The organism is Paenibacillus sp. Root444D2 (genome assembly GCF_001426375.1).
GTDB lineage: Bacteria > Bacillota > Bacilli > Paenibacillales > NBRC-103111 > Paenibacillus_E.
On record NZ_LMEO01000045.1, the window covers coordinates 178,496 to 236,166 of the forward strand.

Here is a 57,671-nt window from a genome sequence, read left to right on the forward strand (position 1 = left end):
TTACTGCCCATAGGATACCCTCATTCTTTTTACGCTTAATATATCATGTATGATTGTGGGTTATCAAATAATAAATATCGAGCCCTCCCTTGACAACTAGAAGGGCTCGATATATTAGAAACCTATGTCGTAACTCTTACAAAATTTGTTCGCCCGCAGAGGGTCGGATACTTACTTCTGCTCATCATCCTGGTCATCATCTTCATGATCATTCTGATTATCGGATTTCTTACTTGTTTTAAACGTAACTTCAGCCCCATAGCTCGTTCCCGCTGAGTTAGTCGCGTAAGCTCTGGCGTAATACGTCGTATTTGGTTTCAATTTCTTTATTTTCTCACTAAATTCGCCTAATCCAGAGCCAATGGCAACTTTAGTTGATCCGGAACCAGCTATTGTAGGAGTTGGTGCTGTTGAATACACGATTCCTCGCGATGTGACAGCAGTACCTCCATCAGCCGTTACTTTTCCGGCAATTGTTGCGCTTGTGTTCTTGACCTTAGAGACCCCAGTCGTCGTTACGGCAGCAGTTGACGGTACCTGCGCAACCGTAAAGCTTAATTTATCCAGCAGCATATAGCTGCCTGATTTTTTCACGACTTTGATTGTGTGCAAGCTATTGGAAAGACCGGAAATACTGTAAACCGTTTGTTGAACTAATCGCGTTGCATTATACGTGTTAACGGTTTGTTTGAAAACATCATCTACGTAAACGTCGATTTCACCCTGTGAAGCATCTTTTTCCGTTATAACTGCTATTCCGGTTCCTTTAAAGGTGTATTTGAAATAATCGTTGTTTGTTTCTGTAAAATGCACGTCGTTTTTATAATCTCCACTAAAGACGAACGTTAGATTCGTAGTTCCCACCGGCTGCGCTGCAAGGTATTCCTTCTTGATCGTTAACGTATTGCCTACTAATGTGTAATCGGTTCCTGACACTAGAGTCGTACGACCATTGACAATTCGATCAAGTACATACTCGCCCAGTGACAACGTAGTGCTCACATCTGCTTGTGCAGTTATCTTTTTGTCAAAACTACCTGTATCAGGACTCATCAGATCGCCTACAAGTATTGTTAATTTGTCCAGCAGCATATAAGATCCCGATTTCTTCACCACTTTAAGCGTATGAGAACCACTTGGCAATCCTGCAATGCTGTACACCGTTTGCTGTGCTAATCGACTGGCATGATAAGTACTCACGGTTTCCTTGAATACATCATCAACATAAATATCGATATCGCCTTGTGAAGTATCCTTCTCGGTGATCAACGCAATGCCCGTTCCCTTGAAGACATATTCAAAATAATTATTGTTCGCCTCGGTGTAATGAACGTCGTTCTGATAATCCCCGAATACTCGATTATTGCTATAACCCCATGATCCAGAATAATGAATGGCAGCATTATCATCATTGATACTAGCCGTGGCGCCATGGGATACGGTTGCCGTTTGTACAGTCATTTCCGACGCTGCCGAAGGAGTCAGCTGGATTGACGTAATGGATGGTACTACTTGAACCGATTGTGCTGACACCTGTCTATACACACTTCCCGTAACTGTGCTGCCTGCAGCTGATGGAGTCACGTTCAATTTGTCCAACAGCATAAAAGACCCTGATTTCTTCACTGCCTTGATGGTATGAGGACCGTCCGGCAGTCCCGCGATACTGTATACACTTTGTTGGACTAACCGACTATTGTTAAATGTACCCACCGTTTGCTGGAACACGTTATCTACATAAATATCGATATCGCCCTGCGAAACATCCTTCTCTGTCATCAATTCAATGCCCGTTCCTGTGAAGGCATACTCAAAGTAATCGTTGTTGGCCTCGGAGTAATGAACATCATCGTTATAATCTCCGAGTCCCCGATTGTTGCTATACCCCCAAGAGCCTGAGTAAACAATACCCGGATCGTTATCGTTAATAGAAACCGGTGTAATCGTCACCGAGCTGTCGCCTACTTGAATTGGAAGGTTCTGGGCAGCTCCCCCACTGAAGGTGAAGGTCAGATCCGTCCAACCAATGGGTTGAGCCGCAAGGTATTCCTTCTTGATCGTTACAGCATTACCCGATAACGAGTAGTCGGTACCCGCAAGCAATGAGGTTCCTCCGTTAGCGATGCCGCTGAGGGTATAGCTGCCTGGCGTCAGAGTAATCGTTACATCTGCCTGTGCCGTTAACTTTTTGTCAAAGCTTCCCGTAACAGGATTAATCAGATCAGCGATTAGAACGCGCAATTTATCAAGGAGCATGTAAGAACCTGATTTTTTCACAACCTTGATCGTATGAGGACCGTTCGGTAATCCTGCAATCCCATAGACGGGTTGTTGGGCTAAACGACTCGAATGAAACGTGCTAATCGTTTGTTTAAATACACCATCCACGTAAATATCTACATCGCCCTGTGATGAATCCATTTCTGTAATATATTCAATACCCGTTCCAGTAAAGGCATATTCAAAATATTCGTTATTTCTTTCGGTGAATTGTACATCATTCAAATAATCGCCAAGCCCTCGATTCGTACTTCGCTGCCAAGCGGCCGAATACGTAATCCCCGAGTCATCGTTATTGATGGCAATTGATCCGCCTTGAGAGGTGTTGCTTACAACAATAGCTAGCGTCTGCGGATTTCCGGCGCTGAAGGAAATAAGCAGGTTCGTTGTCCCGAGCGGTTGTGTGGCCAGGTACTCCTTCTTGATCGTTAACGTATTGCCAGATACTGTATAGTCAGTGCCTAATACAAGCTGTGTTCCGCCATTCGTTATAGCGCTGAACTGATTACCGTCTAGTAGCATTGTAGTCGTAACATCCGCCTGCAGCGTTACCTTCTTATCAAAATTTCTAGTTGACGGAAGGATCGTGCTGTTCTTAGGCGAGGTGTCGCTCACTGCAATAGTCAGAATAGGTCTAGCTCCCGCGCTGAAAGTGAAAGTAAGCTGTGTAGTTCCGACCGGTTGAGCAGCAAGGTAACCCTTCTTGATCGTTACCGAGTTGCCTGAAACCGTATAGTCGGTGCCAAGCACCAAGTCTACACCGTCATTCGATATACCGCTTAGTGTGTTTCCATTCAACGTCATCGTTGTCGTTACATCAGTCTGAGCGATTACATTTTTATCAAAACTCTCGGTAGAGGGACTGATCGTGCTGTTTTGTGCCAATGAGTCGATCACGGTTATGGCAAGATTCTGAGTGGCACCCAATCCCCTGTTGCTGTTTCGCTGCCAATCGCCTGTGTAGGATATTCCCGTATCATCATCATTGATGGAGGAAACGCCTCCTTGCGATGTAACCTTCAACAACCGAGAAGCATGAGGAGCCAAATCCCCTGAACTGAAGCCCGAGTTAAATACACCTAGATCGCTATGACTCCATAAATCTCGTACAGAGGCAGCTCCGCTTAAACCAATATCGCTCCAATTGACGTTCACCGTCGCGTTCGAGCTTCCCAGATTAAACAGTCCAACGGTATAGGTTCCATCGCCGTTGTTCGCATACCAGACCTGCTGCTCGGTTGCGAGGGATACGGGATGTGCCGGCTTACCAGCCTGATTGACGGCGATTGCTTCATCATTCGTCAAGAGCTTAATGCCAAACTCGTCCAGGTTGGTTAAGTCATTGCCTGTATATAGCTGGGCCGACGAGATGGCCCAAAAAGTCATGGCTGTCTGCCGCTCATCCGGTGTAATGCCATCCATGGCGCCGTTACCGATATTCAAGGAATCGAAATTATTCCATCCGCCCGGACCTGCATGGCGCCACCACTCTCCAGCTCGCGGAAATAGCCTGGCGATGTTAGCCCAATTGGTCAATCCCGCGGTTCCGCAATAACATTCAATATCCCAGTCGACACGCCATCCGTTTGCGTATTTCTTCCAGGTGTCAGCATAGTTAATATCCAGCGCCCATGATAATTCGAACCAGATATGATGCGGTGCAAGTGCCTGGGACCAAGCTTTGACATCACCGCGAGCATCAATGGACGTGTCATTATGTCCGGAGCCCGGGGTTACGCTGTCGAACTTCACGAAATCAACACCCCATGAGGCAATCTCATCGGCAATGGAGTTGATATAGCTCTGAGCACATGGCTTTGAGAAGTCAATTTTATAACCTATATTCCAATAATCCGACGTCGTTAATGGAAGGACCACGATGTCTTGTGCATGGCAGGAGGTACCATAGATTGGCAAGTTGGCGTCATAAGCTGCCGGCGACATCCCCGGTATAAAATAGAGGCCAAACTTTTGCCCATTGTTATGTACATGATTGATGACCTCACTAAGGCCATTCGGATACAAAGTAGTGCTTGGTTGTGGGCGTCCGTATTCATCCATACTCCCATTCCAGGCTGCATCTACGTTGATATAATTGTACCCATGAGGCTGCAGAGTCGCATGCATAGCGTCAGATTGCGCTATAATCTGTTCGGCTGTAATCCAATTTCCGTTGTTATGATACACCTGCATGCTGTAGCTGCTCCAGCCCATGTAGGGTTTTTGCGCTAATCCATTATCAGCTGCCTGTACGGGTTGTCCTTTCGGGATAAAGACAGCAAACAACGTGATAAAGAAACTAAAAACCAGCAGCCATAATCTAGTTTTCTTATTCATATATCCCACATCATACATCCCCTTTAGTGTTTAAATTCGTAAAAAAAAGCCAGGTGCTTTAATTCTAGAACAAACACCTGGCCACTACTTCATCGATCGTTATTTTTTTATTGCTGCAGTATCGTAAGCTTTTTGCAGAATTTCAAGGTATCTGCCCATTTTTAAGTTTTCGAGACCTTTCACATAGGCATCCCAATCCTTCGTCAAGTCCTTATTCCCTGTAATAAATTGAAGCGAACTTTGCTCAATATAGTTCTTGATGTTGGTTTGAAGAATGCTCGCTTCGTCTGTGAGTGCCGGATCAATCCAAATCGCCCACATTGGGAATAGTTCCTTCGGTTCATGACCTTGATACAAGAGCGTCGCATCGTAGAGTCTACGCTCGTAGTTTGCAGAGTCGTAAACATCCGTTCCTTGTACGAAGCTGTCTCTGTACTCTTTCGGCTGGTAGAAGTGACCCATACCGCTCCATCCGGCATTACGAGGAGGCTGCCCGTCTACAGCTGGAATCGTTGCAATTTGAGGTGTAACTCCCTTGCCTAAAGCCACTTCGCCATCTTTCGGTTTTCTCCAATCGATGCCTTCCATACCTGATGCTGCATTCGTTTGTCCTTCTGTCGTGTACATGTAATCAACCATTTTAATCAACGCGATTTGTGATTCTTTGCTTGCTTTGTTCGTAAGAACGAATTTCGCACCCGGAATTAAGCCACCTCCATCATGCGTTGCTAATGAACCATGCGGTCCTGTCAGCGGAGGTACGGGATTATAATCAGCTGAATTTTTATTTCCTTTATCAATGTTAACGAAGATGGCTGGATGCATGCCCGCGCCTGCACCTAGAATTTGTCCGCCAGCGTTCTCGCCAATTTTCTTAAAGGCTTCGGCATTTTGCGTAAACGCACCTGGATCGATCAAGCCCTCGTCGTACAACGATTTAATATAGGTAAGTCCTTCTTTCCATTCCGGCTTATTGGCCGCAGTATCCACTTTACCGTTAACTAAGTTCAGGTAATTCCGGTCATCATCATAGATGAAGCCGTTCATCAGGAATGGAATGACACGCACGCCGAAATCCTCAATCGATCCGCTAAGCGGAACTTCGTCAGCTTTACCATTGCCGTTAGGATCGTTCTTCTTGAAAGCTTGAAGCACTTTCTTGAAATCTTCGGTCGTTTTCGGCATTTCGAGGTTTAATTTTTTCAACCAGCTTGTATTGATCCACATTTTGTTCGGGTAAGAACAGTGGAAGCATTGCGTATAGGAGCCAAGTCCGTATATTTTTCCGTCTGGCGCTGTGACGAAGCTTTTGAGCGTTGGATCCTTCTCCATCGCCTTTTTAATATTAGGCGCATATTGGTCGATCAAATCGTTCAATGGAAGCAGAACGCCTTGCTTGCCGAACTTGAGAAGATCAGCTTGTGAGAATTGGTCGATATAGGCCGTTAACATATACGCCTCTGGATAATCGCCGCTCGCTAAGGAGATTTGACGCTTTTCTTTGGCCCCATCATAAGGGATGATTTCGAACTTAAATTTAGCATTAAATTTGCTTTCCAAATGCTTCGTGAATAGGTTCGTCTTCAAATCCATGTCGTTCGCTTGTTGAGCAAAGACGCTAATTTCTACGGGTTTAGCCGCCGCTGGTGCTGCACTTGGCGAAGCTGTCCCTGTTGAAGGATTCGGCGATGCCGTATTCTCCACTTTACTCGAACATGCGGCAAGTACCATACTGAACATCAAGATGAAAACCAAGCTACTAACCGATCTTCTTTTCAATTGAATCCGCTCCCTTTTTTGAATTGACTAGTTTGCTTATCTATCGTTTAATCTTTAGACGCTATTTTTTTAGTCAATCACCCCTTTCAATTCTTCAATCGGACAGGTTATCCCTCTTTCACTTACCCTTTTACAGAACCTACCAACATCCCCTGAACAAAGTAACGCTGCACAAACGGGTAGATGACGAGTACTGGAAGCGTTGCCACGACAATCAGTGAATATTTCAAAAGCTCTGCCAGCTGCTGTCTTTCTACCTGTTTTAAGGCATCTGTGGCATTGGAGCTATTGTTAAGAATGATAATGCTGCGCAAAATGAGCTGAAGCGGAAAAAGGTTGGCGGTTTTGAGATAAATAAGGGCATCGAAGTAAGCGTTCCATTGACCCACAGCGTACATTAAGAACAGAACAGCTATGATTGGTTTCGATAATGGAACCACAACACTCCACATGAACCTCAGATCGCTGCATCCATCTATTTCACTCGAATCAATTAATTCATCGGGAATTGAGGACTGGAAGAACGTTCTCGCAATGATCACTTGCCATACCCATATCGCGTTAGGAATCAATAAGGCCCATCTGGTATCGATTAACCCCATCTGTTTCACAACCAAGTAAGTAGGAATCAATCCACCGCTAAATAACAACGTGAATGTAATTAGCATCATCAGCATATTTCTTCCGAATAAAGTTTTACGTGATAATGGATAAGCAATCATGATCGTAAGCATTACACTGATGATCGTTCCGGCAGCCGTATAAAAAAGAGAATTGGCGTAGCCTGTAACAATTTTCGGGTTTTCGATGAGAGTTGCATATCCCTTGAGGGAAAATTCTACGGGCCAGAGCCACACACGGCCTGAGGTTACCGCCGACGGACTGCTGAACGAGCTGCTAAAAATATAAATAAGCGGATATAAGACGATAACTAAAAGGAGGCTCAGTATCACGTAGATGCTAATCAAAAATAGTTTATCGCCAACCGATTCTCTGATTGTCGTTTTCATCGTATTCATCGTTTGGTTCCTCCATTGTTTACCAGATACTCGTATTCGATAATCGCTTTGCTACCATATTGACACTGACAAGCAGAATTAAATTGATAACAGAATTAAACAATCCAACCGCAGTAGCAAAACTATAATTCGCGTTCAATAAACCAATTTGATATACGTAAGTGGCAATCACTTCGGAATTTATCTTGTTCAGCGGATTTTGCAGCAGATAGATCTTTTCGAAGCCAAGCGACATGACACTCCCTACATTCAAAATGAAAACAATCGTGATGGTTGGCATGATGCCGGGCAAGTCGATATGACGGATTTTCTGAAACCGTGAAGCGCCATCTACTTTGGCTGCCTCATAGAGTGAAGGATCGACTCCTGCTAACGCAGCCAAGAAGATAACTGCCGAATAGCCTGCCGTCTGCCAAATATCCGACCACACATAGATCGAGCGAAACATGCCGGGTTCCCCAAGAAAATTGATTGATCCCATTCCGAAATGATTCATCGCCACATTAACGAAGCCTAGCCGTGGTGCTAGAAAAAGCATGATAATGGATACCATAACGACGGTGGATATAAAATAAGGAGCAAACGAAACCAATTGAACAAACCGCTTAAATTTGCCGTTGCGTATTTCATTAAGAGCCAAGGCTAACAAAATGGGAATTGGAAACCCGACGATTAACAAGTATCCGCTAATGAGGAGTGTATTTTTAATTAACGTCCAAAAGATCGGATTATCAAAAAACAACTTAAAATGCTTGAATCCTACCCATGGGCTTCCCCATATCCCTTTAGTGACGTTGTAATCCTTAAAAGCAAGGACGGCATTCAACATCGGATAGTATTTAAAAATAAGGAAAAACAAAGCTGGCGGAATGACGATAAGATACAGTTGCCAGTGTTTTCTAAAACTCTTTGCCGCTGCTGTGAGGAGGCCTCCACGCTCTTTTGGTGCCACTCTGCTGCGTTCGATTACAATCCCTTTTTCCAAAATGCTCCCCCCTAAATTCCTCATGCAGTTCTGATAGCGCTTTCTATATGGCTGATTATAGGGGTCTATTGTTGCTCCCGTATAGGTACAATTGCGTCGTTTTACGAACAAATAACCCGAATTCAGCGGACATTTTTCCTATTCGAACGGCCATTTTCCCCGCTACAGCCATATGAGACAGAAAAAATCCTAACCGCCTAAGCGATTAGGATTTTCATTCTTCTGGGGACTGTCTGAACGAGCTTGGCGATACGCCCATAACTCGCTTGAACGCCCTTCGGAAGGAATGTGAACTGTTATAGCCAACATGCGAAGCGATTTCATCCACGTTATATTGATTTCTTTTTAAAAGAGTCGCTGCATGGTCCATTCTAACTTTTTCCAAATGATCGGATAAATTCGTCCCCGTTACCTCTTTAAATAATTGGGAGATGTATTTTTCTGGACGCTCTACAATCTCAGCTATCCGGTACAGATTTAAATCGGGATCTGAATACTTTTCAGCGATATATTCATTAATTTGCTTCACTGTTTTAATATGCGCATCGTTCTTTTTACTCGTGATGAGACCGCACATGGCTGAGATAATCTCATTGATTTCACGCGAAATCAGCTCAATGGCTTCAGAGGCCTGGATGCTAATGATCCGATTTTTGATTTTCTCGAACATAGGAGATTCCATGAGAGCCTTCTGGTCGAGTAATTTAAGCAGCGTTCCTTTCACTTCTCCAATGAACTGATGCTTCATCTCCACAGAAAGCTCTCGATTTTCTGTATTTTGCTCGATCATCGACTTGACGATCCGCTCGGCTTCATCCACATCGCCTGCCCTAATTGTACTGATTAATCGCAGCTCCACATCGATTGGATAATAATACGTGTTACTCTCTACTCGTGTATCACTGTACCAAACGATTCCTTTTCTATTCATATATACGGCGTATTCTAAGGCCTGTCTGGCTTGCTCATAGGAACGGCTAATCTCCATGACGGAAGCAAAGGGATCGCTTAATGCTGCTGTAATGGTAATTCGATAATCGGTAAAGGCCAGATTGGCAAGATTAGCCACGAGTTGTTCGATTTCCTCCTTGCCAATTTCTTCACCTTCATCCTTTTCTCCTGATGTAAATAAGGTTACTATGCGATCTGAACCCAAATCAGTCATATGAACATGCAAGTGGCTGCCTGAATCAATTAATATCTGTTTCAGGATGAGTCTGGCCGCATTCAGCTCGTTGAGAATTTCAACGCTATCCATACCGGAGTAGCCATTGATTTGTACGATACCTGTGTACCCGGTATTCATATTTAGCCCTGTGTCAGCTTGCGCGGCAGCAGAAATCATTTCTTCCCTCGATTGAAATTCTCCCGCAATTAGGCGTTTGTAAAAAGCATCTCGAATTAATGGAAGCTGCCTATTCAACTCAGACTCAAGGCGCTTGTTATTCGTAATGATATTCGAAATATTACCTTGCAAGAAATCATATTCATTGCGCTCTGTCGTTGCTTCCTTGCCAAACTGGTCTTTCATTACACTTAGCAGCCTATTAATCGGCACCGTATTTCGATAAGACAGCATAAAACCAACAAAAAGCCCGATCACTAGTGCAACACCGGTCACCGACCAAGTGATGTACTTGATTTTATTCGCATTCTCCATTAGGACATGTCTTGGAATGCCTGTGCTGTATACCCAACCCGTTAATTTGGATTGAATCCTTATCACGAGATCATCGTCATAGAATTGACTGACTTTCTCTTTATCGAAGCGGCTGTCAGCAGATAAGTGATCCATTTCCTGTTGACTGATCCCCTGCAAGCTAATGGTATGTCCTTCCGCATCACTAATATGCGTCCAACCGCTGTTCGGATCTCTTAAACCGGACAAAACACTGTTGATTGTTTGTTCATCAATAATGGTGACAACCGTGGCCGGTGGAGAATCACTGAAGCTGTCTAATGGGAGCGATTGCATAAAGGTGACGACGGAGGTTTGGACGCCGTTATTGACAAACGGACTCAGCGGCATGATTTCGCTTCTATGTGTTTTCTCTAATACCGTTTTTTTCCATTCGTCCAAGGAAAGATTGGTGTAATGGGAAGTCTGATAATAATGCTCAGGGCGAAAATAAGCATTGCCTGGCGTCATAACGACGTTAAAATTCGTCAAATAAATATAGAAATGCTTCAAAAAATCATTCGTTTGGCTGTAGGCCTTAATATCTCTCGTTATTTTCCAGACCCCATACACATTTGCTTTATCATCGACCAATTTTTCGTTCAAAAGGACACTCAGGTCTTGGTTTAAAGCCAGCTGCCTCGTAAAACTTTCAACTTCGGCCATTCTGCGTTCCAGAATCTCCTGGCTCTTTTGAAGCTGCGTCACATTATTCTCAATGGAAATCGATTGTGTGACCGTGATCGAAGTACGGTATGACATGTAGCCTGCAATGCTGGGAATGATCAAAATAACGATATAAGAGATCAGAAACCTTCGAAATAATCTGGAAAACTTGGGCACTAACCATTCTCCCTTTCATTTTGGAGGTTTCGGAATACGTTCTTTAACAAGTTAGCACGATTCTTCAACAAAAAAAACCCCTTGACGGGTCTTTTCTGATTTTCGCAAATGACCTTTACTTAAGCTCTTAGGAAACGAATATGTTCACCTTTCATTGTGTCCACCGTGATGATGTTCCCTGTCAGCATTTCTTCCCCTCTACTGTGTATGCATCTAACACCCTTTTCCCAAGGGCTATAGATCTGAAGCCGGGAGCCAGCCTCACTATATATTTCTATCCATAGGACATCCTCCCGATTAGCTGCAGCACTTACAAGAAAGCCTCCAACCGCGCGCAGCGTGGAAAACTCCGTATATTTCTCTATGTCCCAGTTAGGGAAAAAGCGAAGGATGCCATTATAGCTTTGCATCAAGCACTCATTGATAACAGCGGGCAATGCAAAATTTTCAAACCATATGCCCATCGATCCCATATAATCAAAAGCCGTTGTGTCGGAATACCGCCCGCCGGATTGCAGTAGTTTGTCTGTGCATGTTCCATTTGGAAGCAGACAGTATTTGATTTGACGTTTAAATCGTTCCAGATCAAGCTGACCTAATCGCGCCCCTGCGAGATGATAGAAAACAAGGTCGTTTCCACCTTCGTTGCGGTGATTCTTATAGGAATTAACGGCGATCTCATATTGCTCGGGCGATGTATGCAAGCCGTGGTCTTCTCCGGGAAAAATGGTTGAAACCCCGTTGGGAACATTATAGACGACTTCGGGATCTTCACCTGGTACAGAAACGAATACTTTACCCCGCTGTGATTCTGCCGTCGGATAATCAGGAAATTTATGTAAAACCTCCTGCACCTCAGCGAGCAGTTCGGCTTCTTCATCGTTTCGGTCTAGCTCGCCGCACGCCTTGGTGAAAGCGTTGAACAGAAACTTCGTTAATGTTAAGTCGACGATACAATCGCTGTTTTTCTTGAACCCAGGGGTTAATTCATACAATTCTGGTACGACGGTTGGGAAAATATGATACCGGTCATCACCCCAAGCCTCTCCATGCGCTTCCGGCCGTTTCATATAATCAACCATAAATAATACGGCTTCTTTCATTGGTGTGAAGGCACGCTCAGTCAAAAACGATTTGTCCATCGTATATAGATAATGCCACCAAAGACTCTGCACGGTCCATGGTGTTTCACATATTTCCCAGCCCCAGTGTGGTACGGGGTAAGGCATAATATTCATGTCCACAGGGTAAGCGGAATGCGGGTAATAGGCACCGCGAAGACCGTAATATTCTTTCGCCCACTTTTGGCTGATAGGGAGAATATGATCAACCATGTTCACATAGGCCAAATGTTTGTCTACATGATTGCTTGAGAATGCTACCCAAAATGGCTGCTGTGTGTTGTAATTCATATGATAATCGCCATGCCAATCTGCACCGATCATGCCATAGCTCCAATTCGCAAATAAACCTGGGCAAGTGGCTTCTGGCTTCACAGCGCAATGGAAGAAATATAAATTTCGATACCAGATTTGCTCTAGAAATTCATCCTGCAAAATGATGCCCGAATGCGACCAATAGTCGTTCCAACTTTGCAACGAACCTGATAACGCATAGGCGAATGACTCATTTGTCGGTGGATCAATCGGCTTTATTTCATGACTTATGACAGAGTCAAGTCCTTCGTCTAACTTGATGCATACGAAGAATCCTGCTTCTTTACCTAGTAACACTTCCAGTTCATGACTGCTTTCTTGTACCGAAATTGATGGCGCGATCCTTGCTGATAAGCGGAACGCACGGTCGTTAGGATGTCCATCTCGCATCTCTTCTTCTAGGCAGGAGAAGGGAAGCGTTTGGTGGAACGCTAAAAGCTTATTGGAAGTATCGATTGCAGCCCGGAATGAGGGAATCTCCTTGGGTGTTGAAGGATCCGGGATGAGCTTCAATCGATTGAAGAAAGTAGCAGCCTTCCCAGCTTGATCAGAATCCTTCATCGCCACCCATAGTCGATCAGCTTGTTGGTCGACAAAAACCTGCAGCGTGGCTGAAGCCCCTTCATTCAGAAAATGGATTTCGCACATCCCGCAATCAATATACATCGAATATCCTAGCACTTCTGTGGTTCGCGGGTCGAAACCCAGAAGTAGGGAGCCGCACGGCATCGGTCTAGGATATGTGAAGTTGTAGTTCTCGCTAGTCATCGTGACATATTCGCGGTACCACTCTTCCTCGCTTAATGAAGCATACGTGTCTGGGATGTCCTTTAGTTTAGAGAACAAGCTCTCAAAGGTTCCTATATGTTCTTGATTATTTTCGGCGATCCGAATATCCCACACGTTGTTATGTCCGAAATGAATAAGGACCGCATCGGGTCGGGTCGTAACAACTGCCCCCAACCCTCCGTTCCCTAATAATGCTCCTTCGAAAAAGGTCGCTGCCGGGCGATCGTAAATAATGGTATGTTTACGCGCTTGTTCTTGTGAATTCAATACCTCTACCCCCTGAATACCGTCCATGCAAAACTGAACTTCATCTATATGATAGCGCTTACTACATGACTGATTATATAGTTTTAGGGCATAATCGCATAGGTACAATTGGGTCGTAGAGCATACCATTTTCCTTATTTCTTCTGAGTCACTTTCAACAGCTTGTCGATTTTATAGACAGTATTCGTTGTTAGATCGAGCGGAACACTTTGTTCACGGAAGCGCAGAAATGTCCGACCATCTGAGAATGCTTGAATAGTGGCCTCCATCAACTTACCGTTCTCCCAAACAATATCAACTTCTATATTTCCTTTGGCCCGCAGTCCTGAAACTTTACCTGTATGCCATTTCCTTGGCAGGGCAGGCAGCAAATTGATTTCTCCGGCATGACTTTGCAGCAGCATTTCTGCAATAGCTGCCGTCCCTCCGAAATTTCCATCTACGACAAATATGTGTTTCTCCGCTCCAGCAATCCCCGGTTTGGAAAACGTTAATAAGTTGTCGAAGCTCAATTGACCGATTAAATGGGTTAAATGCTTATAAGCATGTTCGCCGTCCTCTAATCGGGCGAAGCTCGCTGCAAAAGAGGCAACCGTGAACTCAACATCTTCCAACGCCTCGCGAGACATGCGATTTTCTAGTGTAGTTCTTGCAGCGGCGCTCAGTTCTGGTGTTCCTCTTAGGGTGATTTGGTTACCGGGATGTAAGCTGACTAGATGAGATAGGTGACGATGATCCGGCTGTGCTTCTTTGAAATCTTCCAACCATTCCTGTAATTGTCCCCGGCTCCCAATACGAAGGGGCGGCAGCTTAGCAATGGCTTGCTTCAACTTTGTTTGCATATCAAAATCTACTTGCAGCATATCGGCAGCCTCTAAGCAAAAGACGAATAAGTCACGAACCAATACTTGATCGAGTGTCGATCCCATCGACAATTGATGAACGTTGTCTTCGATATAAAAACTATTTTCCGGTGAGTTAGAAGGTCCAGTTACAAGCCACCCATATTGTGGATGCATCGTCATGTAGTCGAGGAAAAAGGCTGCGGCTTCTTTCAACACAGGATAAGCTTGCTGCGCTAAGAACTCCTGATCTAAGCTAAATTCATAATGTTCTCGCAGTTGGCTTGCAATCCATAAGCCCCCTGTCACATTCAGTCCCCACGAGGTTTCCCAACCCGGAGCCGTAAACCCCCATGCATTTGAGAAGACGTGAGCGACCCAACCTTCGCATCCATAAAAGTCATGCGCTGTCGTTCTGCCAGCTTGCGATAACATCTCCAAATAATTCATTAACGGGATATGACATTCTGCCAAGTTGCTAGCTTCTGTTGGAAAGTAATTCATTTGTGTGTTGATGTCCAGATGGTAATCACAGCTCCATTCCATACGGTTGGCTTCACCATCATTCCATATGCCTTGTAAATTTAGAGGTAAAGGAGAGTCCGCACGTGAACCGGAAATCATCAAATAGCGGCCATATTGATAAAATAAGGCAAATAATTGCGGATCATCATCTTGTCCGTTCTGGAAAAGACGAATTCTTTCGTCCGTTGGCAGGTGGGACGCGGCTGAATGACCTAAGTCAAGATTCACTCGGCCATACAACCGATGATAATCGGATATGTGATTCTCTTTAAGCTTTGCGTAGCCAAGTGCGATGGCTTGTGCCAGTTGGCGCTTAGATGCTTGCAGCCAACCTTCATCCTTTTTCCCATAATCGGTATTTGCGGCAAAGTAGATGCATGCTTCATCTGCGTTTCTTACGACAATCTGATTATCCTCTATAATAATGGTACCGCCCTGTGCAGTCACTTTGACCATTCCTTGACAGAAAACTCCACACTTACCGTCACTGTGCATGTTTTCCGTCGCTTGTCCTTTAAAAGTGATCACAGCGTCCTCGGCTGCCCGTTTCGTAAAGTTGTCAGTCAGACCTTCCATGCCTAACGTGAATGAAATGCCCCCTTTTTGCTCACTCCAAAAGCGCGAAGCTACAATATCATCCGCGTGCGAAGCAAATATTTCCCGGGTAAAGTTTTTGCCGTTTACGCTGTAAGAAGTATGAAATAGAGCGTTTTCAAGGCTTAGTACACGCTGGAGATCTTCACCATGATGTTCCACATTCAGGATCAGATTACACATCTGCAAATTCGTACCGAAATTTTGCTTTTTAGGCTGCAGTGCCTGCTGAGCTAGTTCTTCCCCACGCTTGTAATCGCCTGTAAAGAAATGCTGCCGCATCCGATCAAGATCATCTTTGCCCTTGGAATGACTTTTGGTCTTCTCCGTTTTTCCAGACCAATACGTGACCTCGGTCATACTCCAGGTTTCCTTCTCGATCCCACCATAGATGACGGAACCTAGTCTTCCGTTTCCTATTGGCAGCCCTTGCGACCAGTTCAGTACAGCATTTGTATACCATAGTTTCAGATCATTCATGCAGTTGCAGCCTCCTCAATTTCATCACACATTATATATCGTGTATGATTTACAATCTTACCATTTGCGATTTATCGTGTAAAGACACGTTAGGCTTCTCTTAAAAAAGCAGTCCAGCGTTTCGAAAAAGTGGACTGCTCCATCATCAGTTCTCAAACGCCATATGGATAATAGTACCTCCCGGCTTAGCCCCTGGTACACACCACCCGCAAACACTTCCAGATAATCGCCATCTCCCGTATCAAGCAGAACAGCTCTCCTGTCGCCTTCTCCCCAGCTTAAACGTTCCGTAAAGCCAAATCCTTCAGTGTAAAATTTAACCGTTGCTTCGAAGTTGCTTGCTCGTATCGCAACATGATGAAAACCGCATCCGCCGAGTTTGTTAATTTTCCCCATATGATACTACTACCTTTTCATAATTTCTTTTTTTACGATACGGATAACGAATGATTTAGTCAAATTGTGGCAATATTAACGTTGCCCAAAAAAACATAGATCGGAGATGCATGCTATGTCAAACCAACAATCCGAACAACAAAATGCAGAAATTGAAGCCCATAATGCGGTAGCTGATGCCCTAAGCGAACTGAATCAAGCACAATCGATTAGTACTCATCGAAGAAGGGCTATTCAGCAAGCAAACGAACAGCTTGACCAAGCACATGCACAATTAGCAGAGGCACGGACTGAACAATCTGGCAGTGCTGATGAAGATAGCCTTACGTAAATAAGGCGTATTCTCATCTACATATTAAATGAAAGGGGCTGTCTCAAAGGTCAATGACCTTTTGGGAAAAGCCCCTTTTGTTACCGAATTAAACAGCGGAAAAAGGAGCCTCTAGAAGCTTCTATTTCGATAAAAAGTAACTAATTGTGGGAAATAAGAGTTTCCAGAGGCTTCTATTTCGATAAAAAGTGGCTAATGGTGAGCAGAGGGAGTCTCCAGAGACCCTTATTTCTTTCCGAACACAGCGTGTGGGGATTGATTAATGTGCGGAAGCAAGACACCCCTTAAATGTCTTTTGACCTTATGGGACATTCGAAACTCTATTCAGCACGAAATTCATATTTCCATTGGAGACCTTCCAATGGAATCGCTTCACAGGCCTCAAAATTCGTGCTTTTATTGAAAAAAATCCAATGGAATTAACTTAAAGGCTGCCAAATCCCGATTTCCACTGGATTAACTCCAATGGAAATCGTATTCAAGCTTCGAAATTCGCAAAGTAGGAGATGAATTTTCCAAATATGAGTTTTGGGACAGGCCCCTTCACTCCTTGCCTTTTCTGCAAAGTTCCTTCCCTTACTTTTTACGATCATAGTTCTGCAGCTTTCTGAGAAAGTTATCCGCGGATAGATAGGGCATGCCAACATTTAACCGATTTATTTCTCTGCTGTCCCCCGAATTAATCCCTTCTTTTGTCGTGATAAAATAACGGAAACCCATTTCTTTCGCGTCATCCATAACGGTCTGATTATATTCCCCAAAAGGGAAACATAGCATGGAAAGCTTATTGTCTAGCTGCGTTTTTAACAGGGCTTCGGCCATCCAAAGATCCTCACGGACTCTTTTTCTCCTTTCCTCTTCCGTCTCCAACCGCTTTTCCTGCTCTAGGAAAATGCGATTCGTCAAAGTAGGTACGGTACCTCCTCCATCCCCCTTCTTTTTTTGGTGAAGGTCAAACGTATGAGAATAGAAACTGAATCCATCGTGTTTCATCTCCTGTGTTTGCTTCCAGGTCAAAAAGGGTAGAGACGGATATTCAGAATCCAGATAACTGACAACAACAAAGTTAGTTGCCGGGAACCCTTGCTTTTTCAGTAAAGGGTATGCCTTCTCATAAAAGGATCGATAGCCATCATCGAAAGTAATCACGACAGCATTCGGGGGAATTGACTTTCGATGCTCTAGAAAACAGCTATAATCTTCGATCGGGATCACATTATAATGATTTTCTTTTAATACCTGGAGGTGCTGATTAAATTTAGCCGGGGTAATCGTCACAAATGACTCGTTTTCATCCAGATGGTGGTAGGTAAGAAAAATAGCTTGATTGGTATAATGGATAACCTTCGTATCCACAGCCGGTCTAATGATTGCGCTTTCATTAATGCTGGAACAAACCTGATTGAGGTGATCATCCTGGTTCCCCACATTTCCCCAAGGCGCTAAAGCTAGCATTAAGTAGAAGATCCATGCATTCATTCGCTGTGACTCCTCCCCCAGTTTAATTTTAAACAAAGATAACCAGCCCGCGCTTCGTCATTAGATAAATAATACATATCATTTGTAGTGCAAACTTATGCTTCCAAAAAGCAAAAATAGCCACCTCAACAGGTGGCTCATCTTCTATTACAATTATAAAATTCGTGCCGTAAACATGGATCTAGCTACTCTAGTGCCGTTCGTTCTGATTTCCATATCAATCTTGCAAAATCTGCGGCTCATCTCTACGATCGAGGGGACGATTTCGATGACATCATCGATTTGCAGCGGGATCAGAAAATAGCTGGAAGAACTATCCAGAATGAGATCACCTTTCTTTTGCTCCTGAACCGTGCGATAGGCCGCTCGAATCATAATCGTTGTCAGAACACCCTCAGAGACCAAACCTTCAAAATTCGTCATTTGCGGCGTAACCGTTCCTTGGAAATACAGCTTGCCTTCCTCATCTCGAAGCTCGTCGATCCCCGAATAGATCTGTACCTCGAATGTTTCAGCGTTCTGAGGCTGCCTCTGCATATGCTGCATGGCTTTCATAACATCTTTACGGCTAATGACTCCGATCATCTTGCGATCAGCATCTATGACGGGCAGCAGCTCAATACCTTCCCACACCATGGTATGTCCAGCAGATGCTACCGACGTTTTCAAGTTAATCATGAGCGGATTAGGAGTCATCAAGGTGCCAACGAGCTGATTCGGCTTCGCGCCCATGATGTCCTTGGTCGTGATCATGCCGATCGGCACCTGATTATCATCGATGACAGGATACCGGGTATGCGTCGTTTCCTCAACCAGTTTTTGCATGTCCTTGACCGTATTAGCCGCGAGCAGCGAATAAATAGGGCTGTCTTTGCGCACGATGTCGTCGACGATCATAATCTTTTTCTTAATAAGGCGATCTTCCATGGCGCGGTTAATCATTGTGGCAACCGTGAATGTATCGAATGAACTGCCGATGATAGGCAGCTGCAGTTCATCTGCAAGCTCCTTAACTTCAGGCGTGGTGTCAAATCCACCGGTAATCAATACGCCAGCGCCCTGACTTAGTGCACACATGTGTGCTTGTACACGATTGCCGACAATGAGCAAATTACCTGCTTCAATATACTTCAGCATGGCCTCCAACTGCATCGCGCCAATCACGAATTTATTCAGTGACTTATGTATACCCGAAGAACCTCCCAGCACAACGCCTTCCACCACATTGACGATTTCCGAGAACGTTAATTTATCAATGACGGGTTCTTCTTTCTTCTCCATGCGAATCGTACCGATCCGCCGTTTGGTGCTTACCAGACCGATATTTTCCGCTTCCTTGATAGCCCGATAAGCCGTTCCCTCACTCACATCCAGATCTTGAGCGATTTGCCGAACAGACAGCTTGGTGCCTACAGCCAAAGATTCAATATATTTCGTAATTTGTTCATGCTTCGTATGAAGCTCCGAATGGCCCGTGCTCATGGTTCACACCTCGCTGAACTGTTCTATAACATTGAAATAATTATAGTATATTCAAATAAAAAAAGACAGAAGCCTCATGAAGGCCCTGTCTCAAATTACTACAATTACAAATATCGATACCCTTGTTCGGTTAAAAAAGCTTCAAATTCAGGTGAAACCGTCATCTGGGTAAAAAGAACATTCGCTTGGTCAAACTTCCTTTGCTGGAATGTCTCTTCTCCAAGCTTTTCTTTCATCTTTGCCAACTCTTCAAGCTGAATCTGTTGAAATAGTTCTGCCGTTACTTTACGCCCGTCTTCCAAAATTCCTAGTGGATGGTGGATCCACTGCCAAAGCTGCGCACGAGATATTTCCGCAGTGGCCACGTCTTCCATCAAGTTGTTGATCGGTACAGCACCGAAACCGCGCAGCCAAGCTTCCAAATACTGAATGCCGACGCTGACGTTCGTCCGAATCCCCTTCTCTGTTATCGGCCCTTGCGGCACTTCAAGCAATTGTTCACCGGTAATTTTGGTTCCAGAAAGCTGCTTGTCAATTTGATTGGCTGAAGGCATATGCTCATCGAATATCGCTTTGGCGACAGGGACTAATCCGGGATGAGCCACCCATGTGCCATCGTGACCATTTTTCACCTCGCGCAGCTTATCTGCTCTTACTTTCGCCATTGCTTCTTCGTTTGCCTTCGGATCATTCTTCACCGGAATTTGTGCGGCCATGCCTCCGATGCAAGGCGCATTCCGCTTATGACAAGTCTGGATGGCGAGCAGCGAATAAGCTTTCATGAACGGCGATTCCATCGTAACGAGCGCTCGATCGGGCACGATGACGTGCGGCTGCTTCTGCAGCTTTTTAATATAACTAAAGATATAATCCCACCGTCCGCAGTTCAGGCCTGCACTGTGCTCGCGAAGTTCATACAAAATTTCGTCCATTTCAAAGGCAGCGACGATCGTCTCAATGAGCACCGTAGCCTTGATCGTACCTTGCGGAATGCCCAGCTCCTGCTGAGCAAATAGGAACATTTCATTCCAAAGACGTGCCTCGATATGGCTCTCAAGCTTAGGCAAGTAAAAATAGGGTCCGCTTCCTTGCTCAATCAGTGCCTTTGCATTATGGAAAAAGAATAGGCCAAAATCAAATAACGAACCGGATACAGGACGCCCATCAACCTGCATATGTTTCTCTTCCAAGTGCCAACCGCGTGGGCGAACTTTGAGCACTGCCGTCTGAGCTTGAAGGTTGTAGCTTTTCCCTTCCGGGCTGGTGAAAGCGATCATTCGACGAACAGCATCGTACAAATTCACTTGACCGTCGATCGTATTGTTCCACGTTGGCGAGTTAGCGTCCTCGAAGTCTGCCATATAGACGAAAGCACCAGAATTAAACGCGTTAATAACCATCTTACGGTCGCCAGCTGGGCCTGTTATCTCGACGCGTCTGTCCTGCAAATCCGCAGGGATCGGCGCTATAGTCCAATCGCTGCTGCGTATCCTTGCAGTTACAGGTAAAAAGCCCGGCAGCTCACCTGCATCAATACGACTCTGCCTCAGGTTGCGCTCCTGCAACAGCTCTAGGCGTTTTGCTCCAAATGTACGCTCAAGATGTGCTACGAATGCTAATGCTTCAGGCGTGAGAATCTTCTGCCCCTCCGCAGAAGTCGGTTCGATTTCAATTCCCCTTAGCATGGTTTGATCGATCAATATCCTCATCTCCTTAAACCTTCTGGCATGGCTATTAATGGGCAAATTGCTCTTCTTCTGTGGAGCCGGAAAGTGCAGTTGTGGAAGAAGTACCGCTGGTAATGACTTGGGAAACTTCGTCAAAATAACCCGTTCCTACTTCGCGCTGATGGCGTGTCGCTTCATAACCGCGTGATTCACTAGCGAATTCGGTTTGCTGGAACTGTGAGTAAGCAGCCATGCCACGATCTCTATAATCGTGAGCGAGTTCAAACATGCTGTGATTCAGCGCATGGAAGCCTGCCAAGGTTACGAATTGGAACTTATAACCCAGCTTACCTAACTCTTGTTGAAATTTCGCTATCGTAGGTTCATCTAATTTTTTCTTCCAGTTAAATGAGGGAGAGCAGTTATATGCGAGCAGTTTGCCTGGGAATTTCTCATGAATCGCTTCGGCAAAACGTCTTGCTTCCTCTAGATTTGGCTCCGAGGTTTCACACCAGACCATATCCGCATAAGGCGCATAAGCCAGTCCGCGTGAGATCGCTTGATCCAAGCCTGCATGTACATAAAAGAATCCTTCGGGTGAACGTTCGCCAGTTAGAAACGGCCGATCATTCTCGTCAATGTCGCTTGTCAGGAGACTTGCTGCATTCGCATCTGTTCTCGCGATTAGCACCGTCTCCACGCCCATCACATCGGCTGCCAGCCTTGCTGCGACTAGATTTTTTACGGCTTGCTGCGTTGGCAGCAGTACTTTGCCGCCCAAATGGCCGCATTTCTTTTCGGAGGAGAGCTGATCCTCGAAATGGACAGCAGCGGCTCCAGCCTCAATCATGCCCTTCATCAGTTCGAACACGTTAAGTGGTCCTCCGAAGCCAGCTTCCGCGTCTGCCACAATGGGGAGATAGAAGTCGATGCTTCCCTTGCCTTCCGCATGCTGGATCTGATCGGCTCGCTGCAGCGCCTGATTAATTCTTTTCACAACGCTAGGTACGCTGTTAGCTGGGTAAAGACTTTGATCGGGATACATATGACCGGATAAGTTCGCATCGGCGGCAACTTGCCAACCGCTTAAATAAATGGCTTTAAGTCCTGCCTTTGCTTGCTGCACAGCTTGATTTCCCGTTAGAGCGCCAAGTGCAGGTACAAAGTCTTCTTCGTTAACCCGCTCCCAGAATTTACGAGCTCCTTGTTCAGCCAGTGTCTGCTTAATCATTACAGAGCCACGAAGGCGAAGCACATCCTCAACCGAATAGGGTCGAGACACCCCTTCGAATCGCTTGGAATTCCAGCTTGCTTGCAGTTGTTCACGTTGAATTTGTTTGCTCATGATCCTAATGCACTCCTTTATTGGGTTTTGTTTTTTAAAAGGATACGTCTAGAAATCCGCTGCCGCCGCAAATCGGACAAGTGTTGGGCCAAAGGATACGATCCTGACCAAAATGGATCGACGACCCCTCTTTGTGAAAGTGCTCATCTGTGCTTCTCATTTCCTCTAAATCACCATTACCTTGGCATGTTGGACAATCCATTGTTGTTTCCTCCTTTAATGTATTAATACAGAATTCATTTTGTTATATAATATATAACACAGAACAAGACAATGTTCAATACTGTTTTATAAAATTAATTACTTTTATAAATGTACTATAACAATAAAAAACCTACCGAAAAATCGGTAGGCTTTTTCATTTTATTATATACGCTGCGCAGTCGGCCAATTATCCCACTTCCACATCATTATCAAAGGCATAGTACAGTGTCAAAGACAATGGAGACAATGGATATAGAGCCGTTTCACCGCATTCATCGTGTTCCGTACAAACTTCTCGTTTTGCAACAGACCGCTGAAAATCATAGGCGCGAAGGTTTGTGAATTTCCTTCTTTCAAACTCCATCGACGATGCTAAACTACTCATACCCATCTCTCCCTTCAACATATGAACCATTGTACCAATACAGACTGTGTTTATATGTTATATTGTATAACTAAGCAAAACATTTATGCAATAATAATTTTAAAATATTTTAATTGTTATATAACATTGTTTGTAGCACACTCAAAAACAGCAATTAAGGTTAAACATAATAAATGATGCGGCAAGATTAGTGCTGTGTGACCCGAAAGATGGACACAATGGACATTAAAAAAGATGACCCCGAGGAGCCATCTTTTAACCGCTTAATTTAGAGTCATTCTTTTAAATGTCCACGAATAGCGTCACAATTCATAGAACTTGCCCCTTCATTCTTTGTTACTTCTTATAAACAACCGGAAAATCGTCTCCGGTCAAAAGTTCGCCTGGTTGAACATGAACATGCTTATTCATGGGATGATTGCCTACAGGTTCATAACGAATATGTCCCGGCATATAATGGACCGCAATGGCACGCCGTTTCATCTGCGATTGATTCGGCAGTGAGCCGTGCCATGTCATGCAGTGATGGTAGCCAACCTGCCCCTTCTTGATCTCGAACGGAATCGGCTTTATCTCTACACCTTCAGGCAGCAGTTCAGGACGCTTATGCTTCGGCATATGGTCAGCCCCGTGAAGCAAATGCCGCTGGTGATCTCCCCATTGATGACTGCCGGGTACCATCCACATGCAGCCGTTCTCAACAACAGCATCGTCCAACGCCACCCATGCGCTTATTAGCTCTGCTGGCTTGATGATCGGCCACAGCGGATGGTCCTGATGCCACTTCGTAGGCCCGCCTGTGATAGGCGGTTTGTATTGAATTTGATCGTGCCATATGCGCAGTGTGTCCGTACCGGCGAGTTGTGCAACATCCTCGCATAACGCGAGGTTAGCTGCATGCTGCAAGTAGACATCGCTGGCCATCCAGATGTTAACAACCTGAACAATTGTTTCACTGGCTTCCATGCTCATGCCATATTCACTGCTCTCTGAAGCCAAGTTGCGATTCAGTACCGGTTTCTTAACGGTCTTCCCTTCCAATACAAGATCTAACTCACGACGCAGAATCTCAACTTCCTCGTCGTTCAGCACAACATCGCCCTTAACAAAACCATCACGTTCAAACAACAGTACCTGCTCCGCCGTCAGCATGCCCTATAAGCCTATGTTTCGGCTTACAAGATCAAGTGTATCAGCATATGGTTCGCTAGTCGTTGCCATAAAGATTAGAACTAGTTGCACTTTTCAAAGGTTTTTGGCCAATAGCAGCGAAGTAGCTTAGAATAACAAATCGACGAAGGAGCACGCCAAATGGAACCTTCTCACCCGCTTGGACCGATAGCCTTATTACTCCCTGCAGTGAACTATGCCAATGTGGAGAAAGATGTTTCGTCAGGCTTCGTTTTCGGCCCTCGTACGATCCCTGATTGCCAACTTGTTTACGTTTTATCCGGTAGAATTGATTTATGGATAGGCGCCCATATCTACTCGCTGCTTCCCGGCGAATGTGCTTATTATGGACCGGGGACGCCGCATATGTTATCCGTGCATCCGAGTAGAGCAGCAACTTTCATCAGCCTGCACTTCGATTGGCACCGAGTGTCTCCAGAGCCTGTTCACCCTGGCGCTAAGCTGGAACGCTTTGCAGGCGGACCGCCATTTGACTCGCCGCTGCGGTACACGGTTGAAGTCGACGGTTATGGCAGCGTCGCCATTCCTGATCATTTCAGGCTAGTCACGGGAGAACGGTTGCTGCATCAGATTGTTCAGGAATACAAAGAGCAGGAGCCCGGCTATTCGCTCGTTTTAAGAAGTCTTCTGATGCAAGTATTAGCTGAAATTGTTCGCCAAGAATTAGAAATTTTAGCACTTCATAGCTCCAAGCGAAGCCTGATTGGACCAGCGCTGCAGATGATCAGGGAGCATCCAGAACATCCGTGGAGCTTATCAGAGCTAGCCCAACAGTGCGGTTATCACCATGCCTATTTTGCCCAGTTATTTAAGGAAGTGATAGGCATCTCGCCGAAGCCCTACATGATTCGTAAACGGATACAATTGGCTAAAAAGCTGCTCTTGGAGGAAGAAAAAGTAGAGGTTGTTGCCAGCAAGCTCGGCTACGCTTCCGTCCATTACTTCAGTCGGCACTTCAAATCCATTACCGGCATGTCTCCGTCTTCATTTCGACTTTACGGTGGCGAGGGAGGCCCAATGGTTCAGTAACCTCTCTTTGACTTTTGATCCAAATACAACGATTGTGGCACTAAGTCAGTTCACGTTTACTTTTTCACTAATTCGAAACTATCGAGTGCCGCCCAATTACCGCCGTTGGCATCATTCCATATCCCAATTTCAACTTGGCCGTTTGTCACTGGGATGTTGTCTATCGTATATTTCGTATAATTCGGTATTGGACTGGTTCCAATAACAGCATCGATTTCTGCGGCGCCGAAGTTTTTCGCGAATAGCTGTAACGTATTTTGCCCCCCACTGGAGCGTACCCATACGCTAGCCGAGTAGAGTCCGTTTGGCACTGTCTTCAATTGAGACGTTATTTGTTGGTAATTCGTTGATGCCCAATGGGTCAGCTTATAGCTTCCACTCCATGGTAAATCCGTATCCACTTTTTGCGCTAGCGCTCCACTGTGCCATTCCGTCCATCCTGTCAGATCTCCTGTTTCAAACCCGGGGTTTGTCAATAGATTAACGGGCCCTCCTATGCTTCTCTTGGCCTTTTGGTCCAAATACAAGGATTGTGGCACCAGATCCAATCCAGTACCAATACCCTGTACCAGATCCTGCGGCGCAGAACCATCAGAACCAGGTACTGTATAGGTCACACCGTTCGCAGCTCCCCGAGTTCCTATCACATAGCCCTGACCAAATTGCTTTGATTTCACAATAGACGACTGTCCAGCGGCATAGGCAGTACCATTCGTATTCCAGATCACCGATTGGGTCGTTGTCCATCCATGCTCTATCGTTCCATATGGTCTATACACGGCTTCAATAAAGTCTCCGTTCAGCGTCATGTTATCAAATAAGTTGGCCATGCTTAAATGCATATGGAAATCCGTAGCCAGACGAGGCGTATTCGATGTGCTGTTGTAAATGACGTTTCCGCTCGTCCACATACTTCTGAAATTGAAGTTATGTCTTCCGTTCGTGGCCGTCGCATTTTGCACCAAGTTATCCGATCCCTGTATGGCGTACAAGTATCCATTACCGCCTTCGCCTTTATACTGCGGCTTCTGAAAATGGGTATTCTGTATGGTGACTGTACGAGATTGATTGATCGTAATACCATAGGATAACAAATGATAATCTCCGCTATTTGAACTAGGTTTGTAGCTGTTGACGTCATCCACCCAGCTATTTTTGGCATTTACGATCGTTATCGCCTTAGAGTCATGCACATCGTAAGCACCTGTGCCTGCCACGTTGTAGTCCAAATCTCCCCAGCCTGTTCCCGTATGCTGCTTCATACCGATAGACAAATCTTCGATTCCTGTCTCTGCAATGGCTTCGCCTATCTTATATACACGTGCATTATCCCTTGTTTTCACATCATAACGTATAGGAATATCAAGGGTAAGCGTGTTGGTAGAAGCATCAATACCTGTAATCTTCCGGTAGAACGTTGGTCCCTTCACAGATGCGTCCCACTTACCGGTCATACCGTGCTCGGCAATGAAAGCATCCGTTGCATCGGAGTGCACAATAATAAATTCGTTCACCGAATATCCACTAACACTATTAACAGGAATTGACATCGCCAACGGATGCACATCACTTCGGATGGAAGTAGGTGTATTCGTTGGCGTAAACCAATCCGCTGACGTTACAGGAGAAATACGGATGACTGCTTTGCTCCGCATACTCGTAGAATCATTGTAAATGAACGTTGATGTTTTACCTGACCCCCGGAGCACGACATTGTCTTTATTAATCCAGAGGGCACTTGTAGCTGTTCCTTGCGGCTTAACACGATAAGTACCCGCAGGTAAATAGACAATACCTCCACCAGCGGCTCCGGCAGCATCAATGGCATTCTGAATGGCATTCGTGGAATCATTGGCCCCGCTTGAATCTGCCCCATACTGTGTTACGACGTTATAGGTGGCGCCTGTCGGAGTGGCTGGGATACTTTTCTCACCTCTCCAATAGCCCGCATATGAAAAGTCCTGAAGAAATCGGCCTTGCGCATCTTTAAAACCAGGGGTCCAATCAGATGGATATACGGAGCTGCTCCAAGGCGTGCCTGCATATGCCGATTTACTAGGCACAACAAATGATAGAACTAACATAAACATCCATACTGTTGCTAACAACTTCCAACCGAGCTTCTTTTTCATCAAATGAACCTCCATCATTTTATTAGATTTTTTAAGCTCTTATGTCCGTTTCTGGGTGTCCGAACTGTTTGATCACCTCCTTTATAAGATCAATTGTAATGTAAGCGTTTACCGTTTATCGCAAGAAGGGGTCCCCTCTTTTACGGGGACTTGTTTTTGGCATGTGGAATGATGTGTTGGATATTCAAGGAGGGGCAGATCTGCCCCTTCAATATCATTACTTCGCATTTTTCGCGTACTGCGCACTGAATTCTTCGATAACTTTATCGCCGCCGGCTTTTCGCCACTGCTCGATTGCCTGCTTCCAGCCCGCTTCATCCAGCTTGCCCAGTACAAATTTCGTACGGGAATCGTCAATGATCTGTTTTAATTCGCTGCCTTTCGTCGTTTGCGTACTAGAATCAAGCGGGTTAGATGGGTTATTCACGGCAATCGCCTCGTTGTCTCTTATCATTTTTCCGTATTTCTCCATCAGTTGTGTTTCTTTACCTGTTGTTTTCGCCGTATATTTCGCTACTTGCAATTGGAGATAATTGGATCCAACCTCTGTGTCCTGCAGCTTTTGGTCGATGAATACCGGTTTACCTTCTTCTACTTTAAAATGTCTTCCCTCAATGCCCCATCCGAGCAAATCGAGCATTTTCTGGTCAGACAGCTTATCATAAAATCCGAGGATCTGCTTCAGCTCAGCCTCCGTCTTCACACTCGATTTCGGAAACATAAACACACTGTTATAGCCTTGACCACCGTACGTCCTTTCCCCTTTTGGTCCTTTAATGCGGCTCACCACATCGATATCTGCTCCAGGGAACGTTTTGGTAAGCGTTGCTTGGTAGCCCGCTGCATCAATCATATTGGAAATCACAGCGCCTGCTTTTCCTTGATTGATATCATCTTTTTTCTGTTGGTTGTTCAGCACAGGGAAATCCTGTTTAATGAGCTTCTCGTCATACAGTTTTTTATAAAATTTCATCGCTTCATAATATTCCGGTGATAGGAAATCCGGGCTCAGCTTGCCGTCCTTCACTTCCCAGCCGTTCGGAGCACCCATGTAAGAAGCCACCGTATTAAAACCATCCATTACTTTTTCTTCCGTCAAGCCAACGGTATCCTGCTTTCCATTCTTATCTGGATCGTTAAATGTAAAGGCATTCAGAATGTTATAAAGCTCATCCATTGTTTTCGGTTCACTTAAACCGACGGTTTTCAACCAGTCATTTCGAAAAATAATCCCAGAGGTCGATAAGTCACGGGCGCGGTATAGTCCGTAAATTTTACCGTCCACCTTAATATTGTCGAATACCGATTTATTCATTTTAGATAAATTAGGGTACGCGCTTAAATACGGGCCAACTTCCCAGAACATGCCCGAACGAATGGCACTCAAAATATTGGAGTCTTTATTATTTTGCACGAGCATGGCCTTCGGCAGTTCACCTGAACCGATCGTGACATTGACCTTGTCCTTATAAGAAGAGTTTGGCACCCAAGAGATATCGAGCTTGGTGTTCGTATATTCTTCGATCTTCTTTTGGACATCACTGTCTGCCTTGGGAGGTTCCGCGTACATTAACGTCATAATGCTTAGTTTTAAAGGCTCCTTACTAGCCATTGCGGCACTCGTTCCAGTTCCTCCTGCAGCTGGGCTCGAATCGCTCCCGCAGCCCGTGAGTAATGCAGCTGCTCCTACGATGATGCTTATGACTGTAATTCCTGTTCTTCTCATTTTCAATTGGCGTTTCATATTGAAATATTGCCTCCCCGAATTTTTTTCATGTGATTCATATTTTTGAAAACCCTTTCAACCTTTAACAGAGCCGAGCATGACCCCTTTGGCAAAATGCTTCTGCAGAAAAGGGTATACGATCAATATCGGAACGGTTGAGATGACGATAACGGCCATCTTGATGATTTGCGATGGTGGAGCTATATAGTTCTGATCGAACTGCGTGGAATCGCCGATCCCTCCCTGAGATAAGATCACGATTTGCCTCAACCAAACTTGTATCGGCCACATTTTAGCATCGTTGATATACAAGATTGCACTGAAAAATGTATTCCAATGTCCCACGGCGTAAAATAAAGCAAACGTTGCCAATACCGGTGCCGATAAAGGGAGTACAATGCGGAAAAGCAATCCCAGATCGCTGCAGCCGTCGATCTTCGCGGCCTCTTCGAGCCCTTCCGGTAATTGCCGAAAAAAGCTCACCACCACGATCAGATTAAAAGCACTAATGGCGTTCGGTATGAGCAGCGCCCAATAGCTGTTAAGCAGTCCGAGCGATTTGACGACGAGAAAGGTAGGTAAAATGCCGCCATTAAACAGCATCGTAAATACAATAAGCATCATAAATAACTTTCTACCGTCAAAGTCCTGCCTCGATAATGGATACGCCAATAGCGATGTAAACAACAAATTGATAAATGTCCCCACCACTGTAATTCCTACTGTAACGAGCAAACTCCTTATCACGATGCTGGTGGAAAATATGTATCTGTATCCCTCAAGCGAGAATGAAGTAGGAAATAAAATAAAGCCGCGCCGGAGCACCTCTTCCGGTTCCGCAAACGAGACGGACACGATATAGATAAAAGGGATAATGGTTACCAAAGCAACTAGAATGAGAAATGTATAATTGATACCGTCAAAAATACAGCTGCCTATGCTTTTGCTGATCATTATGTACCGTTCCTTTCTTAATATAGACCGCTTTCGCCGAATTTTTTGGCCATCCGGTTCGCACCCATAACAAGCATCAGTCCGATCAATGATTTGAACAATCCAACGGCTGTACTATAACTGAATTGGCCCTGCTGAATACCCACATTATAAACATAAGTGTCGAATACCTCGCCTACTTCACGGTTCATGGCGTTTAGCATTAGGAAGATTTGTTCAAATCCGGTATCTAGGAAAGAGCCGAGTCTTAGAATGAACAGGATGACGATAACACTTCGTATAGCCGGAAGCGTGATATGCCATACCTGCCGGAATCGACCCGCACCATCGATGGTAGCAGCTTCATACAACTGCTGATCGACCCCAGCCAATGCAGCTAGAAAGATAATCGTCCCCCAACCGGTTTCTTTCCAAACGACTTGCGAAACGATCATCGTACGAAACCATTCGCTTGAAATGAGAAATTCAACTTTGGGGAATCCCAACGCTGCAAGCATATCGTTGACAATTCCACCTTCAGTCGTAAAGAAAATGTAAGAAATCCCCACGACAACGACCCACGATACAAAATGCGGAATATACACAATGGTTTGAATGGTGCGTTTGAACACTTCTTTCCTGACTTCATTTAATAATAGAGCCATGACAATTGGCAGTGGGAAAAAGAATACAAGATTGTAAAAAACCAAGATGAGTGTGTTCTTGAATAGCATGACAAAAGAGCTATCAAAGAAAAAGCGTTCGAAATGCTCAAACCCGACCCACTTGCTATGCAGCATTCCCAGTGTAGGCTGGTAGTTCTGAAAGGCGATAAGAAGTCCCCACATGGGCAAGTATTTAAAAACAATAAAGTAGAGCATGCCTGGAATTGCCATCAGATACAGCCACCTGTTTTTAATCAGTCTCGCTAATACTCTGTGGCGGGTATAGCTCCTGGCTGCCGTTTTGACCGACGCAGAAATCAGTTCCACTATCCATTGTCCTCCTTAATTCGGTTGATATCGTCAGATTACCTAAGCCTACAGTTGCATTCAATAATCAGCAGCGCTCCAATTCTTATTTACGTGAAAAACACATCTGTAAATCGTGCCTTATAATCACTAGCGTTCCTTATGGTAATCATTGGAATCAGCCCTCCAGTTCACACTGGCTCCTTTAGCTTCTGCTCTCTGTATTGACCCGGCGTCATTCCTTCAAGCTTGCGGAAATGACGGATAAAATTTTGCGCGTTCGTATATTGCAACCGTTCGGCGACTTCGGTGATCTTCATCTCGGTTCCACTCAGCCAACTCTTGGCCATATCATGACGGATCCCTGCCAAATATTCGCTAAAATTCAAGCCGGTTTCTTTACGAAACATCCGGCGAATGTAATGTGTGCTGTAATTCAACTTCATCGCGCACTGCTCTAATGTTAAATCGCTGTCATAATGATCATGAATCAGATCCATCACGGAACGAGAGATGCTTTTACGGGAAAACTCATGTACTTGGCGAGTTAGCTCCATCATGGGGGCAATTATTTGCGACTTGAACCAGTCTTCAATTTCTTCTGGTGTTTTCAAGCTGAATAATTGCTCATATTTATTGCGGTGATCCTGGGAAATCATGATTCCAGCAGCACCCATGTCGTAAGTTACACGCACCAGATCTGTCAAAAGCATAGCAAAGGACATACGATAGAGCGTGGGTTCACTTGCCACTCTTAGTACTTCTTGAATAAACTGACGAAGCTGATCTCCGGCCTCGTCCCTATCGAGAAAGGTGATGGCCTGTGTGAGCTTCGACACCAGATGATGCGGATAGTATGGCTGAGATGTCATCGGCGGCTTCAGATCACCGATATGTAAAATGGCTTCTTCCCCAAGCCGAATCCGATATTGCAGGGCTTCTTTGGCTTCAAGAAACGCTTGCGGTGTAGCGTACATAGTCTCATACGGTCGGCTAATTCCGACACTGACTTTGAGTCCTAAGAATTCATCAACAGCTCGCTGTACGGACTCAGCTAGACAAGTCAATTCACTTAGCAGATTCCCGTGACTCTCCGCATCGCTCCCGACTAGTGTGACCTGATTATTACCTATAGGCATCGCATGAATGCGCTGCGGTGCCGGTATCAATTCGGAGGCCATATTGTTCATCGCAAACAACAGCAAATCCTGCTCATTGGCATCGTAACGTGTTTGTGCTAAGGTATCGATTTGCATGACCAGAACCGCATATCGACGCCAAGCAGGAAGTTGAAACTGACTTGCTTTGCCCGCCAATTCACTTCGGTTCAGCTCCCCTTGGAAAAGCTTTAACATAAAATAATCGATAAGTTGGCCTGACTGTATCTTCATTTTCCCTTCCAGCTGTTCTTTCGATTGATACAGTGAAGCGAACTGTGTACCAATCCACAGTAATTCGTCTTTAAATACTGTTTCTTCTCCGGATGGTCTGCTTTTCTTCATGGTGAACTCCATCAGGCTGCGCACAGGGAAATAGATTCGCTTCGAGCCCAAGTAAGACAGCAGCGCAGTAAAAAGCAAAAGTAGCAGACAAGCAGTCAAAGTTGCCCATCCGATACTGGCGGACTCCTTCTTCGCTTCCTCTATCGGAATGACGGATACATAGGTCCAGTTATTGTACTTGGATTGGTTGTATACGACACTGTACGGCTTGCCAAGTGATGTGCTGTTAAAATACCCCTGCGTATTGCCCGTGTTTTGCAGCTCCTGCGACCAGGGCTCGGATAGAACGCTTTGACCGATTCTCTTCTCTTTGGTATGAACAATGATATTCATCTTGTCGTCAACAATCATCGTTTCCCGGGTTGAAAAGCCGCCTGTCAGCAGCTTGGCCAACTCGCTATTGGACACACTAACGGACAAATATCCCATTGGATCAGCGGTCGTGGAGGGGATAGTTTTCACCAGCTTGATGCCTGTAAAGGCCTGATCAGACACAGGTGACCAACGGGAGTTAAATGCGGAGTCCAAAGAGAAGGACTTCATAGCCGTGTCCTTTCCAAAATAAAAGCCCCCACCTTTGATATACCAATCATTCCGAAGACTGTGCAGTTCCACATCCTTAACACCCAGCTCATAGGTTTGCACACCAAGAAGCCCTTTTACAAGCAAATCAATGTCCTGAAAATCTTCAATTTTCATCCGTTTGGAGATGGAAAGGGAGACAAAAGGTGTTTCCGCGTAGCGCCTAGATACTTGATCGATGACTTTTAATATCTGTTCGACCCGGCTTTGCGACTGCTGCAAAATAAAAACGTTTGCTTCATTGACTTTCGTTTGGACCGTAGAAGTGGATTGAAAGAAAGCGTATATACCCAGAAACAAAAGAGGAATCGTACTAATTAGTGTAGTAAATGTGATCAATCTGATGAAAAAGGAATACCGAGAGACCATAGTTTCCTCCAGAGATTTAATTTCGTTCTACATGTTCGGGAAAACGCAGGAAAGAAAAAGGGCTAACACATTGTCAGTAGACGTTGCATTAGCCCTCTTATTATTACTCTTATCGCTTATAATATCTATCTAAAGCTGATTTCTGGATCTGAATGGCACGATCAATTTTGGATGCTTTTATTTTACTCACATAGTTGTCAAAGGTATCTAATGGCTCCACGCCAAGTATGATTTTTAGCGACATCTCGTCGACAAGCGTCATAACATCGATCATGATGGAGGAGAGCTCTGCGCTTTCTAATTCTGTCTTCGGCATTTGCGGGAGTACATGACTGTCAACATCGGTATTTGCCCAAACTTGAATGGCCTCCCTTTGCTGAGGCAATGTGTAATATTGCTCCATATAACGAACGTCTTGGACGAAAGGACCGAAGTAACTAGCCCGGTTATACAGCGAAAGGGCTTGAGATGGCGCGAGTTTATTGGGATTTTTCAAAATTAAATCCGTATATCTCGGATATCCGCCTTCCAGGTTATAACTAATTCCCTCGATCCCGAAATTGAAAAGCATATGCCCTTCATCGCTATATCCATAATCCAGCAGTTTCGCAGCTGCTTCAGCATTCTTACTTTTGCTAGAAATGGCAACCCCGCCTGTCCCCACATACGCATAGCTCCGCTGCCCGAACTTAGGCTTATCGCCTTTTATCAACACCGGATAAGGTGCAGGCCCTAACAATGCAGCCTTCTCTTTGTCCTGAACGATGGGCTGCCATTTGCCAATACCTGCGCCAGCATTCCATATCGTTGCCCCGCTTCTTCCTGAAATCATATTGGCATCCAACGTTTTGGTATCCACTGTAGCGATATTTTTGTCAATCAACCCTTCTGCATACCATTTGCGAAAGGTAGCGAGAAACTGTTTATAGCCATCTTCCATCGGCCCATACTTCACTTGGCCGTTATCCAAGTAGAACCCTTTCTTGATCCCATAGGCACCCACGAAAGCACCACCCTCAATGCCGAATAACGGATTGGGAACACCTAAGAAGGTCAAGGGAGCAGCGACTCCCTTCTTCTCTTTAAACGCTTTTAAAACGGTATACCATTCATCGATTGTAGTCGGCGTCTGGAGACCAAGCTCTTGAAGCCAATCCAGACGGATGATGGGCCCCTGATAGGTTCGAAGCAATTCGTCGCCACGAATGAATGGAAACACATAATAACTACCGTTGTCCGTTTTGACCTGTTTGTCTATTTCCGGGTGCTCACTTAAGTATTTTTTTAGATTTGGCGCATGTTTGTCTATGAGATCATTCAATTTCAAAATATAACCGTCATTGATCGCCTTCTCCGGTCCTCCAGGATGGTTATCCCATTCATATTCCATCATATCGGGCAAATCGCCTGACGCTAATAACACATTCATCGCTTCTTTCGCTTGATTCGATGGCGGTTGAATGAAAGTCAGCCGTACCCCTGTCCGCTTCTGCCATTCTTGGAAGAACGGTATGTCCTGAATGTTCGGCTTTACACTCGCTGCATTGCCGTTAAGTTCAGACCAATAGGATAGCGTCTTCTTGGCCTGATCAGGTTGTTCTACCTGGGTAGTAGCTTTATTCGGCTCCTCTGCAGGCTTTGCTGAGTTATTTCCAGAAGTACAAGCCGATAACAATAGGGTAATTACCCACATGAACAATAGGATTGAGGTACTTATACATCTTTTACTCATCTGGTAACCCTCCATTGCCTTAATACCTAGCGTGAATCAGTTCATTTCCTTGAATTTCCCTGGTGTAATCCCCTCGTACTTTTTGAACACGCGAATGAACGTCGCAACCTCATTGTAACCCACATAATTGGCAATATCGGATATGGAGTCTTGCTTATAGCTGATCATGCGTTTAGCTTGTTGAATGCGAACCTTTGTGATGTAATCGAGCAGTCCCTCACCCGTTTGATCCTTAAACAATTTAGAGATATAACTACCTTTTAACTCAAAGCGTTCACCGATGGTATTCACATTTAAATTAGAATCCTGATAATGCTCGTCGATGTAACGAGTCACCTTGGAGATGAGCTCACGCAGCGTCTCTGCACGCTCTTTGGACAAGTTCGTCTCCATTTTCACAGCTGCAAACGCACAAACTTCTTTGAGCAAGGTTTGGAGTTCATGCTGCATTTCCAGTATCGTATCACAGGCGATGATCTTATCCATCCACAATGGATTGTCTTCTAAAATACGGCTATCACCGTCTCCTAGTTCATTGATCGCCTTCACCATCGTACCGACAAGATTGAAAATGAGACATCTCGCCAAGGTTAGTGACACGTGGGGCTTATTGAAATTCCGCTCCATAATTTCGTTCATACTCGCACTAGCATGATCAAAACTGCCAATTTTTATCAGATTTATAATCTGCTGCTCGACCTGAAGCGGATAATAATAGCCCAGCTGTTGCTGATCCGTGGAATCGATTCGAATCTCATCATAGGTGATGATCTCTCTTTTTCCTCGAACCATCTTATATTCCATGGCATCCAATGCCTCACTATACGCCTCGGCGACTCCAAACAAGGAGCCATGGATGCCGCCGATGGATACCGTAAGATCCATGCGGAATCGAATTAAAAACCGCTGTGCTTCTGTGGCAATCCAATGAAGGTCCTGCTTCATTTCAGCAGCTTCGATTTCTGCAAAGTTCACAAGACAGACCATCATATCATCTACTTCAGCCACATAACCCGCATGCCCACGCTGCCCAACAAGCTCTTCCACGACATTGGTTATAATGAACTGTATAAGTTTCCTTCTTTCATTCATATCCATTCCCGGCAAATTGTTGGAAAGGCTGTCCTGGTTCTCAACAGCAAATAAAATGACGGCAAAATCATTAGAGATTAAATCAATATGGAACGATTTGAAAGCTTCCTCATATGGAATCAGTGTATCCATCTTCCCTTTCAGAAGCCGATTGAGCATATTGGATCGCAGCACATGGTGATGGGATTGTAATTGTAAAGCTATTTTATCTTTTTCATTTCTTGTTTGTGAAATTGCTCTTTGGATGAAGTTGAGTTCATTGCCATCTGGCCGTTCCTGGGTGGAATTCTTATCAGAAAGCGACTGAACCAGCCGCTGAATAGGCGAATAATTGCGGCGCATAAAAAACCATGTCAACACGCCTGCTCCCATTAAACTTATTAAAATGCTAATATAGGTGAATTTACGGACATATTCTGCTTTCTCCCAATAAATACGACTAGGAATAACCAAAACATATTTCAAATCAGACACGGCAGATTGCATATAAAATAGCTCTGAATCCCCATTCTGCGCCGGCTTGTACATCACATCATCCCTATCCAACAATTGCTCCAAAATAAGGTTCTTATTGACCGACACAGGTAAATTGGAAAGAAGAACTTGATTATCATGATTAAGAATTAAAATTTGTCCGCCACTAAATCCTGAGATTGTTTCCATCGCCTTCTGAAATCTTTCCATGTCTGCCATGACAACGACGGTACCGGTTTGTTTGCCGTTCAAATCCTTAGGTAGGTGTGCGATATAAGCGATTGAGTTTTGAGAATTCGCTGCATCCGCGCGAGGCAATAAGAGAAATTGGTTATTAGCCGCATTATGTATCGTATCGAGCCATTGCTCGTAGCGAAGCGTTCCTGTGTTGTGAATCGTATCAAAAGCAGTCTTTAGGTCCCTAACATTTCCCGGACGGAGAATCGATGATTCCTGATCCCAAGTGACATAAAATTCATCGATCGTTGCATATGACGTTTGGTACATCCTAAATTCCTTCACCAATTGAAAAGCGAGGAACTGATCGTCGTTTGACCGTAGATTGGAGTACATTAAGCTTTGAAGCTTAGCATTCCAAGTGATCTCCATATTCAATCGTTTCATTAAATCGATTTGATTATCTATCGTATATCGGACTTGTTTCAATAAAGAATCATTCGCACGATGAATCTCGCTCTTAAGTGCTTCACTGGATTGCATATAAATAAACCAGCTCATCATCATGGGTACGAACAACACCGCGCTATATGAAATTAACCAAGTAAAAATAATGCTTTTTCGCTTCTGCCAAAGAAATCGGATCTTCACATGGATCTCCTCCCATTGAATGGTAGATGAATGTCTGAAGGGATTGTCTCCACTTACCTCTATTATACCTCTGATTGCAAGGGGAGGAATGTCCAAAATGACAAAACCGATTGACAAAAGCTCTATTTAACCCGATTTTATTCGGTTTTAACCCTTCAAAGAACCTACCATTACCCCTTTTACAAAAAAACGTTGAACAAATGGATAGATACAAAGCACAGGTACGGTTGCTACGATAATCGTCGCATATTTAATCGTTTCACCTATTTGATGTCGATCTCCCGCATCTGCCCCAACTGACATTCCGTCTGTAGAATTCGAGATTAATATCTCACGGAGTACAAGTTGTAAGGGGAACAGGTCTCTGCTTTTAATAAATACAGAAGCATAGAACCAAGCATTCCATTTATCAACCGCATAATAGAGAATCATAACCGCGATGACCGGCATGGAAAGCGGAATAATGATTTTGAACAAGATGGTAAAATGGTTCGCTCCATCGATCTTGGCCGACTCCTCTAAACTATCTGGTACAGACATGAACGCCGTACGCATGATGATGAGATTGAAGGTACCGATCGCAAATGGAATAATCGTAGCCCACAACGAGTCCAGTAGGCCAACATTCTTCACAACCAGATATAAAGGAATTAAGCCCCCGTGAAAAAACATAGTGAAAACGATGATCAGCATGAATGCTTTATTCCAAATGACATTTTTCCGTGAAAGCACGTAAGCCCCTAAAGCAGTCATCAAAATATTCACTAAAATACCGAACACAACGATAAATAGCGTATTGCGGTATCCAATCAGAATACCTGGGTTTCTCATGACACCTTTGTACGCTTCCAGACTGAAACCTAAGGATTTATACAGAATTCCCTTGTGAGCCACGAGCTGACCTGCTTCACTAAAGGATGCGAAGACGACATATAACAATGGATATAAAGTAGCAACCACTAGCACTACTAAAATGAGATGAATACCAATATCAAACAATCTTTCAACTATACTAGGTCCCTTATTCATTTGCTTCACCTCACCATAAGCTGCTTTCATTTACTTTGCGGCTGATATAATTGGCTGTAACCAATAAAATAAGATTGATTACAGAGTTAAATAAGCCGACTGCTGAGCTGTAACTCCATCCGAATTCAAGTAATCCCTTACGATAGACAAAGGAAGAAATGACATCCGCTGTTTCATACGTGACTGGATTGTAAAGGAGAATAATTTTCTCGAATCCTACATTTAATAAATTCCCCATTCGCAATATGAACATGATAGCAATCGTTGGCATGATGCCTGGTAAGGTGATATGAATGATTTGCTTCCATCTGGTTGCTCCGTCCATACGCGCAGCTTCATACTGCTCGGTATCAATACCCATTAATGCCGCAATATAAATGATGGACTCCCAACCAATTCGCTGCCAAATCTCCGATAGAATATAAATAGGACGGAATAAATCAGGCTTCTGCAGCATCGTCTGGCCATCATATCCAAACGTCATAAGGATCTTGTTGATCACACCATCCGCATTCGTAAAATCAGTTATAATCCCACAAATAACAACAAGTGAAATAAAGTAAGGCATATACGTAATGGTCTGAGCCACACGCTTGAACATTTTGCTGCGCACTTCATTGATTAGCAAGGCCAGAATAATCGGCGCTGGGAATTCAAATACCAAGGAGTACAAACTGATAACAAGCGTATTTTTTAAAATGCGCCAAAAGTAAAAACTGCTGAAAAAATCTTGAAAATGCTTAAATCCTACCCACTCGCTGCCTAGGATACCTTTCATTGGCGAATATTCTTTGAATGCAATCAGTGCTCCATACATAGGGGCATAATGAAAGATAATATAATAAACGAGCACAGGAACCATCATCAGATACAAGTATTTATTCATTATGAAATCACGAACATATCGATTTATGCCCGGTTTTTTCTTTGCTAGTGCCATACTTTTGAGCGGTTGCGTAGTCTCCATCTTTTCCCTCACCTCATTCTGAATGGAAGGAGAGAGCAAAGCCCTCTCCACTCCGTTCCGCATTATCTTTTGTTGTAGCGATCCAAAGCTGCTTTTTGAATTTCAATTGCACGATCTAATTTCAAAGATTTCATTTTATCTAGGTATTTCGGATATTGATCGACGGATTCTGTTCCAAGAACGATTTTTAACGTCATTTCATCTACAAGGGTGTTAACGTCACTCATGATTTTTGCATATTCCGAACTCTCTTCCGCCGTTGGCGTAAGCGGCGGCAGACTGTATTTGTCTACATCCGTTTTCTTCCAAACATTGATCGCCTCGCGCTGGGTTGGCAAAGTAAAAAATTGCTCGGCATATCGTTTATCTTGGATAAACGGACCGTTGTAGCTGCCGCGAACATACATGGACATCGCTTGCGCCGGAGCTAATTTATCCGGATTTTTCATCAATAAATCGGTATATTTCGGATAACCGTTCTCTAAATTGTAGCTAACACCTTCTGTACCGAAGTTGAAAAACATGCGTCCAGCTTCACTATAACCATAATCCAGCAGCTTCGTCGCAAGTTCCGGATCTTTTGCCTTCGTTGTAATGGCCACAATACCTCCAGAAGAATACGGTTTATCCTTTTGGCCAAATTTAGGGATATCTCCTTTTTTCAGTACCGGGTAAGGAGCTGCGACCAATTGTGCTTTGGGATCTTTCGCTTGAACAATTGGCTGCCATTTCCCAATACCGCCGCCAGCATTCCCAATACTTGCTCCCGTGCTAGCTGTGGAGAAGTTTCCATCCAACGCTTTCGAGTCGACGGTGGCAATATTTTTATCCAGCAAGCCTTCTTTATACCATTTGCTGAATAATGCCATATAATCCTTGTATCCGCTCTCCGCTGGACCGAATTTGATTTGTCCATTTTCCAAATAGAAATTGCGGTTAACCCCAAAAGCCCCCAGAAACGCGCCATTATAAGAGTCATTGAAAAAGTTCGGTTTACTGATGAAAGAAAGAGGTGCCGCTGCTCCTTTCTTTTCTTTAAACGCTTTAAGAGCAGTAGTCCATTCATCAATCGTTTCCGGTACAGGAAGACCTACCTCGTCTAGCCAATCTTTGCGAATAATTGGACCTTGGAATACTTGCAGATACTCATCTCCCCGAATGAAAGGAAATGCATAGTAGCTGCCGCTATCGGTTTTTACCATTTTGTCAATTTCGGGATTGTCTTTCAGAAATTTCTTAAGGTTAGGCGCATGCTTGTCGATCAAATCATTCAATTTAAGGATGTATCCATCTTTAATCGCCTTCTCAGGTCCACCCGGGAAAGTAAGGAAGTTATATTCGATGATATCCGGCAAATCCCCGGATGCCAACATGACATTAAGAGCCTCTTTGGCCTGACCCGTCGGCGGTGCGGAGAACTTGAGCTGCACGCCTGTCTTCTTCTGCCAATCTTGAAAGAAAGGAACTTCAGCGTGGGTTGTTTTAACACCAGTTAAATTCGGGGTCAACTCGCCCCAATACGTAAGTGTCTTATCTGTTTTGATTGGGTATGTCGTCACGGTGTTGTTCGCAGAAGGCGATTGCGTTTCTTTCGTTGTATTAGGTGTAGATCCCGTCTGAGAGGAGCAAGCAATCATTGTGCCCATCATCAAGACAGTCATAGTTGTAGCTAACATTTTCTTCATTCATTGACCCTCCAGTAATTTTATGGTGAGATGCATCTCTTCCCTTAGATTAATGGAACGCCCCTGACTTAAATATGAGTAAAATGAGGAATGGCATGTTGATTTTCATTCAGAAAACTGATGATTTCGCCAAAGCAATAGACTATTTCTAAAAACATTAGCCATATTTACAAAAAAAGAACTAGCGTAAGATCATCGCTAGTTCTTCTACCCTATACTTTCTCCAAACTCTCCCGATATGCCTTCGGACTAAAACCCGTCATTTTCTTGAAAATGCGGCTGAAATGCTCGGGGTTGAGGTATCCGATTCTCTCCGAGATATCCGAAATTTTGATCCCCAGTTCGAGCAGCTGCTTCGCCTCTTCGATACGCAGCTTCGTCAAATAGTGGATGAAATTGCAGCCGACTTCTTTAACGAACTGCTTGCTCAAGTAGCTTTCGCTCACGCCCACCATCTCACTAATGAGCGACTGATTAATTTCCTCACGATAATGCAAATCGAGGAATTTCTTTGCACTAGCAATAGAAGGACTATAGCGAGCAGCATTCATAAGGCCATTTCCGTGAATAGCTGAATGAGCACGCTGAATTAGCAGTCTGACATAATGCTTCGTTTCCTCCAGCGTCTCCAGCTGTTTGATTTCATCAAATGGATTGTGAGAAGTAGGCTGTACCTCCTCCAAGCGTATGCTTTTCGCATAAAGAACAGCGCCGAGCTCCCACAACATATCGACGAAGAAAGCTCGCACCCTGTCAGGCAGCTCCTGCCTCGCATCAGACATTCGCTTCTCCAATTGTGCATACTCGCGAACCCACTGACTTTCGTCAGGCTGCTTTAGAGCTTGAAGCATTGCAAGCCTCCCAGCTCTCAACTCATCCCACAACTCACGGTCCCCGTTGTCTTTCACACCGGATTCATGGGACGCCGATTCCCGATAAAACAGCTTCCCCAAGCAGGCAAAATAACTTTTCGCTGCCAACCGCTTGGCTTGCTGGTATAGGCGAGGCCACTGTTTACAGCCATTTGCCAAATCGCTTATGCCTACCGAAATAGAAGCGTTCACATATTGCAGCAGGCGAGTTTGAATCATGGTCAGTGCGCTATGAATTTGGGAACGAATCGCTGATTCGCTGCGATCGTGCGGGAACGCGCACAATAAGACGTATTCGCCAGCCTCCCGTCGAACAATTTCATGCAAAATGGACATTTCATGCAGAACCGTTAGGATCGTTTGTAGGATGAAACCATGCAGCTTTGTCGTATCGATAGCTCGTGCTATTTGAATGACAATCGCCATCTCGTTCGTTTCATTTAACAAACCGCTTGTTGATAATAGCCATTGTTCGAACGACTCTGCGTCTTCCTTCGGATCGAAGTCAAGCAGCTTCTGTAATAACGCATCCTTATCCGATTGTTGGACTAGCTGCTTGTCCACAGGTTCAATCGCCTCTGTCTTCGATACGCCACCTAACCGGACTAACTCCTCTACGGCTTTAGTGATTACTGGTACGATATGCTCCTCATCCATATCCACCTTGACGATGTAGTCGAGAGCCCCGAGCAGGAAAGCTTCCCTCACATAGCTGTAATCGCTATAGGCGCTCAAAATAATCGGAACCGGACGTTTCGGCAAAGCTGGATCGTTTAAAGCTTTTAATAGCTCAATGCCGTTCATTCGCGGCATTTGGATATCGACTAGCAGCAAGTCGATGCCGCCACGGGCCTTAAGAAGCGCGAGACCTTCGACACCGTCAACCGCTTCGCACACGATTTCAATATGGAGAGCTTGCCAATCGATCAAATGATGCAAGGCCAAGCGAACTAACGGTTCATCATCAACGATCATCATCTTGTACATGGTAGTTACCCCTCATATAGAAATTCGTCTGTCTAGCTACCTTGGCGATGTTAAAAAACATGCTGGGCTTCTGGACAAGAATAATGCCGCTGGGCAGCGAGAACCGCGATTGCTATAAAAAGTATATAATATAGAACATTACTGAGCAATTGTCGTTTGCTTGCGGTTAATGAAATTTCATTCAGCTTTTAGGCATTTACCGAAGCACTTGAATAAATGAATGAATCCATATTCTCGGTTGAATGAAGTTGTAGAAAAGATGATATTTTTGGTAGAATATACATTTTGAAACAGGCTAAATCCAGTCATCTTCTTGAAAATTCAACACTGTTTAGTGTCCCAATTTTATGAATCGCAGAATGTGCATGTACTAGAAGCTGCTTCACATAATACAGCATTTCTTCTAGCGTATCGTTCTGTTTAACTTCATCAAACGGATCGAAAACGCTTATCTCCTTCATCCGAATGCCTTTGGCATAAAGAACGGCTCCGAGCTCCCTCAACGCATCGACGAAAAAGGCTCTTACTCTGTCAGATAGCTCCTGCCTAACACCCTGCAATCGCTTCTCCAATTGGTTAAACACCCGTTCCCACCGACTTGCTGCAGCATGCTTCAGCGCTTGAAGCAGCACCAACCTCCTTGACTTCAAGTCGTCCCACAACTCCTGATCCCAATCGTCTACTCAAGTCATCCCCCATATAGTTGTTCTTCTGCTAGGCAACTAACCTTTAATGGCTCCATCCATCAAGCCTTTAAAGATGTAGCGTTGGAACACGATGTAAAACAGCACACTGGGAAGCAGCACCAAGATGATACCTGCACAGAGTGCCACCAGATCCGAGCTCCGCTCGCCGACAAAAGCCATGAGAGCGGTCGGCAAAGTTGCAAGCTCCTTTTTTGGCATATATAAATTTTGCACATAAATATCGTTCATAATGGTTACGCTCTTAAGAATCCCGAGTGTAGCGGTCGCCGGTAGCAGCAGTGGGAAAATAATCGAGCGGAAAATGCGGAAATACGATGCACCATCCATCATCGCACTTTCATCTAGCTGGGCTGATATTTTTTCCAGAAACTGAATGTAAATATAGATTTGCATAATATCTGTCCCTATATAAATGAGCAGCGGAGCACCCAAAGTATTGTACAGACCCATGGCATGAATCAGCTGGAAACGTGCGATCTCCGTCGTGTATGTCGGAATGATCATCGAAACCATGAACAACAGCAGCACCACTTTTTTCAGCTTAAAATCAAAACGGTTGAGCACAAATGCCGTCATCGTACCTAGCAGGGCATTACCGGTCATACTAATAACAACCATCACCAAGGTATTGCGTAAACCAAGCAGAATGTGACCTTCGCCAACGGCTTTTACAAAATTCTCAAAATGAAAGAGATTGATTGGCAGTGAGAAAGGCGAAGTCGCCCCCAGCTCTGCATTTGTCTTCAGAGAGCCGAATACGACAAGTAGAATCGGAATGAACACAATCAAACACATCGCTATAAAAAAGAAATAGTACAGAACATTACTGAGCAATTGGCGTTTGCTCTCTGTTAGTGTGAGTTCCATTAAGACTCGCTCCTATCTTTAATGATCCAATTTTGTAATGACGAGAAGCAGATGATCAAGATCAGAAGACTAACCGCCATGGCCGAAGCAAGTCCGTAATTGTTATAGGTAAACGCTGTTTGCAAAGAAAACAAACCAAAAGTAGAGCTGGCCGTTCCAGGTCCGCCGCCAGTCATCACATAGGGAATATCGTACTGCAGCAGCGCGCCGGAGATGTTCAGGAACAAGATGATTTCCATCACTCGCCGAATGCCAGGCAAGGTAATATAGCGGAGCTGCCTCCAAAAACCAGCGCCATCCATTTTGGCAGCTTCATACAGATCTGTGGGAATCGACTGCAATCCCGCTAGAATGAGGATAATATGAACACCACTGAAGCGCCATAGAGATACAGCGACCAGCGAGTAATTTACGATACTCAAGTTGCTTAACCATCCGGTAATGAGCGACTCCAGCCCCATCCATTTGAGCAGTTCGTTGAGTGGCCCATTCACAGGGTTATAGATGTAGCTGAACATATAAGCAACGGCAATACCGTTAATAATGTAAGGCATAAGCACCGTAAACCGAAAAAATGAACTTCCGCGTATCGTGCGATTGAGCAGCACCGCTGTCATCACTTCAATAGGAATGAACAGCAGATGGACGACAAAGTAGATGCCATTGTTGCCAATAGCTTTCCAGGCATCCGGGAAATCAAAAATCAGTTTTTTATAGTTATCAAACCCGATGTACTTCAAACTCTCGCTGTATCCGTCCCAATTCGTTACGCTGTACCGAAACAGTTGCAGCGTGGGATAGAAGAGGAACAAGAGCATGAGCGCAACCGGAATGAACAAAAACGACCAAATGATAACTTTCTTCTGTAAGCTGTAACTCATCTCCACTCACCCCTAAGTCTCTATTGATAGAAAAAGGGTACTATTCCGTCTCGCTCAAATAGTACCCTCTATAGTCATTACTTCGTTGATTCGATCGCTTTCTTCCACTTTTCATTTAATTCTTTTTCAATCCCATCGATCGCTTTGCCCGCAAAAATGCTTTGTGCGGCTTTCTTCGGATCGAATTGTGCTGCGGCACTAACTTTTGCATAGGCCTCATCTGTTCCATAATAAACAAACGGTTTAGAAGGATTAGCCGTTGTCCATTTGTTGAAGAACGGAAGATCCGCAGTGATGTCATTAACCGTGGAGAATTGCTGTACTTTATTAACTAAACCTGAGTAGATGTCTTTGCTGAACATCCAATCCATGAATGCTTTGGCTTCTTCGGCGTTTTTGGTGTTTTTGTTAATACCGATGTTCATATCGGACATCATCATCGCTTTCAGATCGCTACTCGTCGAATCACGGAAAGGAAGCGGGAACACGCCCAGATCATCATCCGTCTTCACTTTCTCCATGTAAGAAGGATAGTACCACTGGCCAAGCGCAATCATAGCCGACTTCTTCGCTTCGAAGGACTGTGTAGACTGATCGAACGAAACAGACAGCGCATCAGGACCAGCGTATTTCTTATCGGCAATCTCCTTGATCGCCTTACCCACTTTATCAAAGGTGCTGCCATCTCCAAATGGCGCTGGATTTTTCGCCAGATTCACCAAATAATTCTCATCGCCAGATAAAACATGCGGTCCGAACTCCATCAATGGATAGAATGTCCAATCATCTTTGCCGCCAATGGAAATTGGTACGTATTTGCTATTCGTTTTGATCTTATCCAATGTAGTGATGAAATCTGGAAACGTTTTCGGAATTTCCAAGCCCAACTCTTTGAAGATACTTGGATGGAAATAAACAAATTCAGAGAACGAGATGAGAGGAAGACCCAATACTTTGCCATCAATTTTAGTTGGAAACTTGTTGATTTTGGCCGCATTCGAATCATCCAGAGGCAGCAGCGCCTGCTTGTAAATTTGCATGTGGTTCGGCTTTAAATACATCAGATCAGGCAAATCGTTTGCCGCTAACCTCACCTTCAAGTATTGCCCTCCGTTGTCAGGCACCTTTTCCACTTCAACAGTTACATTCGGCTTTAGCTTGGAGTACTCTTTCACCTTCTCTGTCCAATACTCAAAATCAACTTTCGTATCCCACATGGCGAGCTTCAGCTTCACCGGCTGAGCTGGCTTAGCCGTCTGTGCAGCTTCTTTCGTCGCTTCTGGCGCTGCGCTTGCAGGCGTTGATGCTGTCTTTGTACCGCCGCATCCTGTCAAAGCTGTCATGGCCACTACCCCTGCCAAAGCCAAGGAACTTACCCATTTTCTATTGCTCATCGCATTGACCCTCCACCAGATATCGATTAGGTTGTTTGTACCTTGTATTTATCATAAACGATAGTTTAACGCAGCCGAATGATCGATTTTGCCCATTACTTGATCTATTTTGAACTAACGATTCGATCTTCTTCCTGACTTCGGATGATTGGGAGTGTAATTTCCACCTTCGTGCCATACGGTTCCAACCGCTTTATCGCTACACCATAGTCTTGTCCGTAATGCAGCCCAATGCGATGATGCACGTTAAGAATGCCCATACCACTGAACGTATAATCCTGGGCAGGGTCTTGCAACTTCTCGATCTGCTCGTCCGGGATGCCTACGCCATCATCTGCAATGATAATGCAAAGCTGTTGGCCCACCTTTTGGATAGCAATCGTAATTGTTCCATTCGTTTCTTTACTAACCAAACCGTGCGTAATAGCATTTTCAAGAATCGGTTGAAGCAGCAGCTTCAACACATAGAACGAGGTTGCTGATTCATCAACTTCCCATTTCACCTCAAATTTATTACCGTAACGTGTTTCCATAATGAAAATGTACTGTTTTAAGTTCTCAATTTCATCGGCAAGCAGAGTCAAACTACCTCCGCGATTGAAGGAGGAAGATACCAAACGGATCAGCGCCTGGGTCATATTACGGATGTTGTCAACTCGGCTAATGATCGCCATCAGTTTAATGGAATTGAGGGTATTAATCAGAAAATGCGGATTAATTTGCGATTGCATCGCAGCGAATTCCGCCTTTTGCTTCGCTTTCTCATGCTGTTCAGTCTGATTAATAAGCAGCTTGATTTGGTCCATCATATGGTTAAACGTGAGCCCCAGCGTGACCGTCTCTGCGCTGCCGGAAGCCTCGATCTTCACATTGAGATTCCCGTCCATGACGCGCGACATTTTCACCACTAACACATGGATAGGCTTCATTAAATTATGAACAAGGTAAAAAGAAATGATCAGGAATACAACGATAACGACGAAAGTCGCGAAAAGGACTAATCGGTAAATCGTGCTGTAATTAGCCGTCAACTCGCTGTAAGGAATTTGATAAACGATCTTCCAGTTCGCAGTGTCCACCGTTGCAAAGGCAATCAGCATCTTCTGCCCATGGATTGTGTCCACGAAGTTGCCCTCGCACTGCGAGTCGATGCGGCTGATTAGCGAAGTATCCATCCCCTGCTCGTTTGCCGGTAAGTTATAGCTGGAAGCAATAACGTCGCCATCCGTCGTTACGATGCGGAAAGCCGATGATCCGCTGATTGGATTTTGCCACAGCATTTTCTCGAATTGATCCCGACTAAACACAAAATAAATGAAATCAATATTATGCAGCATTTGAAAATAACTCGGCGCAATTGTGGTTACAATGCTCGTAGATTCCCGTGAATCGTATAGCGCGCCTTTTTGTTTGCCAATGAAATGAACGTGATCCTGTTCGGCGATCGTTGCCTTGTACCAATCCATTTTGCGTAAACTGTTATCATCTACAACCAAATCTTTTAAGTACGAATAGACGCCACCGTCTTTATAGAAGAAATTGATCGACTGCACCCTTCCTGACATGGAAGAGCTGTATTTTCCTAGTGCTTTTGATAAAGAGATGGAGTAGGGCTGCCTCTTATCCGTGGCTGTTTCGTGCAGTAAAGTCGCTGTCTCCAGCACCTCCGTATCCATGCCAACCGCTGCGGAAAAGTTGACGACATTACTAATTTCCTGCTCAATCGAGTACGTCACTGCATGAAGTGTCTGGAGCGTTCGGTCGGTTGTTTGCTGCAGCAGATCTCTTTTGTACACCTGAAGAATAGTAGCGCTAATCGTCAATATGGGCAGCACCACCATCGTAAATAGCAGAATGTAGAGCGTAGTAGACGTTCGCCATGGCTTCCTGAATCGGTTCATTCGTACTCAACCTCGCATCACGTTATAAGGAAGGGATTACTTCCCGAGATGTAAAATATCATAGCACAATTTGTTATGCACGCCAGTCTTTTCTTGCATAGAAGAAAGGTGATCTTTCATCCAATATGAAAGGGCTGCCCCAAAAAAAGCATAGGAGACAGCCCTATTCCGTCGTTTGATCGCTACTAAAAAATCTCAAGTCGTTCGCAGATGTTGCTGCATAATGAATCAGGGGAGGATAGCAGAAATGCCATCCTCCTGAATGATCCGTATTGCAAATGAGGTTTCTTTTCTTATTGATTTCCTGATTGGTTGTTATTATTATTATTTCCTGACTGATCATGAGGTACTGTGACGGTTACAGAAGTAACCTTTTGGTTGCCCGCTTTGTCGGTTGCCGTGTAGGTTATGATATAAATGCGTCCTTTTTCTGCACGTAAACTAAATGAAGTGGCCACAGTACCGATATTAGCCCCAATGTCACCTTGACCACTATCCGGCTCATTACTGGTAATGGAGGTTAACACCACAGATTCAACGCCTGATGCAGCATCGCTTGAATTCAGCGTGGCATTTATCGTCACCATTTTATGATTCGCCGGCCATATGGACGTTTTATCTAATTGCACGGTAAACATCGGAGCCGTTTTGTCAATCTTGAACTCGATGGTTTGGATCGGTTCTACATTGCCTGCTAGATCCGTGCTGCGATAACCGACCTCATAGTTCCCTTCACCAAAGGCAGGAAAGGAACCGATATAGGTGATCCAATCCCCGTTATTCACTTGGTATTCTGTTTTCGCCACGCCATATACATTGTCACTTACAGAGAAGCTTACCGTTACATCCGACGTATACCATCCGTTGCTGCCATTAGGTGCAGCCGGACTTAAAGATGCAACACTTACGGGTGCATTCTTATCGATATTGCTTACGACAATGCTCGTTATATTGGATACGTTACCCATTACATCCGTTCCTCTTGCAAACACGGTTTCATTTGCCGAAAGGACAACAGGTGCCGTGTACGCTGCCCATGTGCCATTTGCGCCCACTTTGTATTCTTTCACCGCTGCGTGAGTTGGATAGCTGATCGTTACCGTGACATTAGAGTTGGTCGGTGCTGTAATATCTGCAGATAAGGTTGCATCTGCTGGTGGTATCCCTGGAACGCTAAATACGTTGAGCTCCGCAGCAGAAGCAAAATTGCCTACGGCCTCGATAGCTTCAAGTTTCACATAAGATGCCGTCGTCTTCGCAAATACAATGCTTTTCTCACTGTCGTCACGAGCCCAGGTACCACTAGCAGTCTGCGTAAAGTTCTCGCCGTCCGTGCTTACGTACAAGTTATACTTGGTGATCGTACCGTTCCCCGCGCCAGCTCTCGGCAAGTATTTGATTTGATTTACCTCATAGCTCCGGCCAAGGTTCAACGTTATCGACTCAGGCAAATGCGCAGGAGACCATTTGGTATGCCACAGCGTAGAAGAATCTCCATCGAGCGCGTTCTCTGGATCATCGCCAGGCTGAAAGCTCGACGCAGCTGCCGTCATGCCTGACTGCGGAATAAGCACATTGGGTTCAAATACCGTAACCTTGGTGGTTGCGGATAAATTGCTGCCGTCCTTCGTCGTCGCTGTAATTGTAGCCGTGCCGGAATTCATTGCGGTTACTCTTCCTGTCTGGTCAACGGAAACGACCTCAGGTTTGTCTGAGCTCCATTCCAGCGTCTTATTGAATGCATTTGCAGGTTCCACACGTGCATTGATTTGCGCAGTATTTCCTTTATTCACAGTTACTTCCTGTTCATTCATACTTATCTTGGTTACAAAGACTCCTTCAACAGGAACGATAGGTCCTTTGTCATCGATACGAATGTTGTCTACGACTAATGTACCGCTCAATTCGGCCTGATTGTTATCAAAGTTTTTGATAATCGCTAAATAGGCATCATTCGTTCCATCTATTGAGATTGTTAGATCTAATTTACCTGTACCTGAATTTAATTTTTGGGTAGCAAGATCGCGCACTAAGCCATTTTCATTGACGCGAACTGCAACGGTGTACATATCTTGCATATCCGCATGATAATCCATGGTTAAATGGTACATATTATCCTTCTTCAGTTGGAGCGTTTGCGGCAGTGTCCGCAGCCATTCACCCGTTCCTTCCTCATTTGTTTTGAGCGAGAAACGGCCATCTAGAACATAGGATTTGATCTGATTTCCGCCCGACTCTACCAAATGTGTCCGAACAGGTCCAAGCTTCGAATAGACGAATGGCCCCCATCCCTCATCGACGTTCTCAAAGTCCTCGAATAAGGTTGCTCCGTTCGCACTCACCGTCTTGGTCGGATTTTCCCAAACCCTCACGTCGTCGAACGAAACCGTTGCATTGCCATCCGCAGCTTGCAGGTACAGTGTCGCTGTGTCGCTCACTGCCTCAAATGACGCTTTCAAGCGTTGGAAGTTTGTATTGAAATACTTGTGCTGCTGCGCGAAAAACTTATGTTTCGTATCTACCAAGCTGTTTTCTGCCCCTTGACCTCCTTGACTCACGCCGAGTGTCGCTTTACGTGTGCCGTCTACCTTAACCCAAACAGATGCCGTATACGTTTTTCCTGGCGTAAGTCCGGTGATGACCTGCTCAATCTTAGCGTCATTCGGACCTTTCACTTGCATCATATCATCAGCATTGCTGCTTTTTGCAAATGCGATATGATCTGTACTTGATGCGGATGATGATTTGTGCCATACACCGAACTTCTGACTGTCAAAGCCCACGTCCTTGGCAGGCCCGCCATCTCCCCAAACAGTCTCCGCGTCCACCGGTGCCTGATTTTTATAAAGCACATAACCAATGCCTTTCTCCGCCGTCAATGTCACTTGACCGCCCGTCACTGGTACACTGCCTACAAGCTCGCGTCCCAAATCCGTCAGCTTGTATAGTTGCACAGTCTGCACACTGCTCCATGAAGCCGGTATCGTCCAAGTCGTTGAGCCGCCCTTCGGGTTCCAGTGATAAATTTTATCCTCCTTAACCGGATCCCATGGAATGAATACCGTGCTGTCGCTAATCTCACTGCTATCTGTCATGATCGCCACATCACGTCCGTCTTTGGACAAATGAATTTTCCCGTCTTGACCGCGCGCCACAGAAACATTGCTTTCAAAATCGATGCGATTATTCGTCATTTTTATAATTGGGAAGTATTGCATATATTTCGTTGGTAAATTGTGATCAAAGAACGCTTCCGTCGTTTTGTTATAGCTGTAAAATAAAGGATTGTTTTGCCAGTATCCAACGCCAACCTGCTTATTGCCTTTCAATAGAGGATTACTCATGAATCCATCCATCACACCGTTACGAATAAAACGAATGATGGAGCTATTATTTCCTTGGTTTGGATAGCCAGGATCCGTACCCCAATGAACCCATGCAGCCTGCTCATGAAGCGGCCCGGCGAACTCAGTGCCCAGCATCCAGCCGTTGCCGTTCACATATTCTGCGAGCTTCTTCGCATTCCAATCGACGCCAGCATAGACGTCAACATAGACAAAGTCGAGGTTATTTCCCGTGTCGCTTTTCAGCATATCAAGACGTCGCTTTAGTTCCCCTGACTCAACATCTTCCGTCTTATCCACGTAATACGCCTGATCGAGCCAGCCCCATCCTTTGCTCAGGGGATTCACCATGTTTTCCATTTTCGTTTGGAAAGCGTCAAGCATGTATTCTGTCGCGTTGATATGAACGCCGCCCTTGATGTTGTACTTCTTGCCTTCGCTAAGTATAAAGTTAAAGTCTTCTTTGCCCCCTTGGCGAATACCGATATGGCCTCCATAATCCGGATGGGAATCGTCATGTCCTTCGGCTTGATAGCCTTTGTGCAGGACAATCTGTCCGAAGCCGTCGGTCAAATGTGAAATTTTCTTCGCGTTATCAAACGTTCGCAAGAATGGAGATGAGGTTGTAGAACCGATGTTCATCGCTATGTACGAAATGTTGTCGCGAATCATTTCACTGCGGAGAGGCGCCTCAGCATGGTTACGATAAGCGATTGCGCCATCCTGCCAGTCGACCGCGCTGTCATTGTTCGCATCCGGCGTAATAATGATTTTAGCCCATGGTAATGGCTCCGCCGTTATTTCCGGCTTCGTACTTCCGTGGTAGGTCCACGCGCCGCTTGACATCGCTGCTTTCTTCGTACCTGTCGTATCGTTAGCGACTTTCACACGAACCTTATCGTTCCCATTCACAACGTTATTGACAATAGTTGCTGCGAGCATATCTGAGTTGAGGAACGCATACGTACGACTTCCGCTGACAACCGTCGCTCCGCTTTTGAGATCGTTATATTCCTCGTTAATGATGTTCCAACCGCCTGTCACAGATACGGCAGTCTCTTGTGCCTTAGGCTGTGTGGCTAGGACGGACACGAGGTCGTGATTCGGAAACTCAATCGTTTTTACTTTCTCTGCGCCTTTTTCCACGATGTTCGTCACGTTGAAGTTCAACACGTTGTTTTTCAGCTCGAGTTCCATTTCCAGATCTACATTGATGTCTGGAATTTGCAGCGTGTAGGCGGCTGTTTCTCCTTTACTTGCTGTTGCTGCCTTCTTGACGTAGCTCGTCGCAGTCGGATAATAGGATTTTCCGTTGATTTTTAATTCATTGATTCCGTTTAATTGACCATCCATCTCGGCACCGCTGCTTTTCCACACATACTTCTTCACCCTTGGGAATTCCTTATCGATTTCGACAGTCAATTGGTCGGATGTAATCGTATCTGTGAGCGTAATCGGCTTAGGTTCGGGATTATTTACCTTTACCTCCGTTAATTTCACATCGTCGATGAAGAAGGTTTTGTTGTCAAACCAGCTGCGAATTCCGATTTGTCCGGCATTTGTCGGTAAACCTGGCAAGGTCGTGTTGAAAACACTGACACCATCGATCCACAGCTGCACGCTGTCATTCTCATAACGAAGTTTAAACGTATACTGTTTATTGGCTTCAAATGTCGAACCGCTTGAAGCAATGTCCCCCCACGTCTCTTGGCCATTTTTCACAACATCCCAGCCCCAACTGCTCGTATCATATTGAATGACGCTATAATTGTCTTTATCCGCATAACGGAGCACTAATCCGAATCGGGTTGGCACTTGGTTGAATTTCATCTTGACTTCATATTCGCCATTCGCATATTTCGGCGATTCCAGATCGGCGAGAATGACAGCACCTTGCGTTACCGCTTTAACAGTGCCATTATCCGGAGTAAAAGCTGTTGTTCCTTTGACAGCGGTCCATCCGCTTATATTGCCATCGTTGTAATCCCTTGCATAAACGCCATTTTCTAAAGCTTGTGTTGTTATCGAATTTGTTGATAAAAAGCTTGCTTGATCTTGTGTTTGATCTATAGCGAATATGGTTGCTGTTGGGATGCAAGTTTGCAATCCCATGAACACGGTTAACATCATACCGGTCTGTTTGAGGTGTTTTTTCAATTTACATCTTCCTCCCTATTTCCAATGAGTTGACCTTTTACGCGCTCACTATATTCTTGACATAATTACCTCCTTTTTCTTTCGTGACCATTATATACATTATGTACCATCATTCAGTTACCTTCCCTTCAATGTTAACCATTGTGAAAGCGCTTAACAATGATCTTTTTTGTAGCTAAATTGATTTCTTTTGTACTCGTATGCAAACAAAACCCGAATTCGTCCAATCGGACAAAGTCGGGTTTCGCGTCTCAACAGCTGTTAGGATTTACACTGTGCGATGGCTTGTAAAAAAAGTTCCGCAAACACGGCGTCAATCTTATTGCCGGATAGTGCACCAATGATCTCCAATTCATTCCATTCGTTTTTCTTCTGATCGTCATCATCTTCCCGTTGAATCTTTTCTATCTTCGATAGCAAGCTGTTCAATATGCCCTGGTTGGTGATCCAGCCTTGTTGGTAAGCATAACGAGCAGCTTCGTACAAATGGTCAACATCCATCCGTACTTTTAGCAAGTATGCTGCAAGAGTTTCGTTTCCTGCCGTATCAACCGTTTTTACCTTCACCTCATGTTCGCCAACAGCAAGCGATAACGGACTAAATAAATAAGGGTGGCTTATTGGAACACCGTCCAATTCGAGAAACTCGTTTGCCACGCCGCTCACCGGATCGGAGATATCGAATTGCAGGCTGCCGCCATCGGTCCAATAGACATCCATCGTAACGGTAGGAACGATGATGGGACCTGCAGAATCAATTTTGATTGCTGCCGTTTTAGTTGGCTCTTGGTTTCCGGCATTATCGATGCTGTAGAACCGGATTTGATGTATGCCCTCTTCAGATACAACGATGTTGTTCCCTTCTACAAAGGCGCCACCATCCACACTGTATAACGTCTTCTGCACACCGCTGCCATCATCGCTTGCCGTCAATGCCACCGTTTGTGCAGTACGCTGCCATTCAGACTTCGCGTTAGTTGTCGTAACCGGCGCTGCCGTGTCCTTTTTAAATGTGACGACATGCGTTTTGCCGAAAGATCCTGTAACCGTAATATTCAGCTTTAAGGAAGGCATCGTCTGTAGAACCGTGACCGTGTCATCGGCACGAACTAAAGTTAAGCCCGCCTTGTTCAGTTCAAGCGAAATCGTGCTTTGTTGCTGAGTCGGATCGGATACGGCTACGGTCAATTCACTGTCTGTTTCCTTTACCATCACGGATGCCGGATGTTGTGCGGAAATGAAATCAACGGATGCCGGATTCCAGAAATTCACCGCCGTAATACCTAGTTTCTTCTCTCTGACCGCATGTACATCCGTCGTATTACTCAGCACCTCAACATCAGGAGTACTGCTATAAAGCGCTGTATCTGCCGTATTTTTATGAGGCAGCATGACATAGGAATACGATGCATTCGATGGCGTTGCCCCGTGTTCAAAGGCCAAACTTAAATAATTTCGCGTAACCGGGGCAGCCGATTGTCCGCTATTAATATCTTTCCAGGCGCCGGTTCTCGCTTCGCGCAAACCATATACCTTAGAAGCTTCAGGGAAATAATAGCCGATGTCGGAACCCGGCGCATTTCCGGCTAAGTGAGCCCACTTCACGTCTCCCAACGTTTCCGACCAACCTAGCTGGCTCGACTTCACGGTTCCGTTAATCGTGAGCGCATTATCTCCCGCATCGTTCAGCTTGCGGTTATCGATAATGGTCTCCACCGTTTGCGGTCCGGCTGTCGTGCTCGAAATACCGGCACCCAATGCGACGATTTCATCATCAAACATAAACCATGACTTTTTGCCCTGCAGATTACTTCCAGTCGATTGCGCTAGTGAAAAGTCCATACCTGCTGCACCATAAAGGTTATCGATGGACGAGCCGCCGACCCATGTTTTCGGATTCATGTAGCTTTTCCATTCGACAGGTGTCGTCCCTTTCCCAGATCCATCCGTTGTCGTGCCAGGCAGTCGGAACGAATCTACAGTTGGCCAAAAATCATTGCGGTACTGGGTAAGATCGTTATCATATAAAAAAGTCATCCCGATGCCCGTATACCAGCCCTTTAAATTCTCGTTATTGCCCTTTTCGAAGGCAGAGATGCGGTTTGAGAACAGACTGAGCCCGAAACCATATCCTTCACGTAAATGGACAACTCTATCCATACCGGCAAACACTTGGTTTTTCAATAATTCTCCACGAGGCTGGATCGAAGCATCGTTCATCAATTTTTTGACTAGAGACAGCTCGTAAATCGGTAATCCGTCGTAATAATTGGAATATGTCGTGTCCGACTGAATCCATTCTTTGGCCATTCGCTTAATCGATAAAGCTACGTCTGCAGGCGCACCTTCCGCTAAACGAAGCAAGGTAACAATCGTGCCTCTGGCGCTTCCCGAGCTTTGTCTGGAGATCCCTCTGCCGTTCACCATATCCATAAAGAGTCCTTTATAAATAACCGGTTCAAACGTATCTGATACCCAATCGTAAACATGATTCACATTAGGATCCGTCACCGGCCACGGGGAACCATTCAACAAGAATGTCATATCAGCCGCACGGTTGAGCCACACTGCACCGTACCCCGCTGTGTACGCGATGTTGGTGTGTTGAACGAGCGAACCATCCATATAAACACCGTCTCCATGATCCGTGTAAATAAATTCCGGTCCGATGGAATCAAGTCCTTGCGTGATCTTCGCACTATTGCTTCCAATCACGCCACGCATCGTTACGACCAATGCTTTATCGAGCAAATTAGCTCCGGTTTCCGTCACATTGTTGAGCGTTCTCTTCTTCGGATCCGGAACGAAACGATCGACAGCTTTGATATACTTGCTTATTTGCGCAGGTATCAAATGATCGAACATCAACACAAGGGTGTCGTTCAGAATTTGCGGCGCTCCGATTTCCCAATCCCACCAATTGCCGTACTCATTTTTGGTTTCATTGTAACGGTTCGCATACATCCAGTCCAAAGCACTGATGATGTCATCCCGCAGCGCCGTATTCTGATACAGGCTTGAGCCTTGAAGAGAATAAGCGAGCGCCATGGCTTTCAGCCTGCCGAAAGCACTAGATATTTGAGCCGAATCCGTTGCGCTGGACAGATCGTTCCACAAATAAGAACGGCCCGCAGCTTTATTAAGTGTATCCCAATGTCCTGTCGCATTACCATTCG

At 44.9% G+C, this 57,671-nt stretch carries 36 protein-coding genes (2 of these 36 running past the window's edge); 2 read left to right on the forward strand and 34 right to left on the reverse strand.

The features are described 5' to 3' along the window. The 9 genes from ASD40_RS22570 to ASD40_RS22610 all read right to left on the reverse strand — a co-directional run. A protein-coding gene (locus ASD40_RS22570; RefSeq protein WP_057305414.1) for a GntR family transcriptional regulator crosses the window boundary here: on the reverse strand, positions 1-11 show its 5' end (the start). The gene continues 670 nt to the left of window position 1, outside the view; 11 of the gene's 681 nt are visible here — the first part of the coding sequence; its start codon is at positions 9-11; the stop codon falls past the left edge of the window. Between the two features lie 160 nt (positions 12-171). After that, on the reverse strand, positions 172-4,617 hold the full coding sequence (locus ASD40_RS22575) for a X2-like carbohydrate binding domain-containing protein (protein WP_235549350.1): 4,446 nt from the start codon (positions 4,615-4,617) through the stop codon (positions 172-174). Between the two features lie 99 nt (positions 4,618-4,716). Next, entirely contained in the window at positions 4,717-6,357 is a 1,641-nt protein-coding gene (locus tag ASD40_RS22580) for an extracellular solute-binding protein (RefSeq protein ID WP_082562474.1), read from the reverse strand. A 161-nt stretch (positions 6,358-6,518) separates the two neighbouring features. Beyond that, the gene (locus tag ASD40_RS22585) at positions 6,519-7,415 is read right to left on the reverse strand and encodes a carbohydrate ABC transporter permease (RefSeq protein ID WP_057305417.1); all 897 of its coding nucleotides are present in this window, start codon (positions 7,413-7,415) and stop codon (positions 6,519-6,521) included. A gap of 19 nt (positions 7,416-7,434) precedes the next feature. Further along, entirely contained in the window at positions 7,435-8,400 is a 966-nt protein-coding gene (locus ASD40_RS22590) for an ABC transporter permease (protein WP_442952697.1), read from the reverse strand. 214 nt (positions 8,401-8,614) lie between these two features. Further along, the gene (locus tag ASD40_RS22595) at positions 8,615-10,921 is read right to left on the reverse strand and encodes a helix-turn-helix domain-containing protein (RefSeq protein ID WP_057305418.1); all 2,307 of its coding nucleotides are present in this window, start codon (positions 10,919-10,921) and stop codon (positions 8,615-8,617) included. A 119-nt stretch (positions 10,922-11,040) separates the two neighbouring features. Next, positions 11,041-13,413 (reverse strand): glycosyl hydrolase family 95 catalytic domain-containing protein, encoded by a 2,373-nt coding sequence (locus ASD40_RS22600; RefSeq protein ID WP_057305419.1) that lies wholly within the window; start codon positions 13,411-13,413, stop codon positions 11,041-11,043. A gap of 134 nt (positions 13,414-13,547) precedes the next feature. Further along, positions 13,548-15,854, reverse strand: coding sequence for a glycoside hydrolase family 95 protein (locus ASD40_RS22605; RefSeq protein ID WP_057305420.1), 2,307 nt, complete (start codon positions 15,852-15,854; stop codon positions 13,548-13,550). Between the two features lie 57 nt (positions 15,855-15,911). Further along, the gene (locus tag ASD40_RS22610) at positions 15,912-16,250 is read right to left on the reverse strand and encodes a VOC family protein (protein ID WP_057305421.1); all 339 of its coding nucleotides are present in this window, start codon (positions 16,248-16,250) and stop codon (positions 15,912-15,914) included. A gap of 115 nt (positions 16,251-16,365) precedes the next feature. Here ASD40_RS22610 and ASD40_RS22615 point away from each other — a divergent pair, with 115 nt between their 5' ends. Then, positions 16,366-16,581 carry a hypothetical protein gene (locus ASD40_RS22615; RefSeq protein ID WP_057305422.1) on the forward strand — a complete coding sequence of 72 codons (216 nt, stop codon included), beginning with the start codon at positions 16,366-16,368 and terminating at the stop codon, positions 16,579-16,581. A 576-nt stretch (positions 16,582-17,157) separates the two neighbouring features. On the opposite strand, the gene ASD40_RS22620 is transcribed toward ASD40_RS22615, so the two are convergent. From ASD40_RS22620 to ASD40_RS22645, 7 genes are all read right to left on the reverse strand, one after another. Beyond that, positions 17,158-18,060 (reverse strand): polysaccharide deacetylase family protein, encoded by a 903-nt coding sequence (locus ASD40_RS22620; protein WP_057305423.1) that lies wholly within the window; start codon positions 18,058-18,060, stop codon positions 17,158-17,160. A gap of 153 nt (positions 18,061-18,213) precedes the next feature. Then, positions 18,214-19,542: a DRTGG domain-containing protein gene (locus tag ASD40_RS22625; RefSeq protein ID WP_057305424.1), complete on the reverse strand. Its 1,329-nt coding sequence runs from the start codon at positions 19,540-19,542 to the stop codon at positions 18,214-18,216. 104 nt (positions 19,543-19,646) lie between these two features. Next, entirely contained in the window at positions 19,647-21,227 is a 1,581-nt protein-coding gene (gene aceB, locus ASD40_RS22630; protein WP_156390203.1) for a malate synthase A, read from the reverse strand. Positions 21,228-21,276: 49 nt separating this feature from the next. Beyond that, a complete protein-coding gene (gene aceA / locus ASD40_RS22635; RefSeq protein WP_057305426.1) occupies positions 21,277-22,554 on the reverse strand; it encodes an isocitrate lyase in 1,278 nt (425 codons plus the stop codon). A 34-nt stretch (positions 22,555-22,588) separates the two neighbouring features. Next, positions 22,589-22,756 (reverse strand): hypothetical protein, encoded by a 168-nt coding sequence (locus ASD40_RS37405; RefSeq protein ID WP_156390155.1) that lies wholly within the window; start codon positions 22,754-22,756, stop codon positions 22,589-22,591. Between the two features lie 189 nt (positions 22,757-22,945). Beyond that, positions 22,946-23,143 carry a hypothetical protein gene (locus tag ASD40_RS22640; protein WP_057305427.1) on the reverse strand — a complete coding sequence of 66 codons (198 nt, stop codon included), beginning with the start codon at positions 23,141-23,143 and terminating at the stop codon, positions 22,946-22,948. 336 nt (positions 23,144-23,479) lie between these two features. Then, positions 23,480-24,271: a phytanoyl-CoA dioxygenase family protein gene (locus ASD40_RS22645; protein ID WP_235549351.1), complete on the reverse strand. Its 792-nt coding sequence runs from the start codon at positions 24,269-24,271 to the stop codon at positions 23,480-23,482. Between the two features lie 183 nt (positions 24,272-24,454). Here ASD40_RS22645 and ASD40_RS22650 point away from each other — a divergent pair, with 183 nt between their 5' ends. Continuing rightward, positions 24,455-25,363, forward strand: a complete 909-nt coding sequence (locus tag ASD40_RS22650) for a helix-turn-helix domain-containing protein (protein WP_057305429.1) — start codon at positions 24,455-24,457, stop codon at positions 25,361-25,363. 56 nt (positions 25,364-25,419) lie between these two features. On the opposite strand, the gene ASD40_RS22655 is transcribed toward ASD40_RS22650, so the two are convergent. The 18 genes from ASD40_RS22655 to ASD40_RS22740 form a co-directional block, all read right to left on the reverse strand. Then, positions 25,420-27,495: a glycosyl hydrolase family 28-related protein gene (locus ASD40_RS22655; RefSeq protein ID WP_057305430.1), complete on the reverse strand. Its 2,076-nt coding sequence runs from the start codon at positions 27,493-27,495 to the stop codon at positions 25,420-25,422. Between the two features lie 217 nt (positions 27,496-27,712). After that, positions 27,713-29,239, reverse strand: a complete 1,527-nt coding sequence (locus ASD40_RS22660) for an extracellular solute-binding protein (RefSeq protein ID WP_057305431.1) — start codon at positions 29,237-29,239, stop codon at positions 27,713-27,715. Positions 29,240-29,296: 57 nt separating this feature from the next. Continuing rightward, on the reverse strand, positions 29,297-30,175 hold the full coding sequence (locus ASD40_RS22665; RefSeq protein WP_082562382.1) for a carbohydrate ABC transporter permease: 879 nt from the start codon (positions 30,173-30,175) through the stop codon (positions 29,297-29,299). A 17-nt stretch (positions 30,176-30,192) separates the two neighbouring features. Beyond that, entirely contained in the window at positions 30,193-31,077 is an 885-nt protein-coding gene (locus ASD40_RS22670; RefSeq protein WP_442952721.1) for an ABC transporter permease, read from the reverse strand. 239 nt (positions 31,078-31,316) lie between these two features. Continuing rightward, positions 31,317-33,578: a helix-turn-helix domain-containing protein gene (locus ASD40_RS22675; RefSeq protein ID WP_057305433.1), complete on the reverse strand. Its 2,262-nt coding sequence runs from the start codon at positions 33,576-33,578 to the stop codon at positions 31,317-31,319. Positions 33,579-33,687: 109 nt separating this feature from the next. Beyond that, the gene (locus ASD40_RS22680) at positions 33,688-35,310 is read right to left on the reverse strand and encodes an extracellular solute-binding protein (RefSeq protein WP_156390156.1); all 1,623 of its coding nucleotides are present in this window, start codon (positions 35,308-35,310) and stop codon (positions 33,688-33,690) included. A gap of 36 nt (positions 35,311-35,346) precedes the next feature. Further along, the gene (locus ASD40_RS22685; protein WP_057305435.1) at positions 35,347-37,704 is read right to left on the reverse strand and encodes a helix-turn-helix domain-containing protein; all 2,358 of its coding nucleotides are present in this window, start codon (positions 37,702-37,704) and stop codon (positions 35,347-35,349) included. Between the two features lie 147 nt (positions 37,705-37,851). After that, the gene (locus ASD40_RS22690) at positions 37,852-38,733 is read right to left on the reverse strand and encodes a carbohydrate ABC transporter permease (RefSeq protein ID WP_057305436.1); all 882 of its coding nucleotides are present in this window, start codon (positions 38,731-38,733) and stop codon (positions 37,852-37,854) included. Between the two features lie 10 nt (positions 38,734-38,743). Continuing rightward, entirely contained in the window at positions 38,744-39,673 is a 930-nt protein-coding gene (locus tag ASD40_RS22695; RefSeq protein ID WP_057306264.1) for an ABC transporter permease, read from the reverse strand. Between the two features lie 89 nt (positions 39,674-39,762). After that, positions 39,763-41,385 (reverse strand): extracellular solute-binding protein, encoded by a 1,623-nt coding sequence (locus ASD40_RS22700; protein WP_057305437.1) that lies wholly within the window; start codon positions 41,383-41,385, stop codon positions 39,763-39,765. Between the two features lie 212 nt (positions 41,386-41,597). Beyond that, the gene (locus tag ASD40_RS22705; RefSeq protein WP_057305438.1) at positions 41,598-43,244 is read right to left on the reverse strand and encodes a helix-turn-helix domain-containing protein; all 1,647 of its coding nucleotides are present in this window, start codon (positions 43,242-43,244) and stop codon (positions 41,598-41,600) included. Positions 43,245-43,549: 305 nt separating this feature from the next. Further along, the gene (locus ASD40_RS22710) at positions 43,550-43,894 is read right to left on the reverse strand and encodes a hypothetical protein (protein ID WP_156390157.1); all 345 of its coding nucleotides are present in this window, start codon (positions 43,892-43,894) and stop codon (positions 43,550-43,552) included. 72 nt (positions 43,895-43,966) lie between these two features. Next, positions 43,967-44,818 (reverse strand): carbohydrate ABC transporter permease, encoded by an 852-nt coding sequence (locus ASD40_RS22715; RefSeq protein ID WP_082562384.1) that lies wholly within the window; start codon positions 44,816-44,818, stop codon positions 43,967-43,969. Beyond that, complete coding sequence (locus tag ASD40_RS22720; protein WP_057305440.1) at positions 44,818-45,699, reverse strand: carbohydrate ABC transporter permease; 882 nt, start codon at positions 45,697-45,699, stop codon at positions 44,818-44,820. The genes ASD40_RS22715 and ASD40_RS22720 overlap by 1 nt, the downstream gene beginning before the upstream one ends. 77 nt (positions 45,700-45,776) lie before the next feature. After that, on the reverse strand, positions 45,777-47,093 hold the full coding sequence (locus ASD40_RS22725; RefSeq protein WP_057305441.1) for an ABC transporter substrate-binding protein: 1,317 nt from the start codon (positions 47,091-47,093) through the stop codon (positions 45,777-45,779). 104 nt (positions 47,094-47,197) lie between these two features. Next, entirely contained in the window at positions 47,198-48,994 is a 1,797-nt protein-coding gene (locus ASD40_RS22730) for a cache domain-containing sensor histidine kinase (protein ID WP_057305442.1), read from the reverse strand. Between the two features lie 293 nt (positions 48,995-49,287). Beyond that, the gene (locus ASD40_RS22735) at positions 49,288-54,495 is read right to left on the reverse strand and encodes an endo-alpha-N-acetylgalactosaminidase family protein (protein ID WP_057305443.1); all 5,208 of its coding nucleotides are present in this window, start codon (positions 54,493-54,495) and stop codon (positions 49,288-49,290) included. A gap of 261 nt (positions 54,496-54,756) precedes the next feature. Further along, positions 54,757-57,671: the 3' portion of a polysaccharide lyase family 8 super-sandwich domain-containing protein gene (locus ASD40_RS22740; protein ID WP_162251295.1), read on the reverse strand. 994 nt of this gene lie beyond the right edge of the window; 2,915 of the gene's 3,909 nt are visible here — the last part of the coding sequence; its start codon lies beyond the right edge, outside the window — the gene reads right to left on this strand; the stop codon is at positions 54,757-54,759.

What these genes read in the sequence shown, in the direction of transcription:
- ASD40_RS22605 (WP_057305420.1), bottom strand. Translation starts at nt 15,854, where the DNA reads ATGAATGATCTGAAACTATGGTATACAAATGCTGTACTGAACTGGTCG.
- ASD40_RS22615 (WP_057305422.1), top strand. Translation starts at nt 16,366, where the DNA reads ATGTCAAACCAACAATCCGAACAACAAAATGCAGAAATTGAAGCCCAT.
- ASD40_RS22725 (WP_057305441.1), bottom strand. Translation starts at nt 47,093, where the DNA reads ATGAGCAATAGAAAATGGGTAAGTTCCTTGGCTTTGGCAGGGGTAGTG.
- ASD40_RS22640 (WP_057305427.1), bottom strand. Translation starts at nt 23,143, where the DNA reads ATGAGTAGTTTAGCATCGTCGATGGAGTTTGAAAGAAGGAAATTCACA.
- ASD40_RS22575 (WP_235549350.1), bottom strand. Translation starts at nt 4,617, where the DNA reads ATGAATAAGAAAACTAGATTATGGCTGCTGGTTTTTAGTTTCTTTATC.
- ASD40_RS22625 (WP_057305424.1), bottom strand. Translation starts at nt 19,542, where the DNA reads ATGAGCACGGGCCATTCGGAGCTTCATACGAAGCATGAACAAATTACG.
- ASD40_RS22700 (WP_057305437.1), bottom strand. Translation starts at nt 41,385, where the DNA reads ATGAAGAAAATGTTAGCTACAACTATGACTGTCTTGATGATGGGCACA.
- aceA (WP_057305426.1), bottom strand. Translation starts at nt 22,554, where the DNA reads ATGAGCAAACAAATTCAACGTGAACAACTGCAAGCAAGCTGGAATTCC.
- ASD40_RS22675 (WP_057305433.1), bottom strand. Translation starts at nt 33,578, where the DNA reads ATGGTCTCTCGGTATTCCTTTTTCATCAGATTGATCACATTTACTACA.
- ASD40_RS22720 (WP_057305440.1), bottom strand. Translation starts at nt 45,699, where the DNA reads ATGAGTTACAGCTTACAGAAGAAAGTTATCATTTGGTCGTTTTTGTTC.
- ASD40_RS22660 (WP_057305431.1), bottom strand. Translation starts at nt 29,239, where the DNA reads ATGAAACGCCAATTGAAAATGAGAAGAACAGGAATTACAGTCATAAGC.
- ASD40_RS22585 (WP_057305417.1), bottom strand. Translation starts at nt 7,415, where the DNA reads ATGAATACGATGAAAACGACAATCAGAGAATCGGTTGGCGATAAACTA.
- ASD40_RS22580 (WP_082562474.1), bottom strand. Translation starts at nt 6,357, where the DNA reads ATGTTCAGTATGGTACTTGCCGCATGTTCGAGTAAAGTGGAGAATACG.
- ASD40_RS22730 (WP_057305442.1), bottom strand. Translation starts at nt 48,994, where the DNA reads ATGAACCGATTCAGGAAGCCATGGCGAACGTCTACTACGCTCTACATT.
- ASD40_RS22690 (WP_057305436.1), bottom strand. Translation starts at nt 38,733, where the DNA reads ATGAATAAGGGACCTAGTATAGTTGAAAGATTGTTTGATATTGGTATT.
- ASD40_RS22655 (WP_057305430.1), bottom strand. Translation starts at nt 27,495, where the DNA reads ATGAAAAAGAAGCTCGGTTGGAAGTTGTTAGCAACAGTATGGATGTTT.
- ASD40_RS22610 (WP_057305421.1), bottom strand. Translation starts at nt 16,250, where the DNA reads ATGGGGAAAATTAACAAACTCGGCGGATGCGGTTTTCATCATGTTGCG.
- ASD40_RS22715 (WP_082562384.1), bottom strand. Translation starts at nt 44,818, where the DNA reads ATGGAACTCACACTAACAGAGAGCAAACGCCAATTGCTCAGTAATGTT.
- ASD40_RS22705 (WP_057305438.1), bottom strand. Translation starts at nt 43,244, where the DNA reads ATGTACAAGATGATGATCGTTGATGATGAACCGTTAGTTCGCTTGGCC.
- ASD40_RS22620 (WP_057305423.1), bottom strand. Translation starts at nt 18,060, where the DNA reads ATGAATGCATGGATCTTCTACTTAATGCTAGCTTTAGCGCCTTGGGGA.
- ASD40_RS22650 (WP_057305429.1), top strand. Translation starts at nt 24,455, where the DNA reads ATGGAACCTTCTCACCCGCTTGGACCGATAGCCTTATTACTCCCTGCA.
- ASD40_RS22665 (WP_082562382.1), bottom strand. Translation starts at nt 30,175, where the DNA reads ATGATCAGCAAAAGCATAGGCAGCTGTATTTTTGACGGTATCAATTAT.
- aceB (WP_156390203.1), bottom strand. Translation starts at nt 21,227, where the DNA reads ATGCTAAGGGGAATTGAAATCGAACCGACTTCTGCGGAGGGGCAGAAG.
- ASD40_RS22695 (WP_057306264.1), bottom strand. Translation starts at nt 39,673, where the DNA reads ATGGCACTAGCAAAGAAAAAACCGGGCATAAATCGATATGTTCGTGAT.
- ASD40_RS22680 (WP_156390156.1), bottom strand. Translation starts at nt 35,310, where the DNA reads ATGAGTAAAAGATGTATAAGTACCTCAATCCTATTGTTCATGTGGGTA.
- ASD40_RS37405 (WP_156390155.1), bottom strand. Translation starts at nt 22,756, where the DNA reads ATGGATTGTCCAACATGCCAAGGTAATGGTGATTTAGAGGAAATGAGA.